This window comes from Nonomuraea wenchangensis (assembly GCF_900111685.1).
Lineage (GTDB): Bacteria > Actinomycetota > Actinomycetes > Streptosporangiales > Streptosporangiaceae > Nonomuraea > Nonomuraea wenchangensis.
The window spans coordinates 1-56,201 of the sequence record NZ_FOHX01000028.1 but is presented as its reverse complement, the minus strand read 5'-3'; the positions used below and the strand labels follow the sequence as shown (position 1 = coordinate 56,201).

Here is a 56,201-nt window from a genome sequence, read left to right as displayed (position 1 = left end):
GATCGAGGACGACGTAGCCGTCGCGCTCGTACTGGATCTTCAGATCAGCGTTCCTCACGGCTCCATCATCGACGTCGCGGCCTCGTTCCCGCCATGGTGCGAGCGCGCATCGGGATGGCTGATCGAGTCATCTATTGACGTGCCCGATCTTGAGAATTAGCCTTTTACTCACTGCCTAATACGTATTAATAAGGATTCGCATGGCTCCTCCCCGGCGGCAACGCCGACCCCCAGGTGGACATCGCCGAATCGACCCGGCCGGCGGTCCTCGCGGCCGCGGCCGAGCTGGGCTACTCGGTCGACATCGCCGCGCGCAGCCTCAAGGGCGGGCGCAACCACCTGCTGGGCCTGGTAGCACCCCTATTAGGAGGATCGAGATGTTACGTCCGCCCGGTGAGCGGCCCGGAGTGCTGGTCGCGATGCTGCGTTTGACGCTGGTGTCGTGCATTGTGGCCATGGGGACTCTGTTCTCTCCGGCGTCTGCCGCGGTCGCGATGCCGTCGAGTGCCGGCTCGTTCAGCGAGACCGAGCTGTGGGACGCGACTGATACCAATGACCCGTACGTACGCATGCATGTGCAGGCGTTCGCCGTGGTTCCGGCGGGAACACCCCTGCCCGCCTCTGGCGGCCAGGAGGCCCTGGCCGGCGATGTCGTGCTCGCCGTCACCGAGGGGCGTAAGTCCGACTGCGACTGCGCCAAGAAGGACCTGCTGCTGCGGCGCAGCCTGGACGGGGCGCGTACCTGGTCCGCCAGTGTCGTGGTGGTCACCGACGATGCGCCCGAGGGTGACAGCATCGGCAGCCCGTCGTTGCTGGTGGACGGGCAGATAGGTGCGGTGTTCCTGTTCTACCGCGGCGCGAACGCGTCGACGTTCGTCAAGCGGAGCGACGACGCCGGCGCGACCTGGGGTGCACGGGTGAACCTGAGTTCGCTGTACGCCACCAACCCGAACGGCTGGACGAGCCAGGCCCCCACCCCGGGCCACGGGATCCAGCTCGTCAACGGCCGGCTGCTGATGCCCGTCAGCCACAAGGCCTCCGGCTCCGAACCCCGCTATGGGGTCGATCTGCTGCTCAGCGACGACCATGGGGTCAGCTGGCGGCGCAGCGCGCCAATCCCGTTCTCCACGAGCTATCCGATCGGCGAGAGCCGGGTCTTTCAGCGCAGCGACGGTGCGGTTGTGATCAACGGCCGGTGGGGCGCGGGCGGGACCCATTACCGCATCACGTCGACCAGCACTGACGGCGGGGCGACCTGGTCTGCGCCGGTGGTCGACGACTCGGTCGAGCAATTCGTCGCCGTCGACGCCGGTCTGATCCGCTACACCCGCGGACCGGTCAACCGAATCTTGTACAGCCGGCCGGACTCCGCGGCGCGGGAGAACATGACCGTCTCGGTCTCCTACGACGAGGGCGCCAGCTACCGCTACAGCCGGGTGGTCAATCCTGGCCCGTCCTACTACTCCGACCTCGCGTCGCTGGCTGACGGCACGATCCTGCTGATCTATGGACGCGACGGCGACTCACGCGCTTTCCCGGAACGCATCGCGGTGGCTCGGTTCGACCTTGAGTGGCTGACGAACGGGCGCGACAGTCTGGCCAGTGGGCCGGGGTTCGTTCAGCGCGAATACGAACTCGCCATCCCGCAGGCCCGGACCAACACCGGTGGCGCGCCGCAGCTGGTCTCGGACGCCAATGCCGGAGGCGGCAAGGTCATCCGGCACGGAGCGAACGGTCTCGGTGACTACGTCGAGGTCCCGTTCGACGTCACGACCGCGGGCAGCTATGAGATGTCCGTACGCCAGCACCGTCGCAGCGACCGGGGCCGGATCCGCACGAGCGTCGACGGGACGGATCTGCCATACGGCCGGGTCGATCCGACGATGACGAAGGGTGAGGGCTTCCGGCTCTATCCCCTGGGCGTGGTCACGCTGGCCGCAGGCATGCACTGGATCCGGTTCACCCTTGTCGACGCGGGCCGTGGTGGCGGGAAGGTGATCGCTCCCGATCAGCTCATGCTGATCTCGGGCGGGCCTGCCGCTGATCCGCTGCGAACCGTCGCGGACAACAACGCGCCGGCCGGCTTCGAAATCGTGTCCGGCACGTGGGACACCGATGCGACCGGGGTGGCGGGGTATTACGGGCAGTTCTACGCGACCCATCCGGCGGGTACCGGCGGCGCGGTGGCGCGGTTCCGGCCCGACGTGCGGATGACCGGGACGTACGAGGTGGCCGTCTGGTATCCGGCGCACTCGAACCGGGCCTCGAACGCGCCCTACGTGGTCAAACATGCGGACGGGCAGGCGACATTCCGGGTCGACCAGCGCACCGAGGGCGGACGGTGGGTGGTGCTGGGCGCCTTCTCCTTCGTCGCCGGCGACACGGCCACCGTCGAGTTGTCCGACGACGCGGACGGGTACGTCGTCGCCGACGCGGTGCGCCTTGTCCGGCTCGGAGGCGTCGCGGACAACAGCGCGACCGGCTTCGAGATGGTGTCCGGCTCCTGGAATCCGGCGACCGGCGTGTCCGGGTACTACGGGCAGGATTACCGGACCGCTCCGGCGGGCACCGGCGCGTCGAAGGTCCGCTGGCGGCCGGACGTACCGGCGAGCGGGGTGTACCAGGTTGCGGTCTGGTACACCGCGGACGGGAACCGGGCGTCGAACGCGCCGTACGTGGTGAACCACGCGGGCGGGTCGACGACGATCCGCATCGACCAGCGGACTCGGGGTTCCCAGTGGGTGTCACTGGGCTACTTCCTGTTCGCTGTCGGCACGGGCACGGTCGAGTTGTCCGACGACGCGGACGGGTACGTCGTCGCCGACGCGGTGCGGCTCATCTATCAGGGCGTGGTGGCCGACAACGCCTCGACGAGCTTCTCCGTGGTGACCGGTACCTGGAACACCAACGCGCAGAGCGTGCCCGGGTATTATGAGCGGAACTACGCCACCAGCCCGGCGGGCACCGGCGCGGCGAAGGCGCGATGGACCCTGGCGGTGCCAACGAGCGGGGTTTACCAGGTTGCGGTCTGGTACACCGCGGACGGGAACCGGGCGTCGAACGCGCCGTACGTGGTGAACCACGCGGGCGGGTCAACAACGGTCCGGGTCGACCAACGGTCCCGCAACGGACGGTGGGTGTCGCTCGGTGAGTACTCGTTCGCTGCCGGCGTGGCCACCGTCGAGCTGGCCGACGACGCCAACGGATACGTCATCGCCGACGCGGTACGGATTCTGTACCAGCGCAGCGCAAATGCATCGAATTCGGGCATTCATTCATGAAGCGCTGGCGGCGATTTGCCCCGTACCGCCGCATGTCGGCTGCTCTATCTGCTCGCGCTCCGAGTGTTCGGCCGGCTGATGTCGCTGGGCCGCGGCCAGGCGTCGAAGGATGCAGAGATCATGGTGTTGCGTCACGAGGTGGCGGTGCTGCGGCGCCAGGTCGGACGGCCGAAGCCGGACTGGCCCGATCGGACCGTTCTCACGGCGCCGGCCGACGGTTGCCGGCGGCGCTGCGCGGTCATCGGCTGGTCACTCCGGCAACGACGGAATTTTCGGCAGGCGCAGTCCCACGTGTGGGGCTGCCGCCCGAAGCCGATGCCGCTCGTCGTGGTAGCGCAGCAGCACCTGCGCCACCGTCAGGCAAACGACCTCCGCATCGGTGACCACCGGTCGGCGGTCAGGGCCGCGGTGTGGCTGTCGCGAGGGGATGATGCGGTCGGTGAGCTCGACGTACGGTGCGATCAGGAGAGTGTCCAGGTCGGCGATCACGAAGCCCCCAGCGGTCCGACGTGGGTAGACACGCCGAACCTGGACACTCTTCGTTCTCCAGTCATCTGCCGCTAATCCCGATCAACCATCTAGTTGGTTGAGCCGCTGCGAGTCGGGGAGAGCGTGCCGTGCGAGGTACGAACTACGAGCGGTCGACGTACCACTCGCCGCAGACGCTCGGACGGCCGTCGTTGGGGCGCATGCAGGCACGCACCGCGAAATGGTGCTGGGTGTCGGTGTTCCAGTTCATGACCTGTTCGGAGGTTGCCCGCGTGAACGGGCCGCACTGTTTCCAGCCGCCGTTGTTCCTGACGATGTTGTCGTCGTAGAAGTGCGTGGGGACGCTGCTCGGCATGGCTTGGAGGCTGCGGTCGGCCCACACCTGGTCGCCGGTCTTGTAGGTCGCTGCCGTGATGGCGGCGAAGCTGTGGTTGAAGGCACGGCCGTTGCGCAGCTCCACGTCGCGGCCGTACGCGCTGAAGGACACGCCCCAGCCGACCCGACCGAAGACGTCCCAGGAGTAGTTGTCGCACTCGGACGGCGTCCGTGCGGCGCTCTGCTGTGTGGAGGTCGCCGTCGTGGCGCTTGCGTTGACCGGGGAGGTGATGCCGAGCACGCCGAGACTGCCGGCGATCACGACCACCGCGGGGATCATTCGCTTCTTGGTTCTCATCCTTGGCCTTACCTCCGAAATCGGTGCACCGCGCACGCTCACACATGAGGGCGGCGCACATGGGGGAACTCAGGGTCAGGTCGGGTCGGCGCCAGGGCGGATGGGCCGGACGGACGCGAGACAGCTTCGCAACACCGCCATCGTCCCGCAACAGCTCTGGGACGGCTGGGACGCTGAGACATGATCAAGCCCTTGACGTGTGGTGTTCATGTCGTACTGGGATACTCCCTCCATCTCTGACCAACCTGAGATGGGGTGGCGAAGTGGCGACGGAGCGGCTTGCCGAGTTGCTGTCGGAGCTGAAGCTCCGCAGCGGCCGCAGTTACGAGGCTCTCGGGCGCCGCACCGGCATGAGCAGGTCCACGGTGCACCGGTACTGCCGTGGTGAGATCGTTCCGGACAGTTACGGGCCGCTGGAGCGCATCGCCAAAGCGTGCGGCGCGACCAAGGAGGAGTTGGACGAGCTGTACCGGCGCTGGTCCCAGGCTGCGGAAGCCTCCCGGCCGGACGAACTCGACGCGTCCGCCGATCCCGTGGGACGTCCCACACCTGAGGTGGCGTCTGCGCCTGTGGCGTACGCCGCGAGGGCTGTATCCGCCGGGTCTGCCGGGTCCGCCGGGGCGGTCACACCGGCGGAATTTGAGGGGACGACGTATCCCTCCGATAACCGAAATTCGGTGTCGATCAGCTCGTACGGCCCGCCGGAGGTGGTGTCGCTGCGCCGCAGGTACGCCAGCGCACGTCAGAGGCTCGTCGTCATGGGTCCCTGGCTGGCGATCGTGTGCCTGGTGGCGCTCACGGCGAGTGCGCCGATGGCGTCGCGCTCGGCACGCCAGGCGCATGCGGTGGCGCAGTGGATCACCGGTCCGGCGTGGGTGAGTCCTCCCGCTCCCGTGCCGCGCACCCTCTTCGGCGTCACCTTGAACAGTTCCACCGGCACGATGCCCGGGTTCAGGGTGGGTGCGGTCCGATTATGGGACAGTGGCACCCGGTGGGCCGAGATTCAGCCACGGCGAGGCGAGTTCGACTGGACGGTCCTCGACCGCCACGTCGCAGGGGCACGCGAGGCAGGGTTACCTGTCCTTTTCGTGCTGGGTGGGACGCCGGAGTGGGCCAGCCCCGGCGGTCCGCCCGCCCCGTATCCGGACGGTACCCGGGCCTCGTCTCCCGACTCCCTCGCTGATTGGGACGCCTTCGTGCGCGCTCTGGTCAAGCGTTACCGCGGGCGCATCGAGGCGTACGAACTCTGGGTGCTCGCGACCGACCCCCGGTTCTACTCCGGCAGCATTGAGAACCTGGTCGAGATGACCCGCCGGGCTTCAAGGATCATCCGGGCGGAGGACCCGAGGGCGACGCTTGTCTGTCCCGGAATGGGAAGCCTGTGGAGCCGCGAAGGGCAGGACGTGCTGCGGCGCTTCGCCCATCTGGGCGGGTACGGCTTCTGCGACGTCGCCGGTATCAAGCTGTATCAGCGCAGCGCCTCCGACCCGCCGGAGAGCATGCTCGCCCTTGCCGCCACCGTCGACCGGGTGCTCCACGAGGCGGGGATCCAGCCGCGCCTCTGGAGCACGGGGACCACCTACTCGATCACCCTCGAACGACCTCTCGACGAGCAGAAGGCCCGCGACTACGCCGTGCGTTTCTTCCTCACAGGGCTGTACGCGCGCAAGGCGAACCTGGAGCGCATGTACTTCTACAACTGGGGCGGTACGAAGATCCCGATCGTCCTGCAGGCAGAGGGAGGCGCTCCGACCAGGGCCGCGCTGGCGGTCGAGCAACTGCAACGCTGGCTCGCCCGCGCCGAGAGCCGGTCATGCGGCAACGGCCTGGCGATCAACCTCTCCGAGAACGTCTGGCAGTGCGAGTTCACCATCACCGGCCCCGAGCACCGCTACACCGCGACGATCCGATGGGCGGTCACCGGTACGGCGGACACGACGGCAGGCCCCAAGGCCACGATGGTACGCAGGCTGGACGGTAGTGCTGAGGTCATACGGCCCGGCGACACCGTGACCGTGACCGAGGAACCCATCCTGATCGAAGACCACCCCTAGATGGTTGATCGGGGCGGCCACTCGATGCCTGTGGGTGCCGCTCCGGCATGAGCCACTCCGCCTCCCCGGGCGCCACGTCCTCGATGCGGGCCTGAATCCTCCACATGTCGCAGAAGGCCGCCGAGCCGAGCCCGCTTTGGGTTCAGGAGCTTTGGAAGCAGCGCGGCCAAAGGGCAGGGAAGGGTTGAATCCGGCCCCATGGCCTTCTGAGAATTGCCGTGAAACTTTCAATATGTTTCCAGACTGAACGACGCGATAAGTGCCAGCAAAACGGCATGGGAGCGCCGCCCGTCACGTCAGAGGAGCGAGCCGCGCCTTGACGGATCTGCATGCCTCGTATTTGCTCCGTCGCACCACCACCCATCGGCAGGAACGGGCGCGGCAAAGCGATGTGAACGATGACACGGTTTTTCCGTCATGCCCTCCAATCACGCCAGTTCCGCACGGATGAGAGGACTGATCCAGTTCATGTTAACGCTAACCGACGCCCTGGCACCGTTCCTCCCGGCGGTGCCACAGGCAGGTGATTGCTGATGCGGCGTAAATCCGTCCTCGCCGCGGTCATCGCGGCGGTGCTTCTCGCGGTGGCCAGCGGTGGTACGGCACTGAGCAGCAGCGTAACCACGTCACGCGCGGCGAGCGCCGCCGCCGCGACGCCAGGATGCGGCAAGACTCCGACACTCAGAAGCGGCACGCAATCGATCCAGACTAGCGGCCAGACTCGCTCCTTCATCCTGAGAATTCCCGACAACTACAACAACACCAACCCTTACCGGTTGATCTTCGGGTTCCACTGGCTCGGCGGCACCGCCAACGACGTCGACTCAGGCGGGAGCAGCGGATTCACCTGGTCCTACTACGGGCTCAGGCAACTGGCGAACAACACTGCGATCTTCGTCGCCCCCCAGGGGCTGAACAACGGCTGGGCCAATTCCGGCGGGCAAGACCTGACCTTCGTCGACGACATGATCAGGCTGATCGAAGCAGACCTGTGCGTCGACACCACGCAGGTGTTCGCCGGAGGCTTCAGCTACGGCGGCGGCATGAGTTACGCCCTGGCCTGCGCCCGGGCGACGGTCTTCCGCGCGGTCGCGGTCTACTCCGGCGCACAGCTCAGCGGATGCAGCGGCGGCACCCAGCCCATCGCCTACATCGGGTTCCACGGCCTCAGGGACAACGTACTCAACATCTCGCAGGGCCGGTCGCTGCGCGACACGTTCGTCAGGAACAACGGTTGCACTTCCCAAAATCCGCCCGAACCGGCACAGGGCAGCCTGACGCACGTCGTCACCGCCTACTCGGGATGCCGATCCGGATACCCGGTCGTGTGGGCGGCGTTCGACGGGGGTCACACCCCTGGTCCAGTGGACGGGTCCACCGCTGACGACGGCGCACGTACCTGGACCAAGGCAGTGGTGTGGAACTTCTTCAATCAGTTCCAAAGCACGAACGACACCACTCCGCCGACCTCTCCGGGCACTCCCGCCGTCTCCAACGTGACCGCCACCAGCGCCACCCTGACCTGGACGGCATCCACCGACCAGGGCGGCTCCGGCCTGGCGGGTTACAACGTCTACCGGGAGCAGGGCGCCACCGACCCGCTGCTCGGCCAGTCCGCCACCAACTCGATCACCCTGACCGGGCTGACCGCCGACACCGAATACCAGGTCTACGTACGAGCACGCGACGGCGCGGGCAACCTGTCGGCCAACTCCGCGTTCGTCACGTTCACCACGACCTCCACCGGCGGCGACACCACGCCACCCACCGCCCCGGGCGGGCTGGCGGCCTCCGGCACCACCGCCGGCGGCACCAATCTGTCCTGGGCCGCTTCCACTGACGACGTGGGGGTCGCCGGCTACGACATCCTGCGCGCACCCGGGGCCACCGGCGGCACCTTCGCCCAGGTCGGCACCTCGGCCACGACCTCGTACAACGACACGGGCCTGACCCCGAGCACCACCTACCGTTACCAGGTCCGCGCGCGGGACGCCGCCGGCAACCTCTCGCCGGTGTCCAACACCGTCCAGGTCACCACCAGCGGCACCACCACCGGAGCCTGCTCGGCGACGCCGACCGTGCAGAGCCAGTGGGGCACCGGCTACGTGATCCAGCCGCTGACCATCACCAATACCAGTACCTCGACGATCACCAATTGGACGGTCACGTTCACGCTCCCGGCCGGGCACACGCTGACCGGCTCGTGGAACGCCACCGTCACCACCAGCGGGCAGACCGTCACGGCCAAGAGCGTGAGCCATAACGGCACGTTGGCCCCCGGAGCCGGCACCACCAGCTTCGGCTTCCAGGCCAGCCGCCCCGACGGCAACACGGCCCTGCCATCCGGATACACCTGCACCAGCGCGTAACCTTGCGACCGGATATCGGCCCAGCCCTCGCGGACCTCTCGGTGGGGCTGGGCCGCACCCCTTCTTCCTCACCGCTGCTGACAGCGCCGGCGCGCATCGACCTCGGAGCGGTATCCGTACCGGCATGCGAGAAGGCCGCCCGCGGTGAAAGCGGACGGCCTTCTGGGAGGCAGGAGCCTCAGCTGTAGGAGTAGGACTGCGCGCTGCAGCCGGTGATGCAGGGCCCGGGGTAGAGCTGCTGGGTGGAGCAGCCCCAGGTGGCGGTCAGGGTCGTGGCCGAGGAGGGAATGCTGATCGCCGGTCCGTTGGTGGTGCTTTTATCGGCGTAAGCCACATTGTTCTGATGGGTCTCGGTGGAACCCGGACAGTACCGTCCTGCTACAAGGAGAGATGTCCACCGATGTACAAAACTCCCTGTTGCAGTCGACACGAGGGCGCGCATTCTGTGAATGGATTTCCCGTCTCTCCCTGCCGGTCGCAATCCAGAGCGCGCGGGCCCGCGCGCCCGAGACGCCGCGGGACATGCCTTCTCGAGGGGAGGATCACACAATGGCCACGGACTGGACAGCCCCATATAAAGGACCGCTCTCCGAAACAAGCGGTGAATCGCGGTTTCCGTACGGCCCGTAAAAGGGCGACGATCTCGCCCCAGGGATCAACAGGCTGGTCGCAGACCATGTGACGCCGTGCGATGTGGCGGTCGTACCTTGACACCTGGCGGCGGGACTCCAGAGGGAGCCAGTGCGGCACGATGACCGGGCGTGTTCCTTCGCCTGGCTGTCCATGGAGTGGTGGGTGCAGTCGTGCCGTCGCGAGCTGCTTGACCGCTGCCTGCTCTGGAACCGGCGAGACCGCCTCGGCGGAATCCTCCGCGAGTACTCACATGCCGCTTGAACTGCACGGATGGAATGTTCGGCAGGCGCAGTGGCAGGGCGGGCGAGACTTGAACCCACGGCCCACGGCCCACGGCCCACGGATATGGGTCAGGGACCTCGTTCCCGGCTGAGGAAGCACGACAGGAGTCGCCTGAAGTCGTGCGGGTGTTCGAGCGCCGGCACGTGCCCGCATCGGCCGAGCACGTGCAGACGGACATCGGCCAGGTGCTCGAGCAGGGGCAGGGCTGCCGTCCCGAGCGGGGTGACCCGGTCCTCGGCACCGTGGACGAGCAGCACGGGTGCGCGCACCCCTGCCAGCGTTCGCGCCGAGAGGGTGAGGTCGTCGGCCCAGCGTGCCCTGGGGGGAGGGAACAACGACGCGAATGCGGCCGCCCCCGCTCGCATCGCGGCCGCACGGGCGGCGACGGCCGACTCGGTCACGAGCGCCTGGTCGAGGACGAGGCGACTCAGCATGTCCCGTGCCCCGAGCGGGTCGGCAGGGGCGGCCCAGATCGCGTCGAGCTCGGCGGACAGCGGCGCCCCGGGGGCGCCCATCGTCGAGACCGCCACGACATGGGTGACCTGCCCGGGACGCGCGGCCGCCAACGCCAGCGCCACGGCGCCGCCCATGGAGTGGCCCACCACGGCGTAGTGCTCGGCACCGAGAGCATCCATCAGGCCCGCGGCCTGCTCCGTCCACAGCCGGAGCCCGCCCCTGGAGCCGGCCGGGAGCGGTGTACGGCCGAACCCCGCCTGGTCAGGAGCCACCAGGCGCCAGGACGTGCCCAGTGCCTGTGCCGTCGTCGCCCAGGCGCCGGATCCGGTCGTACCGGGTCCGGAGCCGTGCAGCATCAGCACCGCGGGCCCGGTGCCGCTCTCCAGGACGTGGACGGGGGAGCCGTCGACTGTGACGGTCCGAGATGCCGTCACCGGGACGGGCCAGGTGCGCTCATGCCGATGCGGAGTTGACGGACTTCGAGAAGACCTCCATCATCGCCCGGCCGAATTTCGGCATGTCCGGCCATCCCCTGCAGGAGACGAGGTTGCCGTCCACGACGTCGGGAGCGTCGATGACCGTCGCGCCCGCGTTCTCCATGTCACCGGTGATGGGCGGGAAGCACGCGGTCTTGCGGCCCTTCAGCAGCCCGTACACAGCCGGCACCTGGGCGCCGTGGCACACCAGCGCGATCGGGAGGTTGCGCGCGAAGAAGTGCTCGGTGATGCGCCTGACGTCGGCGTCGACCCGGATCCACTCGGGGGCACGTCCTCCGGGGATGATGAGGGCGTCATAGCGCTCGACGTCGACCTCGGCCCAGGGCACGTCAACCGGCAACTTCCGGCCGTTCTTCTCCACGTAGGCGTCGGAGTCGGGGTCGAACTCGTGGATGACCAGCTGAACGTCACGCATCGTCCGTGACGAGACGTCAACGTCCCAGCCGCCCTCCTGTACGCGATAGTAGGGATACATGGTGTCGAGCTCCTCGGCGGCGTCGCCGGTCAGGAGCAGCGCTCTGGGCACCTGCTTCTCCTCGCATCTGGGGCGGGTGAGGTGGATCCAATCCGATCCGATCGGGTTGACATAGCATTCCCCGGCCCGGCCCGCCCGTCAAGCCTCTGCCACCATTCCGTCCGCGCCCTTGGCCTCGTCGAACAATCGCCGGAACCGCTCGCCGGACCGCAGGATGTGCCGGCGCATGGCGTAGGCGGCGGCGTCGGGGTCACGCGCGGCGATCGCGGTCAGGACTTCTTCGTGCTCGGCCATGGCCAGGAGAGTGACCTGGGTGTCGTGGAGAAGCCGGAACAGGTGCACGTGCGTGTGCAGGCGGGCGAGCGCTTCGCGGATGACCTGGTTCTCCGCGCTCAGGGCGACGAGATCGTGAAAGGCGGCGTCGCGCAGCCCGAAGGCGCCATAGGCCATGAGCCCGCCGCCCTCCTCCAGCTCCGCCATCTCCTCCAGCAGCCGCCGCATACCGGCCACCTGCTGCAGGGATGCGCGTTCGGCGGATCTGCGCGCCGCCGCCGGCTCGAGGAGCAGGCGGACCTCGAGCATGTCCTCGAATCGGTGACGGGTGATCTGGGGGGGAATGCGATAGCCGGCGTGAGGCACACGCACGACCAGGCCCTCGGCCTCCATACGGTTCAGAGCGTCTCGGATCGGCGTCTGTGAGACCCCCAGCTCTCGTGCCAGGGCGTCGATCGTGACGCGGGAGTCCGGCTCGATCCGTAGCGACATCATCTGTCCGAGCAGCGTGTCGTACACCTCGTCGGCAAGCCGGCCGCGAGATCTTCCCGGCGGGATTCCGCCCGTCATGGCCCCACGGCGCCGCGCGATCATCGCTTCGTCGTCCATCGTGACGTGAGGTCCTTTCTTGCGTCTTCGGGAACCTGCTGGCATCGGTCGCAGCATCGGGGGATGTTGACGCTCCCATTCGGATCGTATAGGAAAGGTGGCGGACGCCAGCCATCCTTCACCCATCGGGGATCGCCCGCCATCGCTCCGCTTCGATCAGTTGGAGCTCTTATGAGCATGCTCGACGTCCTGTTCGGTTCGCCATCGGGCCGCACCAGGACCGATGGACTTCCCGACTGCTTGAAGCCCCATGAAGTCGCGGCGTACTCGTGACGCCGGTCTGCTGATCAGCCCCTGCGACAGCCGGCAACCCGCCTGACCGACCCGGCAACTGCTCGGCGAAGCACGCGGCACGGCTCCAGAAATCCCCCCAGAAAGCAGGCAAGAAGATGCGGTATTCACAGCGAACAGGACGATTGTCGGTTCCCGGTCGAAAGGCACGGCTGGCTACGGCGGCCATGTTAGTGGCCACGACCGTGGCGGCTTGCGGCGGTCAGGACGGCAGCGCCCCCAAGGCGCCGGCGACCATCCCGGAGCTCACCAAGGATCCGCTGACCCTCAGCTTCATCTGGTTCGACTGGCCCCCCGCCCACGCGCTGGAAGCCTTCGCGAACGCGGAGTACACCAAGGGGCGGCCGAACGTGACCATCAAGGTCAAGACCGTGCCGAACGCGAACTGGCACGACGCGATGTTCACCCAGTTCGCCGCACACAAGACCGACTTCGACATCCCGATCCTGGACTCGCAACACATCGGCGAGGCCGTGACGAACGGCAACATCCTCGACATCACCGACTTCGTCAAGAAGAACATCGACGTCAAGGCCTACAACCCGTACCTTCTGGCGGCCTACGGCCAGTTCCCCCAGGCGGAGACCGGGAAGCGCGACGAGAACGCCAGCCTGTACGGACTGCCGCTGCTCGGCGACACCTGGACGATGATCTACCGCAAGGACCTGATCGGCGACAAGCCACCGCAGACCTGGGACGAGATGATCTCAGTCGCCGAGAAGTGCCAGGCGGACAACCCCGGCGTCAGCGGGCTGGCCTTCCACCAGGCCAACGGCTCCGACGCCGCGGCCGTCACCTACAACACGGTCAATGGCGTCTACGGCGGCAACCTCTGGGACCCCAAGACGCGCAAGATCGACGGCGTCCTCAACGACGCCGCCGGCCAGGAGGCGATGGACGTCCTGGTCAACAAGATGAAGCCGCTGACCGCCAAGGGCTCAGGCAACTGGTTCATCGACGAGGTGAACGCGGCGGTCGCCCAGGGCAAGGCCTGCATCGCGTTCAACTGGATCGCCGCGAGCGGCGGGCTGCTCGACCCGAAGCAGTCGACGCTCGGCACCACGCGGGAGCAGATTCTCGACAAGCTGGGCTTCGCCCCCCTGCCGAGCCAGAAGACGAACCTGGTGCCTCTCGGCGGTATGGGGATGCACGTGTCGGCCTACTCGCCCGAGGCGAACCAGGCGGAGGCCCTGAACTTCATGAAGTGGTTCGAGCAGGGTGATATCCAGAAGAAGTGGGCCGCGGCTGGTGGCGTGCCATCGCGTACGGACGCCCTGGAGTCGCCCGAGTTCCTCAACGCCCAGCCGTTCAATCAGGTGTACACCGACTCGGTTCCGCGGATGCGGGACATGTGGAACGTGCCCGAGTACGCGCGCCTCGTCGACATCGAGAACACCAACGTGAACGCGGCTCTCAACGGCGCGAAGGCGCCGAAGGACGCGCTCGACGACATCGCCAAGCAGCAGCAGGGAGTGCTCAACGCCAGCAGTGGCAAGGGCGGCGGCGGACTGTGAGTGACTCCGCCCCTCTGACGACCGACCACCCCGGGCAGGTGGCGTCCGCGACGCCGCCCGCACCGGGCCGGTCCCGCCGCTTGAGCGACCGCGGGCTCGCCGTGGCCTTCACCTCTCCCGCGCTGCTGCTGTTGCTCGCCATGTCGGTGTTCCCGTTGCTGTGGGCGTTGTACCTGTCCTTCACCGACTACTCGGCCACTCGCGGCGGGCCCGCCCAGTTCCTCTGGTTCGAGAACTACACCGCCATCCTGACGTCGCCGCAGGTCCACCAGAGGGCCCTGACGACGTTGATCTACGTGGTCGGCGCGGTCGCCCTGCAGACCGTGCTCGGTTTCGCCATCGCCTACCTGATCTCACGGCGCGCGCACGGACGAGGACTGCTGACCACCCTGTTTCTGGTCCCGATGATGCTGTCGCCGGTCGTGGTCGGGCTGTTCTGGCGATTCATGCTCGACGCGCAGTTCGGCGTGATCAACAGCATGCTCGGCTCGCTGGGCCTGGGGCAGGTGGAGTGGCTCACCCGGCAGCGAACGGCACTGCTCTCCCTTGTCCTGGTCGACACCTGGCAATGGACGCCGTTCATCATGCTCATCGCACTCGCGGGCCTCACCGCGGTTCCCAAGTACCTGTACGAGGCCGCCTCGATCGATCGGGCGTCCGAGTGGTTCCAGTTCCGTACCATCACTCTTCCGCTGGTGTGGCCGCTGCTTCTCATCGCCGTGCTGTTCAGGGCCATCGAGGCCTTCCGGCTGTTCGACCTCGTCTACATCCTCACCAGCGGAGGCCCGGGCGTCTCCACCGAGACGTTGTCGTTCCACGTCTACAAGGTCGCGTTCCTGGGCTTCAACACCGGAACCGCCTCGGCGTACGGGATCCTCATGGTCGTCATCGTCATCGTCCTGACGCAGCTCTACCTGCGCTACTTGAACAAGCTCAAGGAGGACTGATGGCCCTCTCCGTCGACGAGGCCGTGTCCACCGGCCCTGCCGGGGATCACACGCCCCCCTCGCGCCGCTTCGGCGGCCGGGGCCGCGCCGTGCTGGAGGTCGCGCTGTTGACCGTGCTGGCCGTCGTGATGCTCTTCCCGGTGCTGTGGATGATCGAGACGTCCATCAAGGAGAACCGGGACGTCTACGCCATCCCGGCCAAGTTCTTCGACTTCAAGGTCACCATGGAGCATTTCAAGGACGTGTTCGTCGCCTCCGGCGGCGGTCGTTCGACCTTGTCCGCCTCGTTCCTCAACTCCGTCCTGGTCGCCGGGGTCTCCACGGCGCTGGCCACCGTGCTGGGGGTCCCGGCGGCCTGGGCCTACTCACGCTTCGCCGTGAAGGCCAAGAAGGACCAACTGTTCTTCATCCTGTCCACCCGCTTCATGCCGCCCGTGGTGGTCGTGATTCCGATCTTCCTCATGTACCGCCAGGTCGGGCTCATCGACACCAAGCTCGGCCTGATCCTCATCTACACCGCCTTCAACGTCCCGTTCACGATCTGGATGATGAAGGGGTTCGTCGACGAGGTGCCCGCGGAGTACGAGGACGCCGCCATGCTCGACGGCTACACCCGCTTGCAGGCGTTCCGGCGATTCACCCTTCCCCTGCTCCTGCCCGGCATCGCCGCGACGGCGGTCTTCGCACTCATCTTCTCGTGGAACGAGTTCGTGTTCGCCATCTTCCTCACCTCCAGCGACGACGTGCGGACGGCCCCGCCCGCCATCGCCGGCCTCATCGGCGGAACCACAGTGGACTGGGGTCTCGTGGCCGCCGCCTCCGTGGTGTTCGCCCTGCCGGTGCTCGTCTTCGCCTACCTGGTGCGCAAGCACCTCGTCGCCGGTGTGACGCTCGGGGCGGTGCGACGCTGATGGCGGGCATCGAGGTGAGCGCCCTGCACAAGCGCTACCCGGACGGGACGGTCGCAGTCGATCACGTGGACCTGTCCATCCGCGACGGCGAGCTGTTCGTGATGCTCGGCCCTTCGGGTTGCGGCAAGACGACCACGCTGCGGGCCATAGCCGGCCTGGAAAGGCAGACGACGGGCAACATCCGCATCGGCGACACGCTGGTCGACGACCTGCCGCCCGCCGACCGCGACATCGCCATGGTGTTCCAGTTCTACGCTCTCTACCCGCATCTGAGAACCCGCGACAACCTGGCGTTCCCGCTGCGGGCCGAGGGACTGCCCAAGGCGGAGGTGCGCAAGCGGGTCGACGAGGCCGCCGGGCTGATGCGGCTCGGTCCGCTCCTGGACAGGCGGCCGCACCGGCTGTCCGGCGGGGAGCAGCAGCGCGTCGCGCTCGCCCGCGCCCTGGTGCGACGACCGCGCGCGTTCCTCATGGACGAACCCCTCACCAATCTGGACGCGGAGCTGAGGGCGGACATGCGCACGGAGATCAAGCACCTGCAGGGGGAGCTGGGGACGACGATGGTCTACGTCACTCACGACCAGGTCGAGGCGATGTCGCTCGGTCACAGGATCGCCATACTCAACAAGGGCCGCGTCGAGCAGATCGGCACGCCGCTGGAAGTCTACGACCGCCCGGCGAGCCTTTTCTGCGCCGCGTTCATCGGCTCCCCGCCGATGAACCTGATCGAGGTGGAGGTGGCCGACGGGAAGCTGCGCAGTCAGGGCGGGCTGGCCCTCACGCCACCGCCGGGCCTGCCGCGCGACCGTCGCCTGGTCGCGGGCGTCCGGCCGGAGGCGCTGGAAGTCACGGAACCAGGGGCGGAACGTTCGGTCCCGGCCCGCGTGGTCTCGGCGGAGTGGCTGGGCGACGAGATCATCTACGTGGTCGACCACGACGGACAGCGCGACGTACGGGTTCGGATGCCACCGACTGTCCGTTTCACCGCTGACGCACCGGTCGGGCTGCGGCACACCGGCGGGCCCCCGCCGGTCTACGACGTGAGCACGGAAGAGCTGGTGGCCTGATGGGAACCGTGGCAGTGCGCGGGCTGCGCAAGTCCTTCGGCAAAGTCCAGGCCCTGGACGGGGTGACGCTGGACATACCGGACGGCTCGTTCTTCGTCGTGCTCGGACCCTCCGGGGCGGGCAAGACGACGACCCTGCGAGCGATCGCCGGCCTCGAGCAGCTTGACGCCGGGTCGGTGCACCTGGACGGGAGGGACGCGACCGGTGACAGCCCGGCCGCACGCGACCTGGCCATGGTCTTCCAGAACTACGCCCTCTACCCGCGACACACGGCGTACGAGAACATCGCTTCGCCGCTGCGGGCACGCCGCTGTTCCTCCAGCGAGATCGCCGCTGCCGTCGAGCGGATGTCGAGCCTGCTGCACATCGAAGGTCTGCTGCAGCGTCGTCCCGCGCAGTTGTCGGGTGGTGAGATGCAGCGGGTCGCCCTGGCCCGGGCGCTGGTCCGTCACCCGCGCGCGTTCCTCATGGACGAGCCGCTGACGAACCTCGACCTCAAGCTCCGCGTCGAGATGCGCACCGAGCTCACCCGCATCCACCGCAGCCTCGGAGCGACCTTCGTCTACGTGACCAACGACCAGGTCGAGGCCCTGTCCATGGCCGACCAGGTCGCGGTCCTCAGGGAGGGAAAGGTGCAACAGGTCGGAACGCCGGCCGAGGTGTACGAGCGCCCGGCCAACCAGTGGGTCGCGGGATTCGTCGGGAGCCCGCCGATCAGCCTGCTCGCCTGCCACGCCGAGGGAGATCGTCTGGTCGGGGCGGAAGGCTGGACGCTGCCGCGGCCCCGCTGGACCACGGCTGAGGACGGTCGTCCGCTGCTGCTGGGCCTGCGCGCGGAGGACCTGTCCGTCGAGCAGCGTGGGGACGCGTCGTTGCCGGGTGAGCTCTACGGCCTTGAGCCGCTCGGTGACCGGACGGTGGTCGACGTCCGGGTGGGGACGCAGATCCTCAAGGTCAAGGCACGAACCACCGTCACCGGTACGCCGGGCGAGCGGCTGCTCGTCACGGTCGACCTGGACCGTGCGCACCTGTTCGATGCGGGCACCGGGCTGGCGCTGTCCGAGGCCGGGAGGTAATCGCGCAGTGCGGCGAGGTCGATATGCGCCGGCACCTGGCGATCGAGCCTCGGCGGACCGTCACCGGTGAGCACGGCCTGACGCGGACATCACCGAGAACATCACAGGAGGCGACGCGATGAGTGACCCGATGAACGTCCTGGCCCCCGAGCACCGGCGGCTCCGGATCGGCGACGCCTGGCGCGACGCTGCCGGCGGAGCCACCTTCGCCGTCGAGGACCCGGCCACCGGCAAGACCATCGCCGAGGTGGCGGACGCCGACGTCGTCGACGGGCTCGCCGCTCTGGACGCGGCGAGCAAGGCGATGGCGGAGTGGGCGGCGACCCCACCGCGGCAACGGTCGGAGTTGCTGACCGCGACGTACCGGGTACTGACCGGGCGATCCGAGGAGGTCGCCCGGCTGATAACGCTCGAGATGGGCAAGCCGCTTGCGGAGGCTCGCGGAGAGGTGGCCTACGGCGCCGAGTTCTTCCGCTGGTTCGCCGAGGAGGCGGTGCGCGTCGAGGGGCGCTACAACACCGCTCCCGCTGGTGGATATCGCATCCTCACCGTGCCGAGGCCGGTCGGACCGTGCGTCTTCGTGACACCTTGGAACTTTCCGCTGGCCATGGGCGCCCGCAAGATCGCTCCTGCGCTGGCGGCGGGCTGCACGACGATCACCAAGCCGGCGGCCCAGACGCCACTCACCATGCTGTTCCTGGCCCGCATCATGGAGGAGGCCGGCGTTCCTCCGGGCGTCGTCAACGTCGTGACGACCAAGCGTGCCGGCGAGGTGGTCTCGGCACTGCTGGCCGACCGTCGGACCCGCAAGCTTTCGTTCACCGGGTCGACCGAGGTCGGGCGCGTGCTGCTCCGGCAAGCGGCGGACAACGTGCTGCGCACCTCCATGGAGCTGGGCGGCAACGCGGCCTTGATCGTGTGTGCCGACGCGGACCTGGACGTCGCGCTCGACGGTGCCATGGTGGCCAAGATGCGCAACCTCGGGGAGTCCTGCATCGCGGCCAACCGCATCTACGTCGAGGAGCCGGTGCGCGAGGAGTTCACGGCACGCTTCGCCGAGCGGATGGGCGCGCTCTCGGTGGGCCATGGTCTGGACGACGGCGTGGACGTCGGGGCGCTGATCGACGAGGCCGCGGTCACCAAGATCGACGAGCTCGTCGCCGACGCGGTCGATCGCGGAGCCCGTGTCCTGGTGGGCGGCGAGCGCCCGGATGGGCCGGGCCACTTCTACCCGCCCACGGTCCTCGTCGACGTGCCCGACGACGCGCGGATGCTGGAGTCGGAGATCTTCGGTCCGGTGGCCCCGATCATCTCGTTCACGTCCGACGACGAGGTGATCGCGAAGGCCAACGACACCGAGCACGGCCTGGCCGGATACGTCTTCACCCGTGACCTCCAGCGGGCGCTCCGGTTCGCCGAGGGGCTGGAGACGGGGCTGCTCGGCATCAATCGTGGTCTGGTCTCGGACCCGTCAGCTCCGTTCGGAGGGGTGAAGCAGTCGGGGATCGGCAAGGAGGGGTCGCACGAGGGCATCCTCGAGTATCTCGACGTCACCTACGCGGCGATCGACCTGCCGTGACCGGCCGGCGTGCGCGCCCGCGCCACCCGGCAGCCCACCTTGCCGACGCCGTCCCGGTCTCGCAGGTGACCCGGACGTCCGCCCGGCACATCACCGCCGACGTTCCAGAGAGGCACGGACATGCTTGAGACCGTCCGCGGACCACGCCAGCTGATAGTGGGCGAAGGGGTCGCGCAGAACATCCCACGAGTGGTGGCCGAGTGTGGCTCGCGAGTCCTCGTCGTGACCGACCGGGTCCTGCTGGGGCAGCCTGCCGTGGCCGAGATCGTGGCCGCCGTACGGGAGAAGGTCGAAGTCGTCGGGGTGTTCGCCGACGCGACTCCGGACGTGCCACTCACCGATGTCGCCCTGGCCGTCTCGGCCGCCGCAGAGGTGGACGCCGACGTCATCCTCGCCATCGGAGGCGGCACGGTGATCGACCTCGCCAAAATCGTCGGCGTCATCCGGTGCCACGGCGGGACGCCGCGCGACTTCTACGGGGAGTCGAGGGTGCCGGGGCCGACGACGCCGCTCGTCGCGGTCCCGACGACATCAGGCACCGGCTCCGAGCTCACGCCCGTCTCGGTGCTGACCGACCCGGACCGCGAGCTGAAGGTGGGGGTCTCCAGCGTCCACATCGTGCCCGACTTCGCCATCGTCGACCCCGAGCTCACCTACACCTGCCCCGCGACCGTCACTGCCCACTCCGGCATCGACGCGTTCTGTCACGCGGTGGAGAGCTACACCGCGCGACCCCGCGCCCACGGACCGCGCGACCCGGTGGAACAGGTCTTCCTCGGCCGCAACCCGGTCACCGACCACTACGCGCTCCTGGCCGCGGAGCGGATCGCCCGCAGCTTGCCCCATGTCGTCAGGGACGGAGGCGATAAGGACGCGCGCGCGGACATGTCCTATGGGTCCATGCTGGCCGGGCTCGCGTTCTCCCACGCGGGCAACGCGGCTCCGCACGCGCTCCAGTACCCCATCGGCGCGGCCACCCACACACCGCACGGCCTGGGCGTCGGGCTGCTGCTGCCCTACGCGCTGGACGCGGCCAGGGACGCCATCGGCGACCGGCTTGCCATCCTCGCCCGGGTGTGCGGGCTCGACGTGACCGACGCCTCGGACGCCGAGGCCGCGGATGCGTTCCTCACCTGGCTCGACGGGCTCCTTGCCGACATCGGCATCCCTGCTGCCTTGGCGGACATCGGCGTGGCACGCGCCGACCTGCCACGCTTCGCGGAGATGGCCGGCGGCGTCACCCGCTTGATCCAGAACCATCCAGGCCCGACCGACACCGCCAGCCTGACCGCTCTCCTCGAAGCGGCCTGGCTCGGGGACCGGACCCGACTTTCCTGACTCCGAAGCAGAGATAGTGGCTCTGGCCCCCTTTCGGTGATGACGGAACGTGGCCAGCCGAGCAGGATGCGGTGGCAAAGGAGAGCGAACCCGGCGCGGCCGTACATCTGCCGTTCGAGGAGCTCATGCTCGCCGCGAGAGTCAGGTCTGGGCCAGCCAGGAGCGGCACAGCCACCAGGCGTCCACCCCGCCGAACGTGGCGGACGGGTCGATCCCGGTGACCTCGGCGAAGCGCTGCAGCCGGTTGCGCACGGTGTTGGGATGCACGAACAGCCTCTCGGCCGCCACGTCCACGTCCCGATCGGCCTCCAGCCAGGCGCACACCGCACGGGCCACAGGCTCGGCCCGCGCGCCGAGCGCCGTCCACGCCGGCCGGTGGTGGTCGAGCAGCACCGCGGCCAGGTCGGCCCGGTCGACCACCGCGGCGAGCGCCGGCACCCGGGCGACATGGACGATCCCGGCCAGGCCCGCCGACTCGGCCGCGCTCAGCGCGGCGACCGCGAGATGTCGTACGGCGGCCAGTTCCTCGGGCTCGGCGGGGCCGGCGAGCCCGGCCACCACCCCGGCCCTGGCGGCACGACTCGACGGCGCCCGGCCGAGCACCCCGACCAGCAGCCCGTCCACGACCGCGCACAGGACCGGGGGTTGATCACGCAGCGAACGCTCCAGACCTGCGGCGGCCTCGCCCGGCCGGGCGGCCAGCACCCACAGCCCGCCCGCGACGGGCAGTCCCGCCTCGGCGGCTGCCAGCGCGCCGGCCGAACCCCCGTCGAGCAGCCGCCGCAGGATGGCGGCCTCCCGATCCCGCGTTCGCGGGCCCTGCCCGGCCTTCGTGGCATGGTGAGCAGTGATCAGCCTGGCCCGTACGGCCTCCGCCCAGTCGTCGTACAGCTCCCGCGCGTCCAGCAGGCGTTCGGCGCCGACCCCGGCCGCGCCCGCCACCTCCCGGGCCCGCGACCAGATGGCCCGCTCGGCCACGTGGATGGCCCCCAGCACCGCCTCGACGGGCACGCCCTGCCGGGCCCGCGTCACGGCGAGCTCCTCCACGAACGACAGCTCCGCCTCCGTCGGGCCGCGCCTGGCCGCCAGCGCCCGGGTCGCCGCGACGAGCAGCGCGCGCGTGTGCCCGGCGATGTCGGCCGACGACAGGGCGGCGACCTCTCGCACCATCGTGCGTACGCCGGCCACGACCGACGACATCAGGTCGGCGTCGCCGACGACCCGTTCGATGAGGTCGACCACCGGGGTCCAGTCGTCGCGAGCGTCCACCCCGCGATCCTGCCCTGAGATTGTGATCCGCCACAACCCGGGGCGGCAAAACCGTGCGGAGCACCATGGTCCGGCCCCTGATCAAGCCCTAGCCTTGGAGACCACCACAACAACCCCTCCGCGAGAAGGCAGCATCACGTGTCCTGGACCAGGCGCCTGCATGGCGCACGCGCCGCCGCCGGCACCGGACACGCGATGACGCGGCGGTCCCACCGTCACGGCGAGTCGTAGCCCCCGTTCGCCACGCCCTCTGACGTAGCCGAGTTTTCCAGGAGAGCCCCACCCATGACCCCCTCGTGCCGGGTTGCCGTGATCGGCGCCGGAGCGGCCGGACTCGCCACCACCAAGGCCCTGCTCGACGTCGGCCTCGACGTCGTCACGTACGAGAAGGGCGACCGGCCCGGCGGGCTGTGGGCCCGCGACAACAGCAGCGGCCTGTCACCCGCCTATGCCTCCCTGCACCTCAACACCAGCAAGGGCCGCACCGAGTTCGCCGACTTCCCGATGCCCGCCGAGTGGCCGGACTACCCGTCGGCCGACCACGTGGCCGGCTACCTCGCCGACTACGCGAAGACCTTCGGCCTGACCCCGCACCTGCGATTCGGCAGCACGGTGACGCGCGTGGAGCGCGAGGGCACAGGACTGCTCCCGTGGGTCGTGACGACCGAGTCCGGAGAGGCCGGCCGTTACGACGCGGTCGTGGTCGCCAACGGCCACAACTGGGACCCCCGGCTGCCCGAGCCCGGCTACCCCGGCACGTTCGACGGCACCCAGCTGCATGCCCACGACTACCGCACCCCCGAGATCTTCCGGGACCGCCGGGTGCTGGTGGTGGGCATGGGCAACTCCGCCATGGACATCGCCGTCGACGCCTCGAACGTCGCCCGCGGCCCGGTCCTGCTCTCGGCCCGCCATGGCGTGCACATCGTGCCGAAGTACCTGTTCGGCCGGCCCGCGGACGCCACCGGCGCCGCCATGGCGGCGCTGCCGTGGCGGGTGCGCCAGCGCGTCGCCGAGACGCTCCTCCGGCTGGCCGTCGGCACCCCGCAGAGCTACGGCCTGCCGGCCCCCTCCGGCGGCCTCTTCCAGAACCATCCCACGATCAGCGACACCATCCTGCACCGCCTCACCCATGGCGAGGTGACCGCACGGCCCGGCATCGAGCGCCTCGACGGCGACCGGGTCGTCTTCGTCGGCGGCACGTCCGACCCGGTCGACGTGATCGTCTGGGCCACCGGCTACCGCGTGACCATCCCCTTCCTGTCCTCCCGCTGGGTCGGCGACGACGCGGAGCGGCTGCCGCTGTACCAGCGGGTCTTCCATCTGCAGGACCCGAGCCTGGCCTTCGTGGGGCTCATGCAGTCCACAGGCGCCGCCCTGCCCGTCGTCGAGGCCCAGGCCAAGCTGGTCGCCGCCCACTTGTCCGGCCGCTACGCCCTGCCCACCCCTCTGGAGCAGCGGCGGGCCGTCGCCCGCGCCCTGCGCGCCGCCACCGAGCGGTGGGGCGGCGACCGGCGTCCCATGATGCGGATCGACTTCGACCGCTATGTCGCCGATCTGCCCCGCGAGATGAAGGCCGGCCGCGTCCGGCTGCTGCGGGGAGCCCGGCCGTTCACCCCTGCCCGCCGTGAGGAGACCCCCGCGTGAGCACGTCCCGAACCTCGCCCGGCCACCTGCACGGCCGCCGCCGTGACGCTCGCGGCCTGCGGGTCCTCATCACCGGCGCGTCCGGTACGTTCGGCCGGGCGATCAGTGCCCGCCTGGCCGGGCTCGGCGCCCACGTCGTCGGCCTGGACCTGGCTCCGCGCGCCGATGACCCGGTCGAGGTCCTGGCCTGCGACATCACCGACGATGCCGCCGTGCCCGACGCCGTGGCCGCCGCCGTCGCGAAACTCGGCGGCCTCGACCTGCTGATCAACAACGCCGGCATCGGCGGGCCGGCCCCGGCCGAGCTGCCGCCCGGCGCCGAGGTACGCCGCCAGCTCGACATCAACCTGCTCGGCGCCTGGCGCGTCACCGCCGCCTGCGTGGACGCCCTCGTCCAGTCCCGCGGCAGGGTCGTCATGCTCTCCTCGCGGATGGCCGTCATGCAGCTCCCGCTCGCGGCCGCGTACGGCGCCTCCAAACGAGCGCTCGTCGCGTACGCCGACGCGCTGCGACTGGAGATCGGCACCCACGTCACCGTCACCTGCGTCTACCCGTCGGCGGTACGCAGCCCCATCCACGACTCGACCGCCGACGCGGGCCTGTCCCTGGAGGGCATGAGCAGTTACGAGCCGCTGGAGGGCGTGGTCGACGCCGTGCTGCGCGCCGCCCTGGGCCGCGCACGGCGAGACGTCGCGACCACCCGCCGTGGCGCCGTCGAGCTGTTCCTGGCGCGGCACCTGCCCTCGGTCACCGACCGGATCATCGCCCGTACCCTGTCCGGCCGCGTCCGTTCCGGCGCGTTCGACGGGGCCGAGCTGGCCGCCGGCGTCGTCGCGCGCCACGCGCGAAAGCCGTGAGCACGATGCCGGGCACGCCGGCTCCCCGACCCGCCGCGGAGCCGGCGCCGGCGCCTCGCGCGCGGGCCGCCGACCTCGTGACGTACTCGACCGGCTCGATCGGGATGGGCGTGTGGGTCACCGTCCCGGGGCTGCTCCTGCTCTACTTCCTCACCCACACGCTCGGTGTCTCGCCGTTCCTGGCCGGCCTCACCCTGCTCCTGCCGAAGATCGTCGACGTGGTCGTGCATCCGCTGCTCGGCACGCTGTCCGACCGGCAGGCGCGCCGCAGCGGGCACCGGCGCGGCCTGCTCCGCTGGGGCCTGCTGCTGGGTGTGGCCATGGCCGCGATGTTCTCGGTCCCGGCCGGGCTGTCCGGGCCGGGCGCCGCGCTGTGGGTCGGCGGCTGGTTCATCGCCGGGAACCTGCTCTTCGCCTGCTTCCAGGTGCCGTACCTGACGACGCCGTCAGACCTGCGGGTCGGCTACCACGAGCGCACCCGTGTCTTCATGTTCCGGATGCTCTTCCTGACGTTGGGGCTGCTCGGCGCCGGCGTCGCGGCGCCCGCCCTGGTGGCTTCGGGCGGTCGCGGCGACTACTCCCGGATGGCCCTGCTGCTCGCCGGCGCCATGGTCGTGTCGTGCCTCGTCGCCCTGGCGGGCGTACGGCGGCTCGTCGACAACTGCGGCTTCCGCCTCCCCGACGGGCGCACGCACACCGCCCTCGGCGACATCCGGATCGCGTGGCGTGACCACGACTTCCGGGCACTGGTGCTGTCCTACCTGTTCACCGGCACCACCACCCACCTCTTCCTCGCCGCGCTGCCCTTCTACACCGAGTACGTCTTCGCGGACGGCGGGCTCACCGCCGTGTTCATGGGCGCCTTCCTCGGCCCGGCCGTGGTCGCCGGGCCCGTGTGGCTGCGGGTGTCACGGCGCATCGGCAAGCAGCGCGGGCTGCTGCTGTCGCAGGTCGTGTTCATCGTCGGATCCCTCGTGCTGCTGCTGGGCGAGCTGCTCGGGGTCGCGGCGACCGTCGCCGTGGTCGTGGCGCTCGGCATCGCCTTCGCCGGGCTGCAGCTGTTCGCCTTCTCGATGGTCCCGGACGCTGTCGCCGCCGCCGAGGCGCGCGGCACCGCCCGCGCGGGCGCCTACACCGGGGTGTGGACCGCGACCGAGGCGACGGGCACCGCCGTCGGCCCCTACCTGTACTCCGCCGTCCTGGCCGTCGGCGGGTTCGTGTCCACGGCCGATGGGCACGGGGTGGCGCAGCCGGACTCCGCCCTCACCGCGCTGCTCGCGGGCTTCACCGTGGTGCCCGCCGTGCTGATGGCGACGGCCGTGTGGTTCCAGCGCCGTTACGCCCTCGACGGGCCGGCAGGCCCATGACCTCGGATCTCCTCACCGTCGAGCACCTGCTGGCGCTCGCCGGTGTGCTGCTCGGTGCGCTCGCGCAGGCCGCCACCGGCATGGGCTTCTCGCTGCTGGCGGCGCCGGTGATGGTGCTCCATCTGGGCCCGCGCGACGGGGTGGCCGCGACGGTGGTGCTCGCCGTGCTCTCCTCTGTCGTGCCGCTGCTGCGCGACGGCCGCCACGCCCGGCCGGGCGAGGTGGCCCGGCTGCTGGTGCCCGCGCTGGTGTGCACTCCACTGGCCGCGCTGGCGCTGCGCGGGGTGGACACCCGCTGGCTTGCGCTGGCCGCGGGCGCCGGTGTGATCATCGCCGTGTGCGTCCTGGCCAGTGGGGTGCGCTGGAGCCGGCTGCGCCGTCCGGAGGGAGCCGTGGCCGTCGGCGCCGCCAGCGCGCTGCTCAACGTGGTCGGCGGGGTCGGCGGCCCGCCGATCGGTTTGTACGCGGCCAACGCGGGCTGGCAACCGGCGACCACGCGGGGCAATCTGCACGCCTTCTTCATCCTGCACAACACCGCGACGGCCCTGACGCTCGGCATCGTGCTGCCCGGAGCGCCTGAGCTCGCGGCGCTGGCCGCCGGCACGGCCTCCGGGATGCTGCTGGCGACCCGGCTGCCGGTCGCGGCGCTGCGGAGCGCCGTCCTGGGCGCGTCACTGCTGGGCGGCGTCGCGCTGACGGTCGGAGCATTCTGACCTCCTGCACGCGATGACCGGCCTGCCGGCCACGGCTCAGCAGGTGACGCGCGGTGGCGCCGATGACCGGGCCACGCTCATGACGTCACCACCGGGGTGGTCTGGGCCAGCGCGATCCGCCAGGTGCCGTCGTCCTTGACCAGCACGAATGTCAGCGCTCCCGTACGACCGTCGTTGACGTGCTTGATCAGGCTGGCCAGCGCGACGTCCGGTCGCAGGAAGGTGACGTCGAGAAGCTCGTTCTTGGTCAGCACGTCCTTGAGCGGGGTGCGCACCGCCTTGGCCATGACCTCCCTGACCTGGTCGCGGCCGCGCAGCCGGATCCCGGTGAAATTGACCAGGGCCACCTCATCGGTCAGCAGGCCCGTGAAACCGGCCACGTCGTTCTGCAGATCTTCGGCGTCGCGGACGACCTGCTCGATCGCCTCGATATCGGGGTTCATGTCGCATCTCCTTCATTCGCGGAGCGATTCGCTCCGCTGTGAGACTATGCCGGAGCGAATCGCTCCGCAACTGCTAGAGTGTGTGGCGATGACCACACGCAAAGACATCGCCGAACGCAACGACCGCACGTTGCTCCAGGCCGCCCGCGACGTGCTCGCCGAAGACGGCGCGCACGCGTCCGTCGCCGCCATCGCGACCCGGGCGGGCGTCGGCATCGGCAGCCTCTACCGTCGTTACAAGACCAAGGAAGAGCTGTTCCAGCGACTCAGCCTGCTCTCCCTCGACCACTGGAACGAAGCGGCCGAGCAGGGCCTGGCCGACTCCGACCCGTGGGCAGGACTGACGGCTTTCATCCACAGCTGCGTCGCGTTCGGGCAGGGCACGCTGGCGCCCGTCGCCGGCACCATCGAGGTGACCCAGGAGATGAGCGCCAAAGCCCGCCGCGGCGACGAACTGCTCGACGAGCTGGTACGGCGAGCGCACCAGGCCGGCGTACTCCGCAGGGACGTGACCGCGGTCGACATCTCGCTGCTCATCGAGCAGTTCGGCCGTTCCCCGGTGGTCGATCAGCTTCGCAAGCAGGGCAGGGGCGATCTGCTGCCCGCCGCCGCCGAGGCTCGCCGACGGCTGATCGCGATAGCGCTCGACGGGTTGCGGCCGGGACATGGCCCGTTGCCCGGTTCTCCGCCGGGCGAGGAGCTCTTCACCGGCCGCTGGTCAAGCGAGTAGATGGACCGGACACCCGGCGTGCCACCTCCGTCCGGGCGCCGAGCAGCCGAGGTTCACGAGGCGTCGCTATCGGTCTCGCGTCCCGAGGCTGGCCTGGTCGGCGGCGGTACGGCCCGCCGCCCAGCCCTCCCGGTCCCACGACGTACGGATCGCGTGCGAGACCAGGTTCGGGAACATGCGCTCGACCGCCTGCTCCACCTCCTGCTCGCGGGCCGCCAGTACCGGCACCAGGTCGGTGCCGCGGCTGGCGCTCTCCTGCGCGACCGCGTCCGCCGTGGCCTCGGCGAGCCGCTCCCCGATCCTGGAGGCGAACGCCGACAGGAACGACTGACGGAACGCCTTGTTCCTCGACCGGCCGGTGCCGTGCTTCTTGGTGCCTGAGTTCACCAGCGTGGTCTGCGCCTGCACCAGCAGCGAGGTGAACAGCATCTCCACCCAGGACAGGTCCGCCCGGAACCCCAGCACGGTGGCGAACCCCAGCTCCTGCGACCAGATCACCCGGCACCTGTTGGCCTCGGCGATGAGGTTGAGCAGCACGGCCTTGGGCTGCTCGTACGGCGCGTCGATGCCGACCCGGATGCCCGCCGGAGCCTCACCCCCGCCTGGCTGCGCGTCCAGCATCGCCGCGTCGATGCTGTACTTCGCCATCAGGCTCTGCGCCGCCGACGTGAACGTCTCCGCCTCGGCCTCGTACGTCGTCGACTCCGCCTTGGCGAGCAGCGCCCGCACCCGCGCCAACGTCTTCTCGCTGACGGTGTGCGAGCGTGCCTGGACCGTACGGCGAGCCGCCCCGGGCGGCGGGCTCAACGACTCCAGCCGGGGCAGCCCGGTCAGCAACCCCAGCAGTTGCAGCACCCCGGAGATGGTCACCAGCCGGCCGGCCCGGTCGCGCGCCTGCCGCGCCGTCAGGTAGCCGCCCTTCCACCACACCGCGGCCTCCAGGCCGGCGAGCTGGTCACGCCAGCGCTCATCCACCGTGGCCGGCGCGTAGGCCCGCATCTCCCAGGCGACGAGGTCGGCCGCCACCCGCCCGTGCCAGTCGCTCAGCCGCCTGGCCGCGATCCTGACCACGTCGGCCGGCTGCCAGCCGTTGCGCCACAACCCCGAGATGGTACGGGCCACGATCTCCACCAGCACGCGATCGGCGTCGTCCCGGTCGGCCAGGAAGGCGGCGGCGGAGTCGAAGGCCGCCTCATCCTCACGGGCCAGCGCCTCCACCGCCGCGCCGATCAGCTCATCAGCCTTGCTCACACGTGCCGTCCACCCTTGAAGAAGGTCCGCCAGAACTTTACCGTGACGGACGGCGGCAAGGTCCTGACCCGCCCCGGCTGTGGCGTCGTTCCGAAACCCGCGCAGTCGTTCTGAGCGCGGGTGGGCCGGAGTGGCCGACGGAGTAGGTTCTAGCCCGTGACTGATATTCGACTTCTCGGTCCAGCCGAACTGCCCCTGTGCCAGCGGCTCGAAAGCGATCGCGAGTGGTCCACCGACGAGGCCAAGTGGCGGCTGATGTTCGAGGTGGGCGAGGTCTACGCCATCGACGCGGCCGACGGCGACGGCCTGGCCGGGTGCGTGGTGGTGACCCGCTACGGCGACTCGCTGGCCGCCGTCGGCATGATGCTGGTCGCCGGCAGGTACGGCAGGCAGGGGCTCGGTACGCGGCTGATGGAGCACGCCCTGCGAGTCGCCGGGGACCGCGTCGTGGAGCTGACCGCGACCCGGTTCGGGCGCCCCGTCTACGAGCGGCTGGGCTTCCGGCCCGCGGGCAGCCTGACGATCACCATGGGCCCGATGGAGGGAGCGGCGTACTCGTCCGGCGTTCGCGAGGCGACACCGGAGGACCATGCCGCGCTCCTCGACCTGGACGCCGAGGTCACCGGCGCCGACCGGAGCAAGGCGCTGACCGCGCTGCTGGCCACGGCCGAGCGCACGGTCGTCACCGACGGCGGCTTCGCCGTGGCCTGGAACGCCGGCCCTCACCGCGTCATCGGCCCCGTCGTCGCACCCTCGGAGGAGGCGGCCCGCGAGCTGATCCTGGCCGCCGCCCACGGCTCCGACCGCGACGTGCGGATCGACCTGCTGGACGCCTACCCGGGGCTGCGCCCGTGGCTCACCAAGCTGGGGCCCACGGAGGGACCCGCGCCCCTGCCGACGATGGTCTATGGCGCCCACCGCCACCCGGGCGACCGTGGGCGCTACGTCGCGCCCATCCTCATCTCGATGGGCTGACCGGCCTTCAGACCGCCCGCCGCCCGCGCGAAGCGGCCGCGCCGACAGCTCGCCAGGAGCCGCGGCGCCGGTACCACTTAACGCAGGCCCGGGTTCAGGTCTACGGTCAGCTCATGCTCGTGTTGTGGGCGGCCTTCTGGGGCCTGGCGGGTGGGCTGTGCGTGGAGGCTCTGGAGCTGCACGCGCGGATCAGGCGGGCGCGCAAGTGGTCGTGGCGGCGGCCGATCCCGCAGGGCAGGGCGGCCTACTGGACGTCGGTGGCGATCCGGGCGGGAGTGGGGGCGGTGCTCGCGGCGGCGGCAGCGGCCAGCGGGCAGGTGACCGGGGCGTTCGGCGCGCTCGGGCTCGGCGTCGCCGCTCCGCTGGTGGTGGAGAAGTTCGCCCGCCTCGCCACCCTCGCGGCCGAGGCCGAACCGCAGGCCATCGCCCAGCGGGAGGCACCGGCCGATGCGAGCTGAGTCTTCCTTCGGGCGACGGTTGCTGGCCGCACTGGCCCGCCTGGACGATGCCGGCGCGCCTCCCGCTCAGGCGCGTCCGGCGGCCGAGGGCTCCTTCGGGCGGCGTCTGCTCGGCGCGCTGGCCCGCCGGGACCCCGAACCGCCCGACGTCACGGTGCCCATCGGCATGACCGGCGTGGTGGTCGCCTCCGATGGTGTGCTCCCCGACGCGCTGCCCGGGGGGAGCACCTACCCGCTGGACCCGGCCGAGGTGGTGCTGATCCCCGCTCGCGACCTGTCCCTCCGATGGGCCGACGACCACGGTCCCGGCGACTACGACGCGGCACTGGAACCCCTGGTCGTCGTCGTACAGGGATTCCGTCTCCGCATCGAGCTGGCGGTGGTCCTGCGGATCCCCGAGGAGACGGCACCCACGCTCGTCGGCGACTTCGGTGACGACACGCCGGTTCAGCGGTTCGTCGAACGGGTGCTCGACCCGGTGGTGCGGGCCCGTTTCGTGGAGAACGGCACCCTGGAGGAGTTCCTGATCGGGTACGAGCGTCTTCGCGCCGACCTGACCGCGACCCTCACCGAGGCGCTGGCCGCGCGGGGGGTGCGGCTGCAGGCGGTCGTCATGGGCGCGGCCGACCCCGGCGACCCGGCCGTCGTGAACGCGCTCCGACAGATCGCCGCCGCCGAGATCGAGGGCAGGGCGCTCGCCATCGTGGCGGACGAGGAAATCCGGCTCATGGACACCACGGCCGGCCCGGACGACGGCCTGCGGCTGGAGTACCTCGTCCTGCAGAACAAGATCGACTTGCTCGAGGCCGCCGCCGCCCGGAAGCTCCTGGAGGGCCTGGGCGCGCTGCACGTTCCGGAGTACGTCAGCGGCGCCGACGTCAGGTCACTGCTGGAGACCATCCCCCTGGGCGCGGCCCGGGAGCTTCTGGAGCGGGTGCTGCGGGAGACGGCCGCCGAGCGCGCCCAGCCGGAAGACGACCACTGACCTCGGCAGGCCCGCCCTCCGTTCGCCGGCGAGGTCGGAGGTGTCGTTGATCAATGATGGGGGATCTCAGCAGCCGCAGCTGCGCCGGACGACGAGCGGGGCCCGCGCGGCGGGCGCGTGGAAGGCGGGGTCGAACACGAGCTCGACGGCGTGCTCGGCCATCGCGCGCAACGGCTGCCGGGTGACCGTCAGCGCCGGGGCCGTGTGAGCGCTTTCGGGGGTGCCGTCGAGGCTGATGAGGGCGAGCTCGTCCGGGACGGCGATCCCGCTGGCCCAGGCCCCGGACAGGATTCCGATGGCCTGCTCGTCGGTGGCGGTGATCAGCGCGCGCGGCACGGCGTCGTCGTCGGCGAGGCGGCGGATCAGCACGTCGGCGTCGGCGCGGGTGTAGGCGCAGCGCAGGAGCAGGGCGTCGGGATCGTCACCGGCGAGGGCCTGCCACGCGGCCCGGCGCCGGCCGACGGGGCCCCCGTCGTGCGTACCGGACAGGAAGGCGATGCGCGCGTGACCGTGCCCGCGCAGATGCTCGACCGCTTCCTGCGCGGCGTGCTGGTTGTCGGCCTCCACCAGGGGCGCGCGGCCGCCGTCCGGGCCGTGATGCACATAGACGATGGGGACGCCGGCCGCCTCGGCCTGAGGGGTCACGTCCTCGCCGCCGTCGGCGGAGACGATCACGAGCGCGTCGACCTGGGCGGCCAGGAACCGGTCCACGAGCCGCCGCTGGCGCTCGGCGGAGTAGCCGGCGTTGCCGATCAGCACGAGCCGGTCGCGCTCGTCCAGTGCCCGCTCGACGTGCCGGGCGAGGTCGCCGAAGTAGGGGTTGGGCGAGTCGGCCAGGATCAGGCCGACCACCCCGGTCGTACGGGAGCGCAGCGCCCGGGCGATGCGGTTGGGGCGGTAGCCGAGTTCGGCCGCCGCGGCCAGGACGCGCTCGCGCGTGGCGGCGGCGACGGCTCGCGGGCCGTCGTTCATCACGTAGCTCACGACCGCGGTCGAGGTGCCCGCTCTGCGGGCCACGTCGGCCATGGTGATCGTCGGCTTGTCTGCGCGTGGTGCCATAGCGGTTTACATTCTCGCATCTAATCGGTTAGATAGGCGCGCACAGCACTCTAAACGATTAGATGAGGTTGATCGTGCCGGCTCTTCCCCTGGTCGTCGACACCGACACCGCCTCCGACGACGCCGTGGCGCTGCTGCTGGCCGCCGCCGGCGACCTGGGCGACCTGCGCGCCGTGACCACGGTCGCAGGCAACGTCCCCGTCGAGATGGGCACCCGCAACGCGCTCATCTCCCTGGAGGTGGCCGGACGCCCCGACATTCCCGTCCATCCCGGCTGCGAACGCCCGATGACCCGCCCGCACTCCACCGCCCAGCAGGTGCACGGACAGGACGGGATGGGCGATCTCGGCCTGCCCGAGCCGTCCCGGGCGCCCGAGGCGGGGCACGCGGTCGACGTCCTGCTGTCCTGCCCGCGCCGGCACCCCGGCGAGCTCACCCTGGTCACCTTGGGCCCGCTCACCAACGTCGCCGCGGCGCTGCTGCGCGACCGCGACCTGTTCACCCGCTACCGGCACGTGTACTGCATGGCCGGAGCCGCCGACATGCGCGGCAACATCTCCGCCACCGCCGAGTACAACGTCTGGGCCGATCCGGAGGCCGCGCAGGTGGTGCTGCGGGCGGCCACGCCGGACAGGGTGACCTGGATCGGCTGGGACGTGTCCCGCACCGACGCCGTCATGACCCCCGCGGACCAGCAGCGTCTGCAACAGCTCGGCACCCCCGCGGCGATCTTCGCCCACCGCGTCAACCGGACCGTCGCCGCATGGGCCCGCGACGTCACCGGCCTGCCCGGCTACGACCTGCCCGACCCCGTCGCCATGGCGGTGGCCTTACGGCCCGGCCTGATCGTGCACCAGGAACAGGTGCACGCCGGCATCGCCCTCGGCGACGAGACGCGCGGCCAGCTGATCATCGACCGCCGCCGCACCGCCCCCGCGCCCAACGTGACGCTGGTACGCCGCGTCGACGAGACCGGCTTCAAGCACCTGCTCTTCCAGACCCTTGCCACCCCGAACGCCACACCCCACCAGGACGGCCGCCGATGAGCCCCGCACGCTACGAACTGCACTGCCACCTCGACGGGTCGGTACGGCCCGGCACGGTCGCCGACCTGGCCCGCCGCCAGGGACTCGACCTCGACGGGCCCGTCGAACGCCTGGTCACCGCCCCTGCCGACTGCGGCAGCCTGACCCGCTACCTGCCCTACATCGACCTGCCGCTCCAGGTGCTGCAGACCCCCGACGCGCTGCACCGCGCGGCACAGGAACTGGTCGAGGACTGGCATGCCGACGGCGTCGTCCACGGCGAGGTCCGCTTCGCCCCGCAGTTGCACACCCGCCACGACATGAGCCAGGACGAGGCCGTCCAGGCGGTCGCCGCAGGGCTGGCGGCGGGACGGCAAGCAACAGGTGTCCGTACCGGATTGCTGCTGTGCTGCCTGCGGCACCAGACGCCCGAGGAGAGCCTCGCCGTCGCCGAGACGGCGTTGCGGCACCGTGACCAGGTGGCCGGGCTCGACCTCGCCGGCGACGAGCGCCTGCATGGCGCGCAGGCGCACCGTCCCGCCTTCGACCTCGCCCACCAGGCCGGGCTTCCGGTCACCGTCCACGCGGGCGAGGCCGCCGGCCCCGGTAGCGTCTGGGAGGCGATCGACGTGCTCGGCGCCCGCAGGATCGGCCACGGCGTCCGGTGCGCGGACGACCAGGCGCTGCTCGAACGGCTACGGCGCGACGGCATCGCCCTGGAGATGTGCCCGACCAGCAACGTCCAGACGGGCGCGGTCGCCACGTGGGCGGCGCACCCCGCCTCCCGGCTCATGGACCAGGGACTGAAGGTCACCATCAGCACCGACGCGCGCACCACCTCGGCGACCACGGTGCGCCAGGAGTTCGCGCGCCTGCGCGAGGCGACCGCCTGGAGAAGCGAACAGGACGAACTCGCCCAGGTTCACGCGGCCGGCGCGGCCTTCGCCGCCGCGTCCCCACCACAGGCACCACAGGATCCGGCCGCCGGCCCTCGATGACGTCCCGCTGGACGGGCGGCGGCGTGACGGCCCGCACCTGCTCGCGGGAGGGATCGCCGCACCGAATGGGAACGTCCGCCAAAATAGCGGGATGCCCCGACCAGTCCCCGCCGACCTCCTGGAAATCGCCGAAGCGCTGGTCCCCGACGCTGCTCTCGGCTCCGCACGCCTTGCCGAGCACGGGAACATGCACCACGTCGTGCTGTTCCCCGGCGTCGCCGCCGTACGCATCAGCAAGCGCCCCAGTGCCGCCGCCGACCTGCCGCGCCGGGTCGAAGTTCTCCGGGCCGTCGCGGCGGCCGGCCTGCCTTTCGCCGTGCCGGAGCCGCTGACCGCGGTGACCGCGTTCGGGGGACGCGCGGCCGTCGCGATCTCGTGGATCGACGGCGAGGGCCTGCCGGAAGGCGTCGGGGACCCGGCGGCGTTCGGCCCGCTGCTGGCGGCACTGCGCGAGGTTGAGATCTCGCCTGAGCTCGAGGCCGTTCTCCACACGCCGCGCCGGTACGCCGACGGCTTGGGCTGGGCCGACATCCTGAACGACGAGATCATGCCGCGCCTGCCGGCGAAGTGGCGTGACGGAGTCCGGCGACACCTGGACACACTGCTGGCGCTCGAGGAGGTCCCGGCCAGGCTCGTCCACGGCGACCTCGGCGGCAGCAACGTCCACTTCGGCGCGGACGGCAAGCTCACCGGCGTCCTCGACTGGGACCTGGCGATCCTGTCCGACCCGGCGATCGACGCCGCACTCGTCGCGACCTGGCATGGCTGGGACGTCCTCCGCGCGGCCACCGACGAGGAGACCTACCGACGCGCCCGGGCCTGGAACGACGCGGTCGGGGTCGGGCACCTTCATGCGGTGTTCACCGGCGAACCCGTGCCGCACGTCGACGGTCTCGTCCGTTCCGTGATCTCCTGGTTGGAGGAACATGCCGTCCAAGGCGGCGTCCACCTCCGTGAGCGGTGACCTGAGCAGCGACGCACGCTCCTCGAAGTGGCGGAATCCCGTCGAGCCCAGGACGTTCACATCCTGTCGGCCAGGGTCTGGGCGAACAGGTCCGGGCGCTGCAGGGGGATGCCGTGGCCGCATCGCGGTACGGAGATCATCCGGCTGCCCGGGAGGGAGTCGTGGATGTGGCGTGCGGAGGCGTGCATGAGCTTCCGCTCGCGCTCGCCCACCATCACCAGCGCCGGGTTCTTGAAGTCGGCCCAGCCAGCGGGGAGGGTGAAGCGGATGTTCTCGCCGACCCCGGCGAGCAGCGTCTCACGGCTGGTGCGAGCGCTGTCGCGAACGTAGTCGGCCAGGAGCTCGTCGGGGATGAACAGCTGCTTCGCCTGGAGCTTCGCGAACCACCGTTGCCGGGCGAGCGGTGCGGTCGCGGCCAGGAGCCCGAGGGTGGCCCGGGGGAACCGGAGCGGCTTCGCCTGCGCGCTCACGACGACGGCGCTCGTGACGAGATCGGGCCGGGCCGCGGCGAGGAGGATCGTGAGCTGTGCGCCCAACGAGAACCCGGCGACCATCGCGCCGTGCGGCGCGCGTTCCTCCAGGACCCTGGCCAGGGCCCCGGCGGTCGTCTCGTGTGATCGATACGCTTCCTCGGCGCTGCGGCCGTGGCCGGGAAGGTCGGGAACGATCACTCGGGCCTTCGTCGCGAGCCGCTCCAGCGTCGGACGCCACATCCATCCCGCGACGCCGCCGCCGTGCAGCAGCAGGATGGGAGGAGCATGTGCGTTACCGGCCTCACGGACATACATGCCCCTCATCCTCCCACTGCTGACGAAGCCGGACAGGTGCCGCTTCTTTCAGCGACTGGAGCGATCGAACCGTGGGGGAGTGACACCGCTGGAGAGGGACCACCGGGGGCGAACGCGGCACGCATGTGAAGGCTTCCGGTGAGATGCGCCTGCTGCCGGAGAAATGGCGCGCGGGCGGCCGCGCGCGTCACGGAGACGCACGGTCTGACCACACTCCGGCCTCGTCAGTTGAGGGCCTTGTCGGTGGCGCGGCGACAGGAACATGCAGGTCATGCGGTCTATCTGGGCGTTTGTGGCCAATGCCCAGACATAGGTGATCTTGTCGTTGTAATGTCCTCTGCGGCATTTGCCGACGCGTCAGGAATGCCGCCGCCGAAAGGCGCCGGCGTTCCCCGCGACCGCCGACGAAATCGAGGAACAAGCACGTGATCCGACGCCCCAGAGCATTGTTGACCGCAACGGCCGTCCTCCTCACCACCGTCATCGCGCAGCCCGCCGCCGCCGATGACGCGAGCAGCAAGGCGGCCGTCGTGCGGCCGGTTTCGGGCGTCAGCCCGCTGCCCGCCGACTGTGGCGGCCCCCCGGCCGACGGCTACGTCCTCAACCCGAACACCGAGGTCCTGCCGTCGCTCGCGGTGGACCCGAAGCGGCCGCAGCGCCTGGTCACGGTGTTCCAGCAGGACCGCTGGAACCGCTACGGCAGCAACGGCGCGCTCGCCGCGGTGTCGGAGGACCACGGCCTGACCTGGAAGACCTCCACCAACCTGCCCGCCTTCTCCCGCTGCAACGGCGGCACGCCCGCCAACGGCGGCGACTACGAGGTGACGACGGACCACTGGGTCACGGTCACCCCCTCCGGCGCGGCGATCGCCGCGTCGTTGTCGATGTCGCGGGCCGGCGACGTGACCGCCATCCTGGTGTCCCGGTCCGCTGACGGCGGCCGCACCTGGGGCGCGCCGGTCACCCTGCAGCGCGACGACAACGTGCGTTTCTTCAACGACCGCCCGTCGGTGACCGCCGACCCCTACCGGCCCGGCGTCGTGTACGCGGTGTGGGACCGCATCGACGACCAGTCGACCGATACGGCGCCGGACTGGGTCCAGCCGGTCTACCTGGCGAAGTCGACCGACGACGGGCGTACGTGGACCACGAGCAAGGTGTTCGACGTGCCGGCCAACAGCGGCGTCATCGGCACCCAGCTGGTCGCGCTCCCGGACGGCACGCTGCTGATCGGCATGCATCACGAGACGACCGACGAGGGCTTCACCCAGGTCATCCGCTCCACCGACGGCGGCCGGACCTGGTCGGCGCCGACCCTGAACGTCCCGGCCCCGATGGCGGTCGGCCCCCGCATCCCCGACCCGGACAACTCGGGCGACCCTCTCCGTAATGCCGCCCTGCCGCTGCTGGCGGCCCAGCCGGGCACCCGGACGGTCCACCTCGTCTGGCCGAGCCAGGACGCCGACGGCACCTTCCACGTGGCCTACTCGCGATCGGCGGACGGCGGGCAGACCTGGTCCAGCCCGGCGCGCGTGGACAGGACGCCCACGGGTTCGGCCGCCGTACCGGCCGTCGCCGTGTCCAGGACGGGCACCGTCGCGGTCACGTACTACGACTTCCGCAACAACACCCCGGCCGCGGGCCTGCCCACCGATGTGTGGGCCGTGACCTGCGCGAGCAACTGCGCGCAGGGCGGCTCGTGGCGCGAGCAGCACCTGGAGGGCCCGTTCGACGCGCGCAAGGTCCCGCTGACCAGCGTGGGACGCCTGCTCGGCGACTACACCGGCCTGGTCTCGTCCGGCGACGTCTTCACGGCCGTGTACGGCGTGACCACCGGCGACGCCGCGAACCCGGTGGACCTGCACAGCGCGATCTTCACCCGCTGAGCGTCCGGTGACGGGGTTCCGGTCAGCACCCGGAACCCCGTGGCGCGCCGACGACCGTCCTGGTGCAGGGGTAGTGCGCCGATCATCGCTTGCCGGGCACGCGGTTCATCTACTCTGTGGCACTGCATAGTGGTACTGTGTGGCACTGAGTACCGAAAGCGGTGAAGGGGCGAGCGATGGACGGCCTGACGGAGATGCTGAAAGGCACGCTCGAAGGATGCGTGCTCGAGATCATCGGCAGCGAGGAGACCTACGGGTACGCCATCACACGCCGCCTCAACGAACTCGGCTTCGCCGACGTCGTCGAGGGGACGGTCTACACCATCCTGCTGCGGCTGGAGAAGAACGGGCTCGTCCAGGTGACGAAACGACCGTCCGGGCAGGGCCCGCCACGCAAGTTCTACGCGCTCAACGACGCGGGCCGCGCGGAACTCGCGACCTTCTGGGCGAAATGGGAGTACATCACATCACGGCTCGACAAGCTCAAGGAGGGCGGCTGATGAACTTCTGGGACACCATCACCGGCAACGATCTCACCAGGGACTGGAAGGCGTTCGAAGCCCGGGCAGCGGCGTTGCCGGCCGACCACCGGGCGGCGTGGGAGGAGATCAAGGGCCACCTCTCCACCTACGCGGACTTCACCGGCCGCAACCTGACGCCGATCCTGGACGGCGCTCTGGGGCTGCTCGAAGAGACGGCGGCCGACGGGCAGAGCATCGACGAGGTGCTGGGTGACGACATCGCGGGCTTCTGCGCGGCGCTGGCCGGCGGCAAGGGCGCCCGCAACCATCGCGACCGCTGGCGCGAGCAGTTGAACAGGAACGTCGCAAGGAAACTGGGCCGGCTGGGAGGCTGACGTGAGCATCCACGACATCATCGAGGGCAAGAAGCAGTGGCGGGCGCACATGGCGCGCGTCAAGGCGCTCCCGCCGGACTACCAGATCGTCTACAAGGAGATGCAGAGGTACTACTTCAAGGTCGGCCCGGTCGATCTGCTCGACGGGTCCCTGCTCTCGGGGATCGTCGACTTCTTCGAGGAGGGCGTCGCGGCCGGCAGGGGAGTCCTGGAGCTCGTCGGCGACGACGTGGCCGCCTTCGCCGACGAACTGATCAAGGACTCGCGCACGTACGCGGACATCTATCAGGGGTCCATCAGCGGCAAGTGACCGCCGCAGCCCCCTCTACCCGAGCCTGCGGCTCACCCGATAGGCGAGCGGGATCAGCCAGGCGGTGAGGCAGGCCAGGCCGCCGAGCAGGTGAAGCGGGTCGGCGCCCGTCCAGGATCGTACGATCCAGTACGTCGGCAACGGCGCCAGCGCCCAGCCCGCCGGCCCGCTGAGCCACCACGCCGCGACCGGCAGGTACACGGGCAGCGCCAGCACCTTGTCCGCGGTGGCCCCCTGCACGCGGCTGCGGGCGACCGCGAGCGTCGCGAGGGTCACCAGCGGCCCGAGCGGTACGGCGAGCACGAGCGCACCGGTCGCCGAGGCGGGCACCAGCCCGGACAGCGGCGCCGCGACCGCGAGCCCGGCGGCGCTGAGCAGCGTGACGGCGGCCAGCCGGTAGGCGAGGTAGCGCGGCACCCCGAGCGGTGAGGTGCGCACGACGGCGAGGGTGCCGTCCTCCAGGTCGTCCAGCACGATCAGCGCGCCGGTCATGCCGAAGGAGACCGGCAGGTGCACGGCGACGGCGAGCATCGCCAGCACCGGTTCGTAGGAGGTCAGGTCCGGGCCGCCGGTGCTCCGCAGCCATCCGGCCAGCGGCGGGTAGCCGAAGCGGAGCGCGAGCGCGAGCAGCAGCGGGCTGAGCGCCACCGCGGCGAGCATCGTGTCCCGGGTGATGTTGCGGAGGTCGGCGCGGGGGAACACCAGCCAGCGCGGCCGGTCGGGGAGCGCCCGGACATGGACGGCGGCCGGGCCGGGCGCCACGTCCTGACCGGCGCGCAGCCGCCAGGTGGCGTACCCCAGGGCCGCCGCCGCCCACACCGCGAGGTAGCCGAGCAGCAGGCCGGTCGGATAGGGAGCGTCGCCGCGCAGCAGCATGAGGGCGCCGGTCGTGGGCGTGGCGTACCACACCACCCCGTTCAGCAGCCCGACGGACACCGCCAGCGGCACCGCGAGCAGCAGCGCCACCGGGCCTGCCAGCGCCACCATGAACCCGACGAACTCGTCTTTCCGGGCGGCGATGCCGGCCGCGACGGCGAGCAGGAGCAGGCCGGACAGGGCGATCGAGGGCAGTCCGGCGCCGATCTGGCCCGCGCGCCCGCCGGCGATCATGACCGGTAGCGCGCCGAGGGTGGTGAGCCCGGCGAGCGGGGCCGATCTCGCCGCGATCCGTTCCCATGGCCGCGCGGGGCTGACGGCGAGCGCGGCGGCCGCGCCGGTGGACCGGTCGGTGACGGTCAGGGCGCCCGCGAACAGGGTGCCCACCGTCACGACCTCCACGAACAGCAGGTACGGCGTCGCGACCCGCGCGGCGCCCACCGGCAGCAGGACGAGCAGAGCCGACCAGAACGCGGCGAGCCCGAGCACCGCCGCCGGGACGCCCTGACGCCACTGCGTGCGCAGTTCGAGCGCGAGCAGCGCGGCCGGCCGCCGCGTCATGACGCGCCGCTCGCGGCGCGTCATGACGCCGCGCTCGCGGCGGAGGCGGTACGGGTGACCGCGATGAAGACGTCGGCGAGCGCGGCCTCGCGGGTGTGCACGGTCTGCACCCGGCCGGTGGCGAGCAGGTCCAGCAGCCCGGGGTCGTCGGCGGCCGGGAACTCGGCCCGCCGCAGCTCACCGGCTTCGGCGAACTCCACGACCACCGAGCGGCGGCCGTGGGCGAGCCGGAGGTTGCGCGGGGTGTCGACGGCCACGAAGGCGCCCTCGCGCATGAACGCCACCCGGGTGCACAGCTCCTCGACGGCCGGCATGTCGTGGGTGGTGAGGAAGACGGTGCGCCCCGCGTCCGCCTGGGCGCGGATGATCGCGCGGACGTCGGCGGCGTGGGTCGGGTCGAGCCCGGACGTCGGCTCGTCGAGGAAGAGCACGTCCGGGCGGTGCAGGATCGCGCGGGCCAGGTTCAGCCGCATCTTCATGCCCTTGGAGAACGTGGCGGCGCGCTGGTCGGCGGCGTCGGCGAGGCCGACGGCGGCCAGCACCTCGTCGGGCCGGTCCACCGGCCGGCGGTGGAGGGCGGCGAAGGCGGCCAGGTTCTCCCGGGCGGTGAGCTTGGGGAAGTACGCCGGCAGCTCGAAGCCGACGCCGATCCGCTCGTACAGGTCCCGGCCCCAGCCGGCGACGGGCCGGCCGAGCACCTGGACGCGGCCGGTGTAGTGGCGGTGCTGGCCGGTGAGCACGCGCTGGGTCGTGGACTTGCCGGCGCCGTTCGGGCCGAGCAGGCCGAACACCTCGCCGGCGGCCACCGTGAAGTCGACGCCGGCCACCGCGTCCCGCGCGGCGGCCCGGTAACGCACCCGGAGTGCCTCGACCCGGATGGTCTCTTTTTGCATCACAATGCAACTTTACATCTGAGTGTAGGATAGCGCCATGGGGCTGCGAGAGCGGAAGAAGGAACAGACCCGGGCCGCGCTGGTCGAGGCCGCGGAACGACTGTTCGCCGAGAAGGGCTACGACGGGACCACGGTCGCGGACATCGCCGCCGCCGCGAACGTCTCGACGCGTACGTTCTTCGGCTACTTCCGCGCCAAGGAGGACGTGCTGTTCGCCGGCACCGACCAGCGGCTGAGGGCGATCGGGGAGGCGTTCGACGCCGTACAGGCCGACACCCCGCTGGAGGCGGCGCGCCAGATCCTCGAACGCGTCCTGGCGGCATCCGACGACCTGGCCAGCCCTGACCGGCTCGCCGTCATGTTCGCCAAACCCGAGCTGCAGGCCCAGGCGCTGCAACGGCTGATCGCGGCGGAGCGCCTGATCGCCGAGCGGCTGCGGCGCGCCTACCCCGACCGGCTGGACGACACGCTGTCCCGCGCGACGGCCGGCGCCCTGGTCGGCGCGCTGGTCGGAGCAGTCCTCGGCGGCATCGAGCAGGGCGAGCCGCCGCAGGAGCTGCGGGAACGGATCCGCCGCGCCCTGCGACTGCTGGAGGACGGGCTGCGCACCCTCGGATGAGCCCGGCCGGCGCCCGGCACGGCCTCCTCACCCCCCGTCGTCCTCCCCGCTGACCCGGCGCAGGGCGTCCGGCAGCCCGTGCGGGTGGAGGTGGCGCACCGGTCCCGCGCCCGGGTCCTCGCGCAGCTCCTTCACCAACGCCACGCAGAGCAGGAGCATGACGACCACGAACGGCAGCGCGACCAGGATCGTGGCCTGCTGCAGCGCCTGCAGCCCGCCGGCCACCAGCAGCACCAGCGCCATCGCCCCGACCAGCACCCCCCACATCACCACCAGGGTCCGGGGAGGGTGGAGCGAGCCCCGGGTGGACAGCGAGCCGAGCACCAGGGAGGCCGAGTCGGCGCTGGTGACGAAGTAGAGCGCGATGAGGATCGCGGTGACCGTGGTGGCGAGCGTGGCGAGCGGCAACTGGCCGAGGAGCGCGAACATCGCCGCCTCCGCTCCTTCGGCGATCTGCCCGGTGAAGTCCGCCGCACCCGACAGCTGCATCCACACCGCGCTGCCGCCGCTGATCGAGAACCAGAGCAGGCTGGCGCCGGAGGGGATGAGCAGCACGCCGACGACGAACTCGCGGATCGTACGGCCCCGGGAGACCCGGGCGATGAAGGCGCCCACGAACGGCGCCCAGGACATCCACCACGCCCAGTAGAAGATCGTCCACGCGCCGAGCCACTTCTTGTCGACGAACGCCCCCGTCCGCGAGGCCATCGCGAGCAGGTCGTCCAGGTATCCGCCGAGCGAGGCGGGGATCAGGTCGAGAACCGCCACGGTCGGGCCGAGGACGAAGATGAACACGGCCAGCGCGGCGGCCAGATAGACGTTGAATGTGCTGAGGATGCGCACGCCGCGGTGCACCCCGCTGGCCGCCGAGACGACGAACCCGGCCGTCAGGACGACGATGACGACCACCTCCAGCCCTCGCCCGCCGACCCCGAACAGCTCGTGCAGGCCGTACCTCACCTGGAGCGTCCCCAGGCCCAGGCTGGTCGCGGTGCCGAAGACCGTGGCCAGGACGGCCAGCAGATCCAGCATCCGGCCCACGACCGGCCTGGGCCGGCCGCCGAACAGCGGGGTGAACGCCTCGCTGAACCGGTTGCCGCGCCCCTTGCGGAAAGTGGAGTAGGCCAGGGCCATGCCGGTGACCGCGTAGATCGCCCAGGGGTGCAGGGCCCAGTGGAACAGGGAGTACTCCATCGCGGTCCGCGCGGCCTGGGGCGAGCCCGCCACGAGCCCCAGATCGGGCGGCGGGCTGAGCAGATGCGTCAGGGGTTCGGCGACACCGTAGAACATCAGCCCGATGCCCATCCCGGAGCTGAACATCATCGCGGTCCAGGCGAGATTGGAAAACTCGGGAACGTCGTCGTCCCCGCCGAGCCGGATCCGGCCGAACCTGCTGAGCGCGAGCACGACGGCCAGCACCAGGAAGAAGTCGGCGGCCACGACGAACAGCCAGCCGAGGTTGCCCAGCACCCACTGGAGCGCGGCGCCTCCGGCGCTGGCGAGCGACTCGGTGAAGATCGCGCCCCACAGCATCACCGCCACCAGCAACCCCACGGCGACGGCCAGCAGGGGGAGGTCGGGTCTGGTCGGGCGCATCATGCCTCCGGCATCACTACTGTCAGTGGCGTGAATACTCCCCTGAGTGCATGCCGGTGAACCGCGACGACCGGCTCCCGAGCCGGCTGCGGCATGCCTGGATGCATCGCCTGCAGCGTGGACGTCGTGCCGAAGGAGCGCTACCCGCCGGCCTGTCGCATCACCGCCCGCGGGGGGGATCCGTTCCGTCGAGCGGGTCCGCAGGGGGTGCGCCCCGTCCGGTCAGTTCCCGCTTGCGGCGCAACAGCGCGGCCCGCCGGACGTGAGCCCGTACGACGAGGACGGCGGACACGGCGGTGACGACGGCGCCCGTCGCCAGAGCGGGAGCGAGGCCCGCGCCCCGCTGCACGGCCGCCACCACGATGACCACGGTGGTGGCGATCGACGCGGCCAGGGCGAACCACCCCGCGATCACCCGGTCCAGCGCCAGCAGCGGTGTCCGCCGGGTGACCAGCCAGGCGCCGTACCCGGCCCAGGCCAGGCAGACCAGGGTGAAGACGGCGAAGGCCAGGCGGGTACGGCCCGGCAGCGCGGCCGGCTCGGTCGCCCACAGCGACCCCGCGCACACGGCTCCGGCCAGCCCGCCCACCAGCGCCGCGACACCACGCAGCCGCCGCCACGGCGACAGCACCGGCGACAGCCGGCCGATCAGTTCCTCGGCGGACAGGTTCGGCTCGTCGTTCATCGCTTCGATCCCTTCTCCGTCAGGTGGTCGCGCAGCAGGCGACGGGCGCGGTTGAGCCGTGACTTGACCGTGCCGGCCGGGACGGCGCAGATCTCGGCGCAGTCCTCCAGCGACAGGTCCTCCAGGTAGAACAGCACCAGAACCTCCCGCTCCCGTACGGGCAGGCGGGACAGGGCGGCGATCAGCACGGCGCGCTCCACCATCACGTCGGCGGCGTCCTCGATGACCGGCTCCTGGTGCGCGCCGGCCTCGGCCACGCCGTACTCCTGGCGCAGCCGGTCGGTCACGGCCCGCCTGGCGATCGTGAACAACCAGGGCGCGAACCGGCCCGGCTCCCTCAGCCGCGGCAGCCCGCGGATCACCGCCAGCCAGACCTCCTGGGTCACGTCGTCGGCCCGCTGCACGCCCAGCATCCCGCGTACGTAGGTCCGCACCGGCTCGTGCCAGCAGCGCACCAGCTCGGTGAGCGCGTCGTGCTCGCCGAGCTGGCAACGCACGATCAACAGCTCGTCGGTCATCCCGTCCTCCCGTCGTCCACCGGTACAGTCGGGAAATCCGGCCGCCGGGTTCACGGCCCCGGTTGATCGCCCATATTCTGACAACCTGTAAACAATCTTGTAAAAAACCGCACCAGAGGTCCCATCCACACCTCCTTGATCAGTTGAGGCGGGCCGCCGCTATAAGCTGCGGCCACTTCTGCTCGCGGGGGCACGCGCGGATGGCACCTCCCCGCGCGCGCCCCGAGGTCACGGATGGCATGGGGCGGGTCGAATGACGGCGATCGGGAACGCGCAAGGCCGGTCCACGCCCGAACGAGGGCGTCCACCGGCGGGCGGGGCGGCGCGCTGGTACCGCCGCGACCCTCTGGGGTTCGTCGAGCACACCTTCGCCACCCATGGGCCGGTGTTCCGGCTGCCCGACGACGGGTCGCTGTGCGTGGCCGACCCGGGGGAGGCCCTGCGGGTGCTCCACGACCAGGAGGGCCACTACGACGAGATCTCCGACTTCTTCCATGTGCGCGGCGGACGCCTGGAGCCGCGCGCCGCGCAGGTCGCGATCGGACGGGCCGCCCGCACCACCCTGCGCGCCCACCTCGCCGCGCACGCCGAGCGGCTGCCCGCCGTGGTGGCGGAGCTGGGGGAGACCAGCGTCTGGCCCGCGGCCGGGCACGCCGCCGTGCACCGGGCGCTGTCCGAGGCGCTGCTGCGACCCGAGAGCCCGCCCGGCCTGCGACGGCTCATGGCGCTGGTGGTACGGCGCGACGTGCTGATCCGCCCGGCCGGGTTGTCCCGGCTCCAGCGGGCGGCGTTATGGACGCGCGTCGTGCGGGCCCTGGCCGCGGAGGCCACCGCCCGCCGCGCCGCCGCCCAAACCGCCGGACGGCCGGGTGATCTGCTGGACGCCGTACTGGGGGCCGCGCCGCCCGGCACGCCGCCCGGCCGGATCGCCCAGGTGTACCTGCTGCTGTTCCGGACCTCGGTGGCGCCGGTGGCCCACGTGGTCGCCTGGGCGCTGCTGGAGTCCGCCGCCCAGGGCGTCGACCTTTCGGCCGTGTCGCCGGAGTCGGCCGTACGGGAGTCGCTGCGGCTGTGGCCGGTGGCGTGGCTGCTGGGCCGCCCCGTGCTGCGCGCCCACGAGATCGGCGGCGTCCCGCTGGAGCCGGGGGAGAGCGTGTCCGTCTGCCCCTACCTGCTGCACCGGGACGAACGGCACTGGCCGGACGCGGCCCGCTACCGGCCCGGCCGCTGGGACGGCCACGACACCCGGGGGCCGTACCTGCCGTTCGGCGGCGGCGCGTTCACCTGCGCCGGGGCCGCCGTGGCCCACTCGCTGGCCGCCGGCCTGCTCGCCGCCCTCACCACCGGGGCGCGGCTGGAGGTGCGCGGCGGCCTCGGGCGTCCCCATGTCGCCGGCATCATCACCCCTCCCGTCTTCGAGCTGCGAAGGAGGTGAACTCCGTGAGGAAGCTGCTGCGTCGCGTCACCGGCCGCCGGGTCAACCGGCAGGCGTGGTTCATCTGGTAAATCCTGTTCGCCGGCCGCGCCGGGCGCCCGCCCCGCGCGGCCTCCGATACGGCGCGGGGAGGCGCTCGTGGATGAGACGCTGGCGGCGTACGAGAGCGTCGCCCACCGGTACGACGAGCTCAACGCCCGCATGGACACCGCGGCCCTGGTGGACCGCTTCGTGGAGGCCGCGGACCGCTACGGCTCCGGCGGGCGGCGCCTGCTGGACGCCGGCTGCGGCACCGGCCGCAGCAGCCTGGCCTTCCGGGAACGCGGGTTCGAGGTGACCGGCTACGACCTGTCCCCGGCCATGGTGGAGCGGGCGCGGCACCGGCCCGGCGCGGACGGGACGCGCTTCCTGGTGGGGAGCCTGCAGCAGCCCCCGCCGGGACTCACCGGCTTCGACGTGGTGGCCTGCGTGGACGTGCCGATGACGTACCTGACCAGCGCCGACGACCTGCGCCGGGCGCTGGGGGCGGCGCGCGGGCAGCTCGCCGACGGCGGGGTGCTGCTGTTCGACCTCAACACCATCGGCTACTACCGGCGTACGTTCGCCGCCCCCGTGGTGGCCGACCGCGGGGACAGGTATGTGGCCTGGTTCGCGCTCTCCGCGCCGATCGAGCCGGACGCGGCCGTGGTCACGCAGTTCGACCTCTTCGAACGCGACGGCACGACCTGGAACCGCCTGTCGATGCGGCACGTGCAGCACCATCACTCCGACCGCACGGTCCGCCGGACGGCGGAGGCTGCGGGGCTGCGCGTGCTGGCCGCGCACGGGCTGGTGGGCACCTCACCGCGGAACCCGCCCGATGAGGACGCCCACGACCGCATCCTGTACGTCGCCGGTGCACGCGTCATGTAGGTGACCGCTCACAGCGCCCGGGTCTGGAGGTAGCGCGCCCAGCCTTCGTCGAGGAGCCGGAACCCCGCGTCGACGGTCGGTTCCGGATCTGCCTCGTGGCTGGCGCTGAGCTGGATCTGCAGGGCGAAGCGGACATAGAACCGGATCTCGTCGTTCGGCTCCGCGAGCCCGAACTCCTCGGTGATCGCGGCCACCAGGGCGCCCTCATGGCGGAACCACATCTTCTCCGCGTAGTCGATGAGGGCCGGCGTCTCCTCCATGAGGGTGAGGATCTGGCGTTGGGGCCCGGACCTCATCGCGGCGATCTCGGCGAGGTAGTGGGCCTTCAGCGCGCCGGAGATCGTGGTCCCCGGCGCGCGGCCGGTCACCGCGGCCACGAGGCGTGCATGCCGTTCGTCCTCGTCGCTGAAGACCAGCGCCTCCTTCTGCGGGAAGTGCGTGAAGACCGTCTTGGGGGAGACGTCCGCCTTGTCGGCGATCTCGCGGACGCTGACCCCGTCGAAGCCGCGTTCGAGGAAGAGCGCCGTGGCCGCGTCCAGGATCGCCGCCCGCGTCGCCGCCTTCTTGCGTTCACGCCGTCCCACGGCCGTTCCGTCAACCATAGCCAGATCCTACTAGTGCCGGACTCCTACTATATTGACAGTAAAAGTAGTCTCGATGTAGTAAGTGTGTGAGTGAAGTCAAATCGGCGGCTGGGGCGCCCAGCGCCGACACCGGAAAGGACATGACGATGACCATGACCAGCGACGAACCGGCGAAGGCTGAAGCGCTCACCCCCGACGCGCAGCGGCGGACCGCGGGAGCGTTACTCATCGCCGGGCCGGCGATCTTCCTGCTCGCGGAGTTCATCGCCGCCGCGGCATGGACAGATCCGCCCTACAGCTACACCCACCACTTCATCAGCAATCTCGGAGTCCACGGGCCCTCGACGCTGTTCGGGCAGTACATGTACTCACCGCTGGCCTGGGTGATGAACACCGGCTTCTTCCTGTTCGGAATCGCCATCCTGGCCGGTGTGGCCGCGCTGCGCGGCCTGCCGGGCCGGCACCGCTGGGCGGCGCTCGTGCCCGCGACGCTGCTGGCCACCGGCGGCGTCCTGCTGGGCCTGTTCCCCGGATCCGGCGAGGCGATGAACGACGGCACCGGCGACTTCCACGCCCTGGGCGCCCTGGCGGGCTTCATCGGCGGGAACGTCCTGGCCATCGTGCTCGGGAGCATGCACGGGCGCGTCGGGCTTTCCCTGAGACTCGGGCGAACGCTGGTCGCGGTCGGCGTGATCGGCCTGGTCTCGATGGTGGCGTACTTCGCCGACGTCATCTCCGGGGCCAACGTCCTGGTCGGCCTCATCGAACGCGGCGCCGTCCATCCGTTCCTGATCGGGCTCACCTGCGCGGGCGTTTCGATCTGGCGCGGGCGGAGCCGCCCCTCAGCGACTGGCTGAGCTGGTCGTTCACTGTCTGCGGCCGTTCGTTCGCCTGGGGCCCACCACAGGGGGAGTGGCTAGAGGCGGTGGTGGTGCGGGGCTGCGTGGATGGACATCCTGGACCCGCTCGGCCGGTGCAGCAGCTGGTGAGCCAGTGCACGCCCAGCTCATCACCCACCCTAAATGATCTTGGTCGGGCGATAACATGAGGCCATGAGCAGCCGCCAACCCCAGGAACAAGCCGGAATCGCAGTCGACCCGGAAGTCGTCACGTCCGTCCGCAACCAGCTCGGAGACAACGTCGACGACGCCGCGGTGGCCGCCTACGTCGCCGAGGCCGTCCGCGAACGCCTCACCCGGGACCGGCACCGTATGGCCCTGCTGATGGCCAAAGCCGCTCGCGCTGACGAGGACCGCGTCGGGCGCATGATGGCCTCGGTGGAGCGCCAAGCCCAGTGAACTCTCGCACCCCCCGAACCCCCTACCTGTTCGACGTCAGCGTGCTGACCGAGATCGCCCGCGGCGACGCCGACCTCATCCGGCTCGTCCAGCGCTGGGACGCTGACCACCAGCCCATGGTCCTGCCCGCACTGGCCATGACCGGCGCCTCACTCGATGCCCGCACCGCCGAGGCCGACGACCTGCTCGGCGGGCTCGACCTGTTCGACCGCGTCGAGATAGCTCCACTCGCCGGCGCGGACCAGGCGCTCGCCCTGGCCACGATCATGGCCAGAACCGGCCTCGAGGCACCCGATGCACACGTCGCGGCCATCGCCGACGCAGCGGTCCTACCGATCCTCACCCTCGACCGTGCCAAGTGGGAAGAAGCCTCCCGTGCCGTCGAAGAGCCCTTCCATATCCGGGAGATCGACGACTCTCCTGGCGAGTAGGACCTGGGGCCGATCGTCCCAGGTATGCCCAGGGTGCGTGCCGGCCCGGCACGCACCCTTCGCGTTGACCTACCTGTCAGAGGTCGAGTCTCTCCGGCAGCTTCCCGCGAGGCGTCGCGTCGCGAACTGGGTCTGCCCGCTGCACTGCTGCAGCTGGTCCTAGCGGTGAGGCTGAACCCGGACATCACGTGGCGCGCATGACTGCTCCAGGACGTGAGCGCGCGCGCCGATGAATGAGGACAATCCAGCCGCCCCGGAGGCGTTCGAACGACTCGATTTGGGCTTATACCGGACAGAGAGTGAATTCTGTCCTGTATAACCACACCTCCGAGACCTGAAGGTCGTGTGCGGGTGTTGCGATGTTCCGCACGGCCGGTGCCTGCCGGGAGAATGCGCTCCGCCTCGCAAGGCCCCTCCGGGCGACGCGCAGTCCCAGTGATCGCGGAGCCGCGTCCACGACGCAACCCCTGGTGAAGCTCTCTGCGAAGGGCCAGTGGATCACGAATCTGCGCCGCCGCGCCGATCAGCTCACTGGCGCCTCTGGAGCGACCTCGGGATGAGCGGGAAGCCGACCGAAGACGCCTGTCGCCTCATGGCCTGGGCACGTTGGCCGCGCACGGGCGGGGCCGCAATCGATGGCGTGGTGCACTCCCCCAGCCAGGGTCGCTGCTCGATAACGGATCTTATGTCAAGTAACGGCAGCGGCCACCCCGCGGCGCCCGCCGGCCCGATGTTCGCGGCAGGCCATGGCCGACGCCTTCGGCACCCCGCCGGAATGCCCCGATCGCGGGCACGTCCATGCACCTGGACCCGTCGGCGGAGCCCCGGACCTGACTGGTGATTTCCCCGATACCCGAGGGCCAGACCCCCGGCGGAGACTGGCGTCTGTTCCCCGCAGCCGCCCTCCGAGGAGGAGATCCAGCATGTTCGAGCGACTTCGCCACGGCCTCTTGCGAGCCGTGGCCATCTGGGGGGCGGCGGTCGTCCTGCTGCCCGCCGCCCCGGCGCGTGCGGACGTGGCGGCGGTCGGCGTCGTCGAGATCCCGGCCGGCGCGGGCCAGGGCAGGATCGTCGGGGCCACCGTGGTCGACCTCGCCGCCCGCGGGTACGAGGAGCGCGAGTTCCTGATGAGCGGCAGCGCCGACACCTTCCAGAAGACCGGCACCTGGTACACCAACGGCCAGTGGGGTGCCCGTCGCAGCGGCGCCGTCCAGGCGTACACCACCCGGCTGCTGGTCGAGCGGCCGGCCGACCCGGCCAGGTTCAACGGCACCGTCGTCGTGGAGTGGCTGAACGTCAGCTTCGGGGCGGACATCGGCGTGGAGTGGTCGCAGTCGCACGAGCTGTTCACCCGCGCCGGGTACGCCTACGTCGGCGTCACCGCGCAGAAGGTCGGCGCCGACAAGCTGAGGAGCCTCGACCCCGTCCGCTACGGGCAGGTCTCGCTGGCCTCGGACGCGTTGTCGTACTCGATCTTCGCGCAGGCCGCCGAGGCGGTGCGGGCGAACGCGCCGGCGCTGCTGGGGACGGGCGCGCCCGCGAAGGTCCTGGCCGCGGGCCATTCGCAGTCCGCCGGACGCCTGGCCACCTTCGTCAACGCGATCCAGCCGATCATTCCCGCCTATGACGGGTTCCTCGTCCACGGGCGGGGCGCCGGCGCCGCGCCCATCGGGGAAGGGGTCATCGCCCTGCCCCTCACCGCCCGGATCCGCGCCGACAGCGCCGTCCCCGTCTTCCAGGTCGAGTCCGAGACCGACGTCAGGACGTTCGCCGACGCCCGCCAGCCCGACGGCGCCCGCGTCCGGACGTGGGAGGTCGCCGGCACCGCGCACGCCGACGCGTACGGGCTGGCCCAGTACAACGCCCAGAACGCGCGTGACCGCGCGATCAATGACGGGCGGCCGATCTCCTGTGACCGGCCGGTCAACGCGATGACCTGGCGGTACGCGTCCAACGCCGCCTACCACCACCTCGACCGGTGGGTGCGCGGGCTGGGCGCGCCACCTGCGGGGCCGCAGATCAGCCTGCTGCTCGGCACCATTCGGCGCGACGGTGACGGCAACGCGCTCGGCGGCGTGCGGCTGCCCGACCTGGACGCGCCGCTGGCCGCCTACGGGCCGACCAACAGCGGCGGCGAGATCACGGGCGCGTGCCTGCTGCTCGGCTCCACCACCTCGTTGAGCAGTGCCCGGTTGCTCCAGCTCTATCCCACGCGGGAGGACTACGTCACCGCCTTCACCCGGGCCGCTGACCGGGCTCTCGCCGCCGGCCACCTCCTGCCCGCCGACCACGCCGAGGCCGTCGCGCGGGCCGGCGCCTAGCGGGCCGGCGGGCAGGGCTGACCGGAGCGTCGTGCCGCTCCCCCGCATCGGGCCGCCCGTGCCTGGGCGCAGGCACGGGCGGGTCCGTGGGTCAGCGGTTGTAGCGGGCCACCGTGATCTGGTCGATCACCGGTGCGTACTGGGAGCGCAGGAGCACTCCGGGGAATGTCTGGGACGCGTACGTCGTCCCGTCGAAGTTCGGCAGCTCCTGGCTGGAGAACCGGACCGTGTTGTTCCCCTTCTTCAGGGTCACCGGCACCGTGAGCTCCCAGAAGTTGTTCTCGTGGAACGTGTGGGGGAACAGGACGCGCTGCGGGGCCTTGCCGTTCACCGCGATGTCGGCGTGCCGGGCGAGCGGGTCGGGGTTGTAGTGGGTGGCGGGTGACTGCTCGGGGTTGGAGTAGCGCACGCGCATCGCGTACGTGCCGGGTGCGTCGGCCTTCACCGTGAAGGTCAGGGTGTTGGCGTTGCCCGGCGTGCCGCCGATTCCGGTGACGGCGGACCGGCCGCTTGCCAGGGAGAGCGGCTTCGCGGCGGCCGTGCCCGCGAGCTGGGCCGACTCGGCCTCGTAGACGGTGGCCGGCAGCGCGTCGGGGGCGGGGCGCACGTCCAGGCGGTCGATGATGGTCGTGGCGGCCCGGCCGGTGACCGTGACCTTGTTGACGCCGCCGGACAGCGACACGGTCGCGGTGGAGTCGCCGCGGCGGGCGTCGTCCAGCACCTCCAGGCCGTTGACGGTCATCGTCGCCTTGCCGGGTCCGAGCAGCTTGAGGTCCAGGACGGCCGCGGCGTCCTTGGCCGAGTAGACCCAGAACGTCACCGACTGGCCCTTGGAGGCCGCCGCCGCGCCCGAGCCGGAGATCCCGTCGCCCTTGACGTCGCCCTTGACGTCGTAGGTCGCTCGTGCGCCGCGCAGCTCGGCCAGTTCGGCCTCGTACCGGGAGGTGGCCGCGGCCGGGTTCGGCAGCGACAGGTGGATGCGGTCGACGATCGCGTCACCCTTGGTGACCTTCGAGCCGTCGAGGCCGCGCGCGGCCAGGGAGATGACGTGCGTGCCCGCCGTCAGCTCGACAGTGGTGTCGGCGTGGTCCCACACCACCCACTTGTAGCCGAGGGGCAGGTGCAGCTCCTGCTCCGCTCCCCCGTCCACGCGGACGAAGACGTTGGTCGGCCCCTGCTCTCGCACGAGGTCGTAGGTGTTGAGCGAGTTGGCGAACACGCTCAGGTCGTAGCGGCCGGTCTGCGGCACCTCGACGGTGAAGTCGAGCACGCCGTCGGAGCCGGTGCGCAGTCCGCCGACGTCGTAGCGGCCGGAGGTGTAGAACTTCGACACGTCCGACGGCGAGCCCTCGGGCCCGTTGCGGCTGTAGCCGCCGCCGGTGTAATTAGCGTCCTCCGCCTCGTACGTCCGCTGCCACAGGTGCGGCGCCGACGCGGTCGCGGTGCCGGTCCCCGCGGGGGTCAGGACGATCTCGTACGCCGACGACTCCTCCAACGCCGGCAGGTCGAGGACCACGGCTCCGTTCTCGACGGTGACGTCACGCTCGGCGACGAGCTCGGGCTGCGGCGAGTCGCCGAGCTGCCCGGTCCACGGGATCTCCTTGATCCAGGCGTGCACCTTGCGGCCGAAGAGGTTCGCGGGGACGTTCTCGAAGCGGATGTGCCCGGCGCCGTTCGCGCCGCCGAAGATCGTGCGGGCCTGCTTCTTGGCGGGGTCGAGCGTGGCGAGTCCTTGCAGGCTGTAGTTCCTGCCGGGGTACGGCGGCGTGACCTGGACGGTGTGGCCGCTCATCTGGCCGTAGGCGTTCAGCAGCCACCACTGGCCGTTGCCCCGGTTGGCCTGCACGGCGGAGTCGGAGAGGTTGCCGTCGATGTTCCAGTAGGCGATGTCGGCGTCGACCTTCGACTCCTCGATGGCCGACACCCACTGGATCATCTGGCCGGGCACGGAGGTGTGGTAGTTGAAGGCGTACTCGTTGATGTTGATCGGCAGTTTCTTGCCCGCGTACGGCGTGCCGGCGAAGACCTCGGCCTCCATCTCGCGGTAGCGCTTGACGCTGGTGCGCACCTGCTCGGGGTGGCTGAGCTCGTGCCAGGTCATCACCTCGGGCACCGTGCGCGCCTCGACCGTGTGCTGCAGGTAGCCCTTGACCTGGGAGTACAGCACGCTGGTGTTGGGGCCGGCGATGCGGGCGCCGGGCATCTTGCCCTTGATGAGCGCGTGGACCTCGTCCCATGCCTTGAAGTAGTGCCGGGGGTCGGTGAGCCAGCTCACCCGGTTGTAGCTCCATTCCCCGGTGCCGAACATGTTGCCTTCGGGCTCGTTGAACGGGACGAACACGATGTTGTCGCGATATTTCGGGTCGAGCTGCAGGACCTGGTCCACCTGCTTGGCGATCTTCTGCTTGAACAGGTCGAGCTTCTCCTCCGGCGTGCTGCCCGGCCACTGGTACGGGAAGCCGCGATGGATGTCGGTCATGTAGACGTACACGTCGCCGTCGGTGCTGTCGGCCAGCGGCTTGACCACCTCAAGGGCGTCGGCCCCCGGATGCTGCGGGCCGTCCTGGGCCTTGGTCGAGACGGTGCGCAGCTTCATGCCCTCGATGAGGTTGTTGGTCGGCACACCGGGCCCGTACAGGCCGTAGAGCGTGCCGGACGCGCCGCCGTGGAAGGCGCCGGTGTCCTTGGCCAGGTCGATGACGAGCTGGCCCTCGCGGATCACCGTGACCTGGGCGGTGACCGGGCGGCCGCCTGCCGTGCCCGCGACGGTGAACGTCCCGGGCGGCGGCGTACTTCTCCGGGTCCACTGCCGGCCAGGTGATGGGCAGGTCGCGGTCGTAGCCGTCGGAGAAGGTGGCGCGGACGGCGGGCGGAAGTGCGGGCGCGGTGCCGATGGACGTCCGCACGTCGAAGGCGTTCTGGCCGAGGCCGGTGGGCGTCGGCGGGGTGCCGCCCGCCACCTCGGCCACTTGCTCGGGCGTGAGCGCCGCGGCGTAGACGCGGAAGTCGTCGATCGCGCCGTCGAACAGCGGGTCGGGATAGAACGAGCGCCCGATGAACCCGGCGGACGTCGTCGAGGCGTCGATCAGCTGCGCGGCGGTGATCGTGGTGGGGGCGGAGGCGACGGCGGCCCCGTCGAGGTAGGTCGTGATCCGCTTGGCCGCCGTGTCGAGGGTGACGGTCAGCGTCTTCCAGGCGTTCGCGGGAAGCGGGGCGTAGCCGGTGACCTGCGCCTCCGCGCCGCCGCCCGACGTGGTGACCGCGGTGCGCAGCCGCCCGTCGCCGTTGTACGGGGTGCTGAACAGGTATCGGCTGTTGTCCTTGCCCAGCGCGTAGATCCACTGCCAGGGGGACGTGGTGCCGTCCCACTTGACCCGCGCGGACACGGTCAGGTCGGTCCTGTCCTTGATCGCGGCCAGCGGCAGCCTGACGTAGGCGCCGTCGGAGGTCGGGGCGCCGCCGGGCAGGCTGAGTGCGTGCCCGCCCGCCGCGCCGTCGACCAGCGCCGCGGTGGCCGCGTTGACCAGCTCGCCGTGCAGGCCGTTGCCGGAGGAGTCGGTGATGGAGGCGGTGGTGACGTCGTCGGCGTCGAACTCGTAGACGAGCACGGGGGCCGGAGCGGCGGCGGCGGCCGCGATCCCCGTGGTGAGCGAAAGGGTGAGTGCCGCCGGAAGGAGTCCTGCCAGTAATGCCCTGGTGATGCCCGGAAATGCCATGGCGATGTCCTCAAGATGTGAGCGCTAACAAGGCAGCGGGAGCAGACCAGCGACGCAACCGAGGGTTTCGCGTAGGTTACGTAGCTCCGCCTCGCCCGTCAATGGGGTGATCTTTCAGCGTTTCGGACACGTCACGATTCGATATCGCCGACTGTGGGCGGTCTTGACGCCCCGCGTACGGGGAGCGACAGTCGAGCCACATCGTTGAACCGGTTCGCTCGCTCCGGTGATCGCAGGATGGCGTCCGCGTGACGTGAGCCTGCCCCCACGGCGTCGTACGCGCTGTCGGGCAAGCGGCCCATCTCGGAGGAGGTGCGGCGGCGGGTGCTGGCCGCCGCCGAGGCGCTGGCGTACACGCCGA

The 56,201-nt window shown here is 70.7% G+C and carries 53 protein-coding genes (1 of these 53 running past the window's edge); 33 read left to right on the top strand and 20 right to left on the bottom strand.

All coding sequences use genetic code 11. The annotated features are described in order from the left end of the window. Positions 1-58: the beginning of a phytanoyl-CoA dioxygenase family protein gene (locus BMW85_RS46555; protein WP_091094181.1), read on the bottom strand. It extends 794 nt beyond the left edge of the window; the window shows 58 of its 852 coding nt (coding positions 1-58); its start codon is at positions 56-58; its stop codon lies beyond the left edge, outside the window. 319 nt (positions 59-377) lie between these two features. On the opposite strand from BMW85_RS46555, the gene BMW85_RS46550 reads away from it, so the two are divergent. Beyond that, entirely contained in the window at positions 378-3,281 is a 2,904-nt protein-coding gene (locus BMW85_RS46550; protein WP_091094180.1) for a golvesin C-terminal-like domain-containing protein, read from the top strand. 249 nt (positions 3,282-3,530) lie between these two features. Here the strand turns inward: BMW85_RS46550 and BMW85_RS49095 are convergent, their stop codons facing one another. Both BMW85_RS49095 and BMW85_RS46540 read right to left on the bottom strand, forming a co-directional pair. Further along, complete coding sequence (locus tag BMW85_RS49095) at positions 3,531-3,770, bottom strand: hypothetical protein (RefSeq protein WP_143082652.1); 240 nt, start codon at positions 3,768-3,770, stop codon at positions 3,531-3,533. Between the two features lie 142 nt (positions 3,771-3,912). Continuing rightward, entirely contained in the window at positions 3,913-4,443 is a 531-nt protein-coding gene (locus tag BMW85_RS46540) for a hypothetical protein (protein ID WP_143082651.1), read from the bottom strand. A 263-nt stretch (positions 4,444-4,706) separates the two neighbouring features. On the opposite strand from BMW85_RS46540, the gene BMW85_RS46535 reads away from it, so the two are divergent. Continuing rightward, positions 4,707-6,497 (top strand): helix-turn-helix domain-containing protein, encoded by a 1,791-nt coding sequence (locus tag BMW85_RS46535; RefSeq protein WP_218156235.1) that lies wholly within the window; start codon positions 4,707-4,709, stop codon positions 6,495-6,497. A 776-nt stretch (positions 6,498-7,273) separates the two neighbouring features. Continuing rightward, complete coding sequence (locus BMW85_RS46530; RefSeq protein WP_245775475.1) at positions 7,274-8,866, top strand: cellulose binding domain-containing protein; 1,593 nt, start codon at positions 7,274-7,276, stop codon at positions 8,864-8,866. Positions 8,867-9,044: 178 nt separating this feature from the next. Here the strand turns inward: BMW85_RS46530 and BMW85_RS50225 are convergent, their stop codons facing one another. The 4 genes from BMW85_RS50225 to BMW85_RS46515 all read right to left on the bottom strand — a co-directional run bounded on the left by BMW85_RS50225 (position 9,045) and on the right by BMW85_RS46515 (position 12,091). Continuing rightward, positions 9,045-9,200 (bottom strand): hypothetical protein, encoded by a 156-nt coding sequence (locus BMW85_RS50225; protein WP_177241245.1) that lies wholly within the window; start codon positions 9,198-9,200, stop codon positions 9,045-9,047. Positions 9,201-9,849: 649 nt separating this feature from the next. Next, positions 9,850-10,671: an alpha/beta fold hydrolase gene (locus BMW85_RS46525; protein ID WP_091094175.1), complete on the bottom strand. Its 822-nt coding sequence runs from the start codon at positions 10,669-10,671 to the stop codon at positions 9,850-9,852. Between the two features lie 19 nt (positions 10,672-10,690). Then, positions 10,691-11,260, bottom strand: coding sequence for a DJ-1/PfpI family protein (locus BMW85_RS46520; RefSeq protein ID WP_091094174.1), 570 nt, complete (start codon positions 11,258-11,260; stop codon positions 10,691-10,693). Positions 11,261-11,347: 87 nt separating this feature from the next. Beyond that, positions 11,348-12,091 carry a GntR family transcriptional regulator gene (locus BMW85_RS46515; protein WP_091094173.1) on the bottom strand — a complete coding sequence of 248 codons (744 nt, stop codon included), beginning with the start codon at positions 12,089-12,091 and terminating at the stop codon, positions 11,348-11,350. Positions 12,092-12,549: 458 nt separating this feature from the next. On the opposite strand from BMW85_RS46515, the gene BMW85_RS46510 reads away from it, so the two are divergent. The 6 genes from BMW85_RS46510 (at position 12,550) to BMW85_RS46485 (ending at position 19,476) form a co-directional block, all read left to right on the top strand. Then, positions 12,550-13,896: an extracellular solute-binding protein gene (locus BMW85_RS46510; RefSeq protein WP_218156234.1), complete on the top strand. Its 1,347-nt coding sequence runs from the start codon at positions 12,550-12,552 to the stop codon at positions 13,894-13,896. Then, positions 13,893-14,843, top strand: coding sequence for a carbohydrate ABC transporter permease (locus tag BMW85_RS46505; protein WP_091094171.1), 951 nt, complete (start codon positions 13,893-13,895; stop codon positions 14,841-14,843). Before BMW85_RS46510 ends, BMW85_RS46505 begins: the two co-directional genes overlap by 4 nt. Next, positions 14,843-15,754, top strand: coding sequence for a carbohydrate ABC transporter permease (locus tag BMW85_RS46500; RefSeq protein WP_091094170.1), 912 nt, complete (start codon positions 14,843-14,845; stop codon positions 15,752-15,754). The genes BMW85_RS46505 and BMW85_RS46500 overlap by 1 nt, the downstream gene beginning before the upstream one ends. After that, entirely contained in the window at positions 15,754-16,821 is a 1,068-nt protein-coding gene (locus BMW85_RS46495; RefSeq protein WP_091094169.1) for an ABC transporter ATP-binding protein, read from the top strand. The genes BMW85_RS46500 and BMW85_RS46495 overlap by 1 nt, the downstream gene beginning before the upstream one ends. Beyond that, positions 16,821-17,897 (top strand): ABC transporter ATP-binding protein, encoded by a 1,077-nt coding sequence (locus BMW85_RS46490; RefSeq protein ID WP_091094168.1) that lies wholly within the window; start codon positions 16,821-16,823, stop codon positions 17,895-17,897. The genes BMW85_RS46495 and BMW85_RS46490 overlap by 1 nt, the downstream gene beginning before the upstream one ends. Before the next feature lie 118 nt (positions 17,898-18,015). Next, a complete protein-coding gene (locus BMW85_RS46485; protein ID WP_091094167.1) occupies positions 18,016-19,476 on the top strand; it encodes an NAD-dependent succinate-semialdehyde dehydrogenase in 1,461 nt (486 codons plus the stop codon). Here the strand turns inward: BMW85_RS46485 and BMW85_RS50220 are convergent. Continuing rightward, positions 19,452-19,598, bottom strand: coding sequence for a hypothetical protein (locus tag BMW85_RS50220; protein ID WP_177241244.1), 147 nt, complete (start codon positions 19,596-19,598; stop codon positions 19,452-19,454). The genes BMW85_RS46485 and BMW85_RS50220 overlap by 25 nt on opposite strands. Here BMW85_RS50220 and BMW85_RS46480 point away from each other — a divergent pair. Next, positions 19,597-20,814, top strand: a complete 1,218-nt coding sequence (locus tag BMW85_RS46480) for an iron-containing alcohol dehydrogenase (protein WP_091094166.1) — start codon at positions 19,597-19,599, stop codon at positions 20,812-20,814. The genes BMW85_RS50220 and BMW85_RS46480 overlap by 2 nt on opposite strands. A gap of 141 nt (positions 20,815-20,955) precedes the next feature. Here BMW85_RS46480 and BMW85_RS46475 read toward each other — a convergent pair whose 3' ends face one another. Beyond that, the gene (locus BMW85_RS46475; protein WP_245775474.1) at positions 20,956-22,083 is read right to left on the bottom strand and encodes a helix-turn-helix domain-containing protein; all 1,128 of its coding nucleotides are present in this window, start codon (positions 22,081-22,083) and stop codon (positions 20,956-20,958) included. A gap of 285 nt (positions 22,084-22,368) precedes the next feature. Here BMW85_RS46475 and BMW85_RS46470 point away from each other — a divergent pair, with 285 nt between their 5' ends. Genes BMW85_RS46470 through BMW85_RS46455 form a run of 4 tightly spaced genes read left to right on the top strand, consistent with a single transcriptional unit; the run spans position 22,369 to position 26,667 of the window. Continuing rightward, positions 22,369-23,730 carry a flavin-containing monooxygenase gene (locus BMW85_RS46470; protein ID WP_091094165.1) on the top strand — a complete coding sequence of 454 codons (1,362 nt, stop codon included), beginning with the start codon at positions 22,369-22,371 and terminating at the stop codon, positions 23,728-23,730. Then, positions 23,727-24,587 (top strand): SDR family NAD(P)-dependent oxidoreductase, encoded by an 861-nt coding sequence (locus BMW85_RS46465; protein WP_091094164.1) that lies wholly within the window; start codon positions 23,727-23,729, stop codon positions 24,585-24,587. The genes BMW85_RS46470 and BMW85_RS46465 overlap by 4 nt, the downstream gene beginning before the upstream one ends. Positions 24,588-24,592: 5 nt before the next feature. Beyond that, on the top strand, positions 24,593-25,954 hold the full coding sequence (locus BMW85_RS46460) for an MFS transporter (RefSeq protein WP_177241250.1): 1,362 nt from the start codon (positions 24,593-24,595) through the stop codon (positions 25,952-25,954). Then, entirely contained in the window at positions 25,951-26,667 is a 717-nt protein-coding gene (locus BMW85_RS46455) for a TSUP family transporter (protein WP_091094163.1), read from the top strand. Before BMW85_RS46460 ends, BMW85_RS46455 begins: the two co-directional genes overlap by 4 nt. Before the next feature lie 77 nt (positions 26,668-26,744). Here BMW85_RS46455 and BMW85_RS46450 read toward each other — a convergent pair whose 3' ends face one another. Next, positions 26,745-27,110, bottom strand: coding sequence for an SgcJ/EcaC family oxidoreductase (locus tag BMW85_RS46450; RefSeq protein ID WP_091094162.1), 366 nt, complete (start codon positions 27,108-27,110; stop codon positions 26,745-26,747). Between the two features lie 88 nt (positions 27,111-27,198). Between BMW85_RS46450 and BMW85_RS46445 the strand changes: the two genes are divergently transcribed. Next, the gene (locus BMW85_RS46445; protein ID WP_091094161.1) at positions 27,199-27,840 is read left to right on the top strand and encodes a TetR/AcrR family transcriptional regulator; all 642 of its coding nucleotides are present in this window, start codon (positions 27,199-27,201) and stop codon (positions 27,838-27,840) included. Between the two features lie 66 nt (positions 27,841-27,906). On the opposite strand, the gene BMW85_RS46440 is transcribed toward BMW85_RS46445, so the two are convergent. Continuing rightward, positions 27,907-29,091 carry a DUF2786 domain-containing protein gene (locus BMW85_RS46440; RefSeq protein ID WP_091094160.1) on the bottom strand — a complete coding sequence of 395 codons (1,185 nt, stop codon included), beginning with the start codon at positions 29,089-29,091 and terminating at the stop codon, positions 27,907-27,909. Positions 29,092-29,247: 156 nt separating this feature from the next. Between BMW85_RS46440 and BMW85_RS46435 the strand changes: the two genes are divergently transcribed. From BMW85_RS46435 to BMW85_RS46425, 3 genes are all read left to right on the top strand, one after another. Then, positions 29,248-30,066, top strand: coding sequence for a GNAT family N-acetyltransferase (locus BMW85_RS46435; RefSeq protein ID WP_143082650.1), 819 nt, complete (start codon positions 29,248-29,250; stop codon positions 30,064-30,066). 113 nt (positions 30,067-30,179) lie between these two features. Next, positions 30,180-30,524, top strand: coding sequence for a hypothetical protein (locus BMW85_RS46430; protein WP_091094158.1), 345 nt, complete (start codon positions 30,180-30,182; stop codon positions 30,522-30,524). Beyond that, entirely contained in the window at positions 30,514-31,509 is a 996-nt protein-coding gene (locus tag BMW85_RS46425) for an SPFH domain-containing protein (RefSeq protein WP_091094157.1), read from the top strand. The genes BMW85_RS46430 and BMW85_RS46425 overlap by 11 nt, the downstream gene beginning before the upstream one ends. 66 nt (positions 31,510-31,575) lie before the next feature. Here the strand turns inward: BMW85_RS46425 and BMW85_RS46420 are convergent, their stop codons facing one another. Next, complete coding sequence (locus BMW85_RS46420) at positions 31,576-32,568, bottom strand: LacI family DNA-binding transcriptional regulator (protein ID WP_091094156.1); 993 nt, start codon at positions 32,566-32,568, stop codon at positions 31,576-31,578. Positions 32,569-32,642: 74 nt separating this feature from the next. On the opposite strand from BMW85_RS46420, the gene BMW85_RS46415 reads away from it, so the two are divergent. From BMW85_RS46415 to BMW85_RS46405, 3 genes are all read left to right on the top strand, one after another. Beyond that, positions 32,643-33,614: a nucleoside hydrolase gene (locus tag BMW85_RS46415; protein ID WP_091094224.1), complete on the top strand. Its 972-nt coding sequence runs from the start codon at positions 32,643-32,645 to the stop codon at positions 33,612-33,614. Further along, entirely contained in the window at positions 33,611-34,591 is a 981-nt protein-coding gene (gene add / locus BMW85_RS46410; RefSeq protein ID WP_091094155.1) for an adenosine deaminase, read from the top strand. Before BMW85_RS46415 ends, add begins: the two co-directional genes overlap by 4 nt. Positions 34,592-34,682: 91 nt before the next feature. Then, positions 34,683-35,555 carry a phosphotransferase family protein gene (locus BMW85_RS46405; protein WP_091094154.1) on the top strand — a complete coding sequence of 291 codons (873 nt, stop codon included), beginning with the start codon at positions 34,683-34,685 and terminating at the stop codon, positions 35,553-35,555. 56 nt (positions 35,556-35,611) lie between these two features. Here BMW85_RS46405 and BMW85_RS46400 read toward each other — a convergent pair whose 3' ends face one another. Beyond that, entirely contained in the window at positions 35,612-36,343 is a 732-nt protein-coding gene (locus tag BMW85_RS46400) for an alpha/beta fold hydrolase (protein WP_091094153.1), read from the bottom strand. Positions 36,344-36,792: 449 nt separating this feature from the next. Here BMW85_RS46400 and BMW85_RS46395 point away from each other — a divergent pair, with 449 nt between their 5' ends. The 4 genes from BMW85_RS46395 (at position 36,793) to BMW85_RS46380 (ending at position 39,395) form a co-directional block, all read left to right on the top strand. Further along, positions 36,793-38,229 carry a sialidase family protein gene (locus BMW85_RS46395; protein ID WP_091094152.1) on the top strand — a complete coding sequence of 479 codons (1,437 nt, stop codon included), beginning with the start codon at positions 36,793-36,795 and terminating at the stop codon, positions 38,227-38,229. Between the two features lie 176 nt (positions 38,230-38,405). Next, entirely contained in the window at positions 38,406-38,729 is a 324-nt protein-coding gene (locus BMW85_RS46390) for a PadR family transcriptional regulator (protein WP_091094151.1), read from the top strand. After that, the gene (locus tag BMW85_RS46385; protein ID WP_091094150.1) at positions 38,729-39,085 is read left to right on the top strand and encodes a DUF1048 domain-containing protein; all 357 of its coding nucleotides are present in this window, start codon (positions 38,729-38,731) and stop codon (positions 39,083-39,085) included. Before BMW85_RS46390 ends, BMW85_RS46385 begins: the two co-directional genes overlap by 1 nt. A 1-nt stretch (position 39,086) precedes the next feature. Next, on the top strand, positions 39,087-39,395 hold the full coding sequence (locus BMW85_RS46380; protein WP_091094149.1) for a DUF1048 domain-containing protein: 309 nt from the start codon (positions 39,087-39,089) through the stop codon (positions 39,393-39,395). Positions 39,396-39,410: 15 nt separating this feature from the next. On the opposite strand, the gene BMW85_RS46375 is transcribed toward BMW85_RS46380, so the two are convergent. Further along, positions 39,411-40,856, bottom strand: a complete 1,446-nt coding sequence (locus BMW85_RS46375; protein ID WP_245775473.1) for an Rv2686c family ABC transporter permease subunit — start codon at positions 40,854-40,856, stop codon at positions 39,411-39,413. Beyond that, positions 40,853-41,725 (bottom strand): ABC transporter ATP-binding protein, encoded by an 873-nt coding sequence (locus BMW85_RS46370; protein ID WP_091094148.1) that lies wholly within the window; start codon positions 41,723-41,725, stop codon positions 40,853-40,855. Before BMW85_RS46370 ends, BMW85_RS46375 begins: the two co-directional genes overlap by 4 nt. Before the next feature lie 37 nt (positions 41,726-41,762). On the opposite strand from BMW85_RS46370, the gene BMW85_RS46365 reads away from it, so the two are divergent. After that, complete coding sequence (locus BMW85_RS46365) at positions 41,763-42,344, top strand: TetR/AcrR family transcriptional regulator (RefSeq protein ID WP_091094147.1); 582 nt, start codon at positions 41,763-41,765, stop codon at positions 42,342-42,344. A 27-nt stretch (positions 42,345-42,371) separates the two neighbouring features. On the opposite strand, the gene BMW85_RS46360 is transcribed toward BMW85_RS46365, so the two are convergent. From BMW85_RS46360 to BMW85_RS46350, 3 genes are all read right to left on the bottom strand, one after another. Beyond that, positions 42,372-43,940 (bottom strand): BCCT family transporter, encoded by a 1,569-nt coding sequence (locus BMW85_RS46360; protein WP_218156233.1) that lies wholly within the window; start codon positions 43,938-43,940, stop codon positions 42,372-42,374. Positions 43,941-44,100: 160 nt separating this feature from the next. Continuing rightward, positions 44,101-44,625: a hypothetical protein gene (locus tag BMW85_RS46355; RefSeq protein WP_091094145.1), complete on the bottom strand. Its 525-nt coding sequence runs from the start codon at positions 44,623-44,625 to the stop codon at positions 44,101-44,103. Beyond that, complete coding sequence (locus tag BMW85_RS46350) at positions 44,622-45,143, bottom strand: RNA polymerase sigma factor (RefSeq protein ID WP_091094144.1); 522 nt, start codon at positions 45,141-45,143, stop codon at positions 44,622-44,624. The genes BMW85_RS46355 and BMW85_RS46350 overlap by 4 nt, the downstream gene beginning before the upstream one ends. Before the next feature lie 253 nt (positions 45,144-45,396). On the opposite strand from BMW85_RS46350, the gene BMW85_RS46345 reads away from it, so the two are divergent. Both BMW85_RS46345 and BMW85_RS46340 read left to right on the top strand, forming a co-directional pair. Then, positions 45,397-46,578 (top strand): cytochrome P450, encoded by a 1,182-nt coding sequence (locus BMW85_RS46345; RefSeq protein WP_091094143.1) that lies wholly within the window; start codon positions 45,397-45,399, stop codon positions 46,576-46,578. A 138-nt stretch (positions 46,579-46,716) separates the two neighbouring features. Continuing rightward, on the top strand, positions 46,717-47,490 hold the full coding sequence (locus BMW85_RS46340) for a class I SAM-dependent DNA methyltransferase (protein WP_091094142.1): 774 nt from the start codon (positions 46,717-46,719) through the stop codon (positions 47,488-47,490). An 8-nt stretch (positions 47,491-47,498) separates the two neighbouring features. Here BMW85_RS46340 and BMW85_RS46335 read toward each other — a convergent pair whose 3' ends face one another. Continuing rightward, positions 47,499-48,092, bottom strand: coding sequence for a TetR/AcrR family transcriptional regulator (locus BMW85_RS46335; protein WP_091094141.1), 594 nt, complete (start codon positions 48,090-48,092; stop codon positions 47,499-47,501). A gap of 128 nt (positions 48,093-48,220) precedes the next feature. On the opposite strand from BMW85_RS46335, the gene BMW85_RS46330 reads away from it, so the two are divergent. From BMW85_RS46330 to BMW85_RS46315, 4 genes are all read left to right on the top strand, one after another. Continuing rightward, positions 48,221-48,931: a DUF998 domain-containing protein gene (locus BMW85_RS46330; RefSeq protein WP_245775472.1), complete on the top strand. Its 711-nt coding sequence runs from the start codon at positions 48,221-48,223 to the stop codon at positions 48,929-48,931. 195 nt (positions 48,932-49,126) lie between these two features. After that, on the top strand, positions 49,127-49,372 hold the full coding sequence (locus tag BMW85_RS46325; RefSeq protein WP_091094140.1) for a hypothetical protein: 246 nt from the start codon (positions 49,127-49,129) through the stop codon (positions 49,370-49,372). Further along, complete coding sequence (locus BMW85_RS46320; protein ID WP_091094139.1) at positions 49,369-49,803, top strand: PIN domain-containing protein; 435 nt, start codon at positions 49,369-49,371, stop codon at positions 49,801-49,803. Before BMW85_RS46325 ends, BMW85_RS46320 begins: the two co-directional genes overlap by 4 nt. 923 nt (positions 49,804-50,726) lie before the next feature. Further along, a complete protein-coding gene (locus BMW85_RS46315; RefSeq protein ID WP_091094138.1) occupies positions 50,727-52,124 on the top strand; it encodes an alpha/beta hydrolase domain-containing protein in 1,398 nt (465 codons plus the stop codon). Positions 52,125-54,652: 2,528 nt separating this feature from the next. On the opposite strand, the gene BMW85_RS50680 is transcribed toward BMW85_RS46315, so the two are convergent. After that, on the bottom strand, positions 54,653-55,840 hold the full coding sequence (locus BMW85_RS50680) for a LamG-like jellyroll fold domain-containing protein (protein ID WP_218156232.1): 1,188 nt from the start codon (positions 55,838-55,840) through the stop codon (positions 54,653-54,655). A gap of 282 nt (positions 55,841-56,122) precedes the next feature. On the opposite strand from BMW85_RS50680, the gene BMW85_RS52740 reads away from it, so the two are divergent. Then, positions 56,123-56,201, top strand: a 79-nt coding sequence (locus BMW85_RS52740) for a LacI family DNA-binding transcriptional regulator (protein WP_143082656.1), incomplete at its 3' end; no start/stop codon positions are given.

Excerpts from the sequence above, each read along its gene's own strand:
- BMW85_RS46355 (WP_091094145.1), bottom strand. The coding sequence starts at position 44,625 with ATGAACGACGAGCCGAACCTGTCCGCCGAGGAACTGATCGGCCGGCTG.
- BMW85_RS50680 (WP_218156232.1), bottom strand. The coding sequence starts at position 55,840 with ATGGCATTTCCGGGCATCACCAGGGCATTACTGGCAGGACTCCTTCCG.
- BMW85_RS46325 (WP_091094140.1), top strand. The coding sequence starts at position 49,127 with ATGAGCAGCCGCCAACCCCAGGAACAAGCCGGAATCGCAGTCGACCCG.
- BMW85_RS46430 (WP_091094158.1), top strand. The coding sequence starts at position 30,180 with ATGCTCGTGTTGTGGGCGGCCTTCTGGGGCCTGGCGGGTGGGCTGTGC.
- BMW85_RS46485 (WP_091094167.1), top strand. The coding sequence starts at position 18,016 with ATGAGTGACCCGATGAACGTCCTGGCCCCCGAGCACCGGCGGCTCCGG.
- BMW85_RS46500 (WP_091094170.1), top strand. The coding sequence starts at position 14,843 with ATGGCCCTCTCCGTCGACGAGGCCGTGTCCACCGGCCCTGCCGGGGAT.
- BMW85_RS50220 (WP_177241244.1), bottom strand. The coding sequence starts at position 19,598 with ATGTCCGTGCCTCTCTGGAACGTCGGCGGTGATGTGCCGGGCGGACGT.
- BMW85_RS46405 (WP_091094154.1), top strand. The coding sequence starts at position 34,683 with ATGCCCCGACCAGTCCCCGCCGACCTCCTGGAAATCGCCGAAGCGCTG.
- BMW85_RS46360 (WP_218156233.1), bottom strand. The coding sequence starts at position 43,940 with ATGCGCCCGACCAGACCCGACCTCCCCCTGCTGGCCGTCGCCGTGGGG.
- BMW85_RS46400 (WP_091094153.1), bottom strand. The coding sequence starts at position 36,343 with ATGTATGTCCGTGAGGCCGGTAACGCACATGCTCCTCCCATCCTGCTG.
- BMW85_RS46470 (WP_091094165.1), top strand. The coding sequence starts at position 22,369 with ATGACCCCCTCGTGCCGGGTTGCCGTGATCGGCGCCGGAGCGGCCGGA.
- BMW85_RS46375 (WP_245775473.1), bottom strand. The coding sequence starts at position 40,856 with ATGACGCGCCGCGAGCGGCGCGTCATGACGCGGCGGCCGGCCGCGCTG.
- BMW85_RS46455 (WP_091094163.1), top strand. The coding sequence starts at position 25,951 with ATGACCTCGGATCTCCTCACCGTCGAGCACCTGCTGGCGCTCGCCGGT.
- BMW85_RS46345 (WP_091094143.1), top strand. The coding sequence starts at position 45,397 with ATGACGGCGATCGGGAACGCGCAAGGCCGGTCCACGCCCGAACGAGGG.
- BMW85_RS46495 (WP_091094169.1), top strand. The coding sequence starts at position 15,754 with ATGGCGGGCATCGAGGTGAGCGCCCTGCACAAGCGCTACCCGGACGGG.
- BMW85_RS46370 (WP_091094148.1), bottom strand. The coding sequence starts at position 41,725 with ATGCAAAAAGAGACCATCCGGGTCGAGGCACTCCGGGTGCGTTACCGG.
- BMW85_RS46390 (WP_091094151.1), top strand. The coding sequence starts at position 38,406 with ATGGACGGCCTGACGGAGATGCTGAAAGGCACGCTCGAAGGATGCGTG.
- BMW85_RS46460 (WP_177241250.1), top strand. The coding sequence starts at position 24,593 with ATGCCGGGCACGCCGGCTCCCCGACCCGCCGCGGAGCCGGCGCCGGCG.
- BMW85_RS46315 (WP_091094138.1), top strand. The coding sequence starts at position 50,727 with ATGTTCGAGCGACTTCGCCACGGCCTCTTGCGAGCCGTGGCCATCTGG.
- BMW85_RS46385 (WP_091094150.1), top strand. The coding sequence starts at position 38,729 with ATGAACTTCTGGGACACCATCACCGGCAACGATCTCACCAGGGACTGG.
- BMW85_RS46480 (WP_091094166.1), top strand. The coding sequence starts at position 19,597 with ATGCTTGAGACCGTCCGCGGACCACGCCAGCTGATAGTGGGCGAAGGG.
- BMW85_RS46365 (WP_091094147.1), top strand. The coding sequence starts at position 41,763 with ATGGGGCTGCGAGAGCGGAAGAAGGAACAGACCCGGGCCGCGCTGGTC.
- BMW85_RS46420 (WP_091094156.1), bottom strand. The coding sequence starts at position 32,568 with ATGGCACCACGCGCAGACAAGCCGACGATCACCATGGCCGACGTGGCC.
- BMW85_RS46550 (WP_091094180.1), top strand. The coding sequence starts at position 378 with ATGTTACGTCCGCCCGGTGAGCGGCCCGGAGTGCTGGTCGCGATGCTG.
- BMW85_RS46425 (WP_091094157.1), top strand. The coding sequence starts at position 30,514 with ATGCGAGCTGAGTCTTCCTTCGGGCGACGGTTGCTGGCCGCACTGGCC.
- BMW85_RS46450 (WP_091094162.1), bottom strand. The coding sequence starts at position 27,110 with ATGAACCCCGATATCGAGGCGATCGAGCAGGTCGTCCGCGACGCCGAA.
- BMW85_RS46510 (WP_218156234.1), top strand. The coding sequence starts at position 12,550 with ATGTTAGTGGCCACGACCGTGGCGGCTTGCGGCGGTCAGGACGGCAGC.
- BMW85_RS46330 (WP_245775472.1), top strand. The coding sequence starts at position 48,221 with ATGACCATGACCAGCGACGAACCGGCGAAGGCTGAAGCGCTCACCCCC.
- BMW85_RS46445 (WP_091094161.1), top strand. The coding sequence starts at position 27,199 with ATGACCACACGCAAAGACATCGCCGAACGCAACGACCGCACGTTGCTC.
- BMW85_RS46490 (WP_091094168.1), top strand. The coding sequence starts at position 16,821 with ATGGGAACCGTGGCAGTGCGCGGGCTGCGCAAGTCCTTCGGCAAAGTC.
- BMW85_RS46540 (WP_143082651.1), bottom strand. The coding sequence starts at position 4,443 with ATGAGAACCAAGAAGCGAATGATCCCCGCGGTGGTCGTGATCGCCGGC.
- BMW85_RS46515 (WP_091094173.1), bottom strand. The coding sequence starts at position 12,091 with ATGGACGACGAAGCGATGATCGCGCGGCGCCGTGGGGCCATGACGGGC.
- BMW85_RS46335 (WP_091094141.1), bottom strand. The coding sequence starts at position 48,092 with ATGGTTGACGGAACGGCCGTGGGACGGCGTGAACGCAAGAAGGCGGCG.
- BMW85_RS46350 (WP_091094144.1), bottom strand. The coding sequence starts at position 45,143 with ATGACCGACGAGCTGTTGATCGTGCGTTGCCAGCTCGGCGAGCACGAC.
- add (WP_091094155.1), top strand. The coding sequence starts at position 33,611 with ATGAGCCCCGCACGCTACGAACTGCACTGCCACCTCGACGGGTCGGTA.